This window comes from Pseudomonas oplopanacis (assembly GCF_057128725.1).
This window is the reverse complement of the sequence record NZ_JBSKHV010000003.1, coordinates 340,925-398,595: the sequence shown is the minus strand read 5'-3', so window position 1 is coordinate 398,595 and position 57,671 is coordinate 340,925. Positions and strand designations below refer to the sequence as shown.

51 protein-coding genes and 1 riboswitch (2 of these 52 running past the window's edge) are annotated in these 57,671 nt (G+C 60.9%); of the genes, 17 read left to right on the top strand and 34 right to left on the bottom strand.

The window, feature by feature from the left end; translation table 11 throughout:
- Positions 1-1,196: the 3' portion of an ABC transporter permease gene (locus ACWKV5_RS09725; RefSeq protein WP_483841098.1), read on the top strand. The gene continues 379 nt to the left of window position 1, outside the view; 1,196 of the gene's 1,575 nt are visible here — the last part of the coding sequence; its start codon lies beyond the left edge, outside the window; its stop codon occupies positions 1,194-1,196.
- A 120-nt stretch (positions 1,197-1,316) separates the two neighbouring features.
- Here ACWKV5_RS09725 and ACWKV5_RS09720 read toward each other — a convergent pair whose 3' ends face one another.
- The 12 genes from ACWKV5_RS09720 to ACWKV5_RS09665 all read right to left on the bottom strand — a co-directional run bounded on the left by ACWKV5_RS09720 (position 1,317) and on the right by ACWKV5_RS09665 (position 16,317).
- Positions 1,317-3,251: a methyl-accepting chemotaxis protein gene (locus ACWKV5_RS09720; RefSeq protein WP_483841097.1), complete on the bottom strand. Its 1,935-nt coding sequence runs from the start codon at positions 3,249-3,251 to the stop codon at positions 1,317-1,319.
- A 151-nt stretch (positions 3,252-3,402) separates the two neighbouring features.
- Entirely contained in the window at positions 3,403-4,692 is a 1,290-nt protein-coding gene (locus ACWKV5_RS09715) for an adenylosuccinate synthase (protein ID WP_027921980.1), read from the bottom strand.
- A 54-nt stretch (positions 4,693-4,746) separates the two neighbouring features.
- Positions 4,747-5,934 carry an ATP phosphoribosyltransferase regulatory subunit gene (locus ACWKV5_RS09710; RefSeq protein ID WP_123435890.1) on the bottom strand — a complete coding sequence of 396 codons (1,188 nt, stop codon included), beginning with the start codon at positions 5,932-5,934 and terminating at the stop codon, positions 4,747-4,749.
- Between the two features lie 298 nt (positions 5,935-6,232).
- On the bottom strand, positions 6,233-7,102 hold the full coding sequence (hflC, locus tag ACWKV5_RS09705; protein WP_027921982.1) for a protease modulator HflC: 870 nt from the start codon (positions 7,100-7,102) through the stop codon (positions 6,233-6,235).
- Positions 7,102-8,274, bottom strand: a complete 1,173-nt coding sequence (gene hflK / locus ACWKV5_RS09700) for an FtsH protease activity modulator HflK (protein WP_123435889.1) — start codon at positions 8,272-8,274, stop codon at positions 7,102-7,104. Before hflK ends, hflC begins: the two co-directional genes overlap by 1 nt.
- 96 nt (positions 8,275-8,370) lie before the next feature.
- Positions 8,371-9,672 (bottom strand): ribosome rescue GTPase HflX, encoded by a 1,302-nt coding sequence (hflX, locus tag ACWKV5_RS09695; RefSeq protein ID WP_483841096.1) that lies wholly within the window; start codon positions 9,670-9,672, stop codon positions 8,371-8,373.
- A gap of 12 nt (positions 9,673-9,684) precedes the next feature.
- The gene (gene hfq, locus ACWKV5_RS09690; protein WP_007902656.1) at positions 9,685-9,945 is read right to left on the bottom strand and encodes an RNA chaperone Hfq; all 261 of its coding nucleotides are present in this window, start codon (positions 9,943-9,945) and stop codon (positions 9,685-9,687) included.
- 93 nt (positions 9,946-10,038) lie between these two features.
- Entirely contained in the window at positions 10,039-11,010 is a 972-nt protein-coding gene (miaA, locus tag ACWKV5_RS09685) for a tRNA (adenosine(37)-N6)-dimethylallyltransferase MiaA (RefSeq protein WP_483841095.1), read from the bottom strand.
- Positions 11,010-12,920: a DNA mismatch repair endonuclease MutL gene (gene mutL, locus ACWKV5_RS09680; RefSeq protein WP_483841094.1), complete on the bottom strand. Its 1,911-nt coding sequence runs from the start codon at positions 12,918-12,920 to the stop codon at positions 11,010-11,012. The genes miaA and mutL overlap by 1 nt, the downstream gene beginning before the upstream one ends.
- Positions 12,917-14,359 (bottom strand): N-acetylmuramoyl-L-alanine amidase, encoded by a 1,443-nt coding sequence (locus ACWKV5_RS09675; RefSeq protein ID WP_483841093.1) that lies wholly within the window; start codon positions 14,357-14,359, stop codon positions 12,917-12,919. Before ACWKV5_RS09675 ends, mutL begins: the two co-directional genes overlap by 4 nt.
- Positions 14,360-14,830: a tRNA (adenosine(37)-N6)-threonylcarbamoyltransferase complex ATPase subunit type 1 TsaE gene (tsaE, locus tag ACWKV5_RS09670; protein ID WP_483841092.1), complete on the bottom strand. Its 471-nt coding sequence runs from the start codon at positions 14,828-14,830 to the stop codon at positions 14,360-14,362. It abuts the gene before it with no gap.
- Positions 14,818-16,317 (bottom strand): NAD(P)H-hydrate dehydratase, encoded by a 1,500-nt coding sequence (locus ACWKV5_RS09665; protein WP_483841091.1) that lies wholly within the window; start codon positions 16,315-16,317, stop codon positions 14,818-14,820. The genes tsaE and ACWKV5_RS09665 overlap by 13 nt, the downstream gene beginning before the upstream one ends.
- Before the next feature lie 63 nt (positions 16,318-16,380).
- Here ACWKV5_RS09665 and queG point away from each other — a divergent pair, with 63 nt between their 5' ends.
- Complete coding sequence (queG, locus tag ACWKV5_RS09660; RefSeq protein ID WP_483841090.1) at positions 16,381-17,460, top strand: tRNA epoxyqueuosine(34) reductase QueG; 1,080 nt, start codon at positions 16,381-16,383, stop codon at positions 17,458-17,460.
- Here the strand turns inward: queG and ACWKV5_RS09655 are convergent.
- Positions 17,442-18,053: a trimeric intracellular cation channel family protein gene (locus ACWKV5_RS09655; protein WP_027921991.1), complete on the bottom strand. Its 612-nt coding sequence runs from the start codon at positions 18,051-18,053 to the stop codon at positions 17,442-17,444. The genes queG and ACWKV5_RS09655 overlap by 19 nt on opposite strands.
- Before the next feature lie 212 nt (positions 18,054-18,265).
- The gene (gene orn, locus ACWKV5_RS09650; RefSeq protein ID WP_007995036.1) at positions 18,266-18,808 is read right to left on the bottom strand and encodes an oligoribonuclease; all 543 of its coding nucleotides are present in this window, start codon (positions 18,806-18,808) and stop codon (positions 18,266-18,268) included.
- A gap of 107 nt (positions 18,809-18,915) precedes the next feature.
- On the opposite strand from orn, the gene rsgA reads away from it, so the two are divergent.
- From rsgA to ACWKV5_RS09630, 4 genes are all read left to right on the top strand, one after another.
- The gene (gene rsgA / locus ACWKV5_RS09645; RefSeq protein WP_008153263.1) at positions 18,916-19,947 is read left to right on the top strand and encodes a small ribosomal subunit biogenesis GTPase RsgA; all 1,032 of its coding nucleotides are present in this window, start codon (positions 18,916-18,918) and stop codon (positions 19,945-19,947) included.
- 212 nt (positions 19,948-20,159) lie between these two features.
- On the top strand, positions 20,160-20,567 hold the full coding sequence (locus ACWKV5_RS09640) for a TIR domain-containing protein (protein WP_483841089.1): 408 nt from the start codon (positions 20,160-20,162) through the stop codon (positions 20,565-20,567).
- Positions 20,568-20,569: 2 nt separating this feature from the next.
- Positions 20,570-21,529 carry a caspase family protein gene (locus tag ACWKV5_RS09635; RefSeq protein ID WP_477794780.1) on the top strand — a complete coding sequence of 320 codons (960 nt, stop codon included), beginning with the start codon at positions 20,570-20,572 and terminating at the stop codon, positions 21,527-21,529.
- Positions 21,529-22,014: a toll/interleukin-1 receptor domain-containing protein gene (locus ACWKV5_RS09630; RefSeq protein WP_140668292.1), complete on the top strand. Its 486-nt coding sequence runs from the start codon at positions 21,529-21,531 to the stop codon at positions 22,012-22,014. Before ACWKV5_RS09635 ends, ACWKV5_RS09630 begins: the two co-directional genes overlap by 1 nt.
- A gap of 42 nt (positions 22,015-22,056) precedes the next feature.
- Here ACWKV5_RS09630 and motB read toward each other — a convergent pair whose 3' ends face one another.
- Both motB and motA read right to left on the bottom strand, forming a co-directional pair.
- A complete protein-coding gene (gene motB / locus ACWKV5_RS09625) occupies positions 22,057-23,100 on the bottom strand; it encodes a flagellar motor protein MotB (protein WP_483841088.1) in 1,044 nt (347 codons plus the stop codon).
- Positions 23,101-23,103: 3 nt separating this feature from the next.
- Complete coding sequence (gene motA / locus ACWKV5_RS09620; RefSeq protein ID WP_027921997.1) at positions 23,104-23,955, bottom strand: flagellar motor stator protein MotA; 852 nt, start codon at positions 23,953-23,955, stop codon at positions 23,104-23,106.
- Positions 23,956-24,121: 166 nt separating this feature from the next.
- On the opposite strand from motA, the gene ACWKV5_RS09615 reads away from it, so the two are divergent.
- The 4 genes from ACWKV5_RS09615 to ACWKV5_RS09600 all read left to right on the top strand — a co-directional run bounded on the left by ACWKV5_RS09615 (position 24,122) and on the right by ACWKV5_RS09600 (position 29,286).
- A complete protein-coding gene (locus ACWKV5_RS09615; RefSeq protein ID WP_483841087.1) occupies positions 24,122-25,660 on the top strand; it encodes an HDOD domain-containing protein in 1,539 nt (512 codons plus the stop codon).
- Between the two features lie 42 nt (positions 25,661-25,702).
- Positions 25,703-26,518 (top strand): rhodanese-like domain-containing protein, encoded by an 816-nt coding sequence (locus ACWKV5_RS09610; protein ID WP_483841086.1) that lies wholly within the window; start codon positions 25,703-25,705, stop codon positions 26,516-26,518.
- Positions 26,519-26,534: 16 nt separating this feature from the next.
- Positions 26,535-27,395: an archaetidylserine decarboxylase gene (gene asd, locus ACWKV5_RS09605; protein ID WP_131058796.1), complete on the top strand. Its 861-nt coding sequence runs from the start codon at positions 26,535-26,537 to the stop codon at positions 27,393-27,395.
- A gap of 133 nt (positions 27,396-27,528) precedes the next feature.
- Entirely contained in the window at positions 27,529-29,286 is a 1,758-nt protein-coding gene (locus tag ACWKV5_RS09600) for a molecular chaperone (protein WP_483841085.1), read from the top strand.
- Positions 29,287-29,432: 146 nt separating this feature from the next.
- Here ACWKV5_RS09600 and serB read toward each other — a convergent pair whose 3' ends face one another.
- Positions 29,433-30,647, bottom strand: coding sequence for a phosphoserine phosphatase SerB (gene serB / locus ACWKV5_RS09595; protein WP_090176300.1), 1,215 nt, complete (start codon positions 30,645-30,647; stop codon positions 29,433-29,435).
- Positions 30,648-30,782: 135 nt separating this feature from the next.
- On the opposite strand from serB, the gene ACWKV5_RS09590 reads away from it, so the two are divergent.
- A complete protein-coding gene (locus ACWKV5_RS09590) occupies positions 30,783-32,315 on the top strand; it encodes an AhpA/YtjB family protein (RefSeq protein ID WP_483841084.1) in 1,533 nt (510 codons plus the stop codon).
- 252 nt (positions 32,316-32,567) lie between these two features.
- Here ACWKV5_RS09590 and ACWKV5_RS09585 read toward each other — a convergent pair whose 3' ends face one another.
- The 9 genes from ACWKV5_RS09585 to ACWKV5_RS09545 all read right to left on the bottom strand — a co-directional run bounded on the left by ACWKV5_RS09585 (position 32,568) and on the right by ACWKV5_RS09545 (position 41,957).
- Positions 32,568-33,281 carry a PqiC family protein gene (locus ACWKV5_RS09585; protein WP_483841083.1) on the bottom strand — a complete coding sequence of 238 codons (714 nt, stop codon included), beginning with the start codon at positions 33,279-33,281 and terminating at the stop codon, positions 32,568-32,570.
- Between the two features lie 176 nt (positions 33,282-33,457).
- Positions 33,458-35,725 carry a DNA topoisomerase IV subunit A gene (parC, locus tag ACWKV5_RS09580; protein WP_027922005.1) on the bottom strand — a complete coding sequence of 756 codons (2,268 nt, stop codon included), beginning with the start codon at positions 35,723-35,725 and terminating at the stop codon, positions 33,458-33,460.
- Positions 35,726-35,732: 7 nt separating this feature from the next.
- The gene (locus ACWKV5_RS09575) at positions 35,733-36,257 is read right to left on the bottom strand and encodes a retropepsin-like aspartic protease family protein (RefSeq protein WP_483841082.1); all 525 of its coding nucleotides are present in this window, start codon (positions 36,255-36,257) and stop codon (positions 35,733-35,735) included.
- Entirely contained in the window at positions 36,254-37,243 is a 990-nt protein-coding gene (locus tag ACWKV5_RS09570; RefSeq protein WP_483841081.1) for an esterase-like activity of phytase family protein, read from the bottom strand. The genes ACWKV5_RS09575 and ACWKV5_RS09570 overlap by 4 nt, the downstream gene beginning before the upstream one ends.
- Positions 37,243-39,147: a DNA topoisomerase IV subunit B gene (gene parE / locus ACWKV5_RS09565; protein WP_483841080.1), complete on the bottom strand. Its 1,905-nt coding sequence runs from the start codon at positions 39,145-39,147 to the stop codon at positions 37,243-37,245. The genes ACWKV5_RS09570 and parE overlap by 1 nt, the downstream gene beginning before the upstream one ends.
- Before the next feature lie 41 nt (positions 39,148-39,188).
- Positions 39,189-39,797 (bottom strand): YqiA/YcfP family alpha/beta fold hydrolase, encoded by a 609-nt coding sequence (locus ACWKV5_RS09560; RefSeq protein ID WP_483841079.1) that lies wholly within the window; start codon positions 39,795-39,797, stop codon positions 39,189-39,191.
- 184 nt (positions 39,798-39,981) lie between these two features.
- Positions 39,982-40,797, bottom strand: coding sequence for a 3',5'-cyclic-AMP phosphodiesterase (cpdA, locus tag ACWKV5_RS09555; RefSeq protein WP_483841078.1), 816 nt, complete (start codon positions 40,795-40,797; stop codon positions 39,982-39,984).
- Between the two features lie 99 nt (positions 40,798-40,896).
- A complete protein-coding gene (locus tag ACWKV5_RS09550) occupies positions 40,897-41,349 on the bottom strand; it encodes a DUF1249 domain-containing protein (RefSeq protein ID WP_027922011.1) in 453 nt (150 codons plus the stop codon).
- Positions 41,340-41,957, bottom strand: coding sequence for an NUDIX domain-containing protein (locus ACWKV5_RS09545; RefSeq protein WP_483841077.1), 618 nt, complete (start codon positions 41,955-41,957; stop codon positions 41,340-41,342). Before ACWKV5_RS09545 ends, ACWKV5_RS09550 begins: the two co-directional genes overlap by 10 nt.
- 228 nt (positions 41,958-42,185) lie before the next feature.
- Between ACWKV5_RS09545 and ACWKV5_RS09540 the strand changes: the two genes are divergently transcribed.
- Positions 42,186-42,932, top strand: coding sequence for an RsiV family protein (locus tag ACWKV5_RS09540; RefSeq protein WP_483841076.1), 747 nt, complete (start codon positions 42,186-42,188; stop codon positions 42,930-42,932).
- Here ACWKV5_RS09540 and cytX read toward each other — a convergent pair.
- Entirely contained in the window at positions 42,901-44,193 is a 1,293-nt protein-coding gene (gene cytX / locus ACWKV5_RS09535; RefSeq protein WP_483841075.1) for a putative hydroxymethylpyrimidine transporter CytX, read from the bottom strand. The two genes, ACWKV5_RS09540 and cytX, sit on opposite strands and share 32 nt — an antisense overlap.
- A 141-nt stretch (positions 44,194-44,334) precedes the next feature.
- The gene (thiC, locus tag ACWKV5_RS09530; protein ID WP_007946989.1) at positions 44,335-46,224 is read right to left on the bottom strand and encodes a phosphomethylpyrimidine synthase ThiC; all 1,890 of its coding nucleotides are present in this window, start codon (positions 46,222-46,224) and stop codon (positions 44,335-44,337) included.
- A 168-nt stretch (positions 46,225-46,392) separates the two neighbouring features.
- A riboswitch (TPP riboswitch) is annotated at positions 46,393-46,498 on the bottom strand.
- Between the two features lie 193 nt (positions 46,499-46,691).
- Here thiC and ACWKV5_RS09525 point away from each other — a divergent pair.
- Positions 46,692-48,134, top strand: a complete 1,443-nt coding sequence (locus ACWKV5_RS09525; RefSeq protein WP_483841074.1) for a TolC family outer membrane protein — start codon at positions 46,692-46,694, stop codon at positions 48,132-48,134.
- Between the two features lie 36 nt (positions 48,135-48,170).
- On the opposite strand, the gene waaA is transcribed toward ACWKV5_RS09525, so the two are convergent.
- Positions 48,171-49,448, bottom strand: coding sequence for a lipid IV(A) 3-deoxy-D-manno-octulosonic acid transferase (gene waaA, locus ACWKV5_RS09520; protein ID WP_483841073.1), 1,278 nt, complete (start codon positions 49,446-49,448; stop codon positions 48,171-48,173).
- 11 nt (positions 49,449-49,459) lie between these two features.
- Positions 49,460-50,356 carry a LysR family transcriptional regulator gene (locus ACWKV5_RS09515; protein WP_483841072.1) on the bottom strand — a complete coding sequence of 299 codons (897 nt, stop codon included), beginning with the start codon at positions 50,354-50,356 and terminating at the stop codon, positions 49,460-49,462.
- A gap of 103 nt (positions 50,357-50,459) precedes the next feature.
- Between ACWKV5_RS09515 and ACWKV5_RS09510 the strand changes: the two genes are divergently transcribed.
- The 4 genes from ACWKV5_RS09510 (at position 50,460) to ACWKV5_RS09495 (ending at position 53,974) form a co-directional block, all read left to right on the top strand.
- The gene (locus ACWKV5_RS09510) at positions 50,460-50,792 is read left to right on the top strand and encodes a DMT family transporter (RefSeq protein WP_015093202.1); all 333 of its coding nucleotides are present in this window, start codon (positions 50,460-50,462) and stop codon (positions 50,790-50,792) included.
- 199 nt (positions 50,793-50,991) lie between these two features.
- The gene (locus ACWKV5_RS09505) at positions 50,992-52,167 is read left to right on the top strand and encodes an NAD(P)/FAD-dependent oxidoreductase (RefSeq protein WP_483841071.1); all 1,176 of its coding nucleotides are present in this window, start codon (positions 50,992-50,994) and stop codon (positions 52,165-52,167) included.
- Positions 52,164-52,976: an aldo/keto reductase gene (locus ACWKV5_RS09500; RefSeq protein WP_483841070.1), complete on the top strand. Its 813-nt coding sequence runs from the start codon at positions 52,164-52,166 to the stop codon at positions 52,974-52,976. The genes ACWKV5_RS09505 and ACWKV5_RS09500 overlap by 4 nt, the downstream gene beginning before the upstream one ends.
- A 32-nt stretch (positions 52,977-53,008) precedes the next feature.
- Positions 53,009-53,974 carry a metal ABC transporter ATPase gene (locus ACWKV5_RS09495; protein ID WP_310266789.1) on the top strand — a complete coding sequence of 322 codons (966 nt, stop codon included), beginning with the start codon at positions 53,009-53,011 and terminating at the stop codon, positions 53,972-53,974.
- 69 nt (positions 53,975-54,043) lie between these two features.
- Here ACWKV5_RS09495 and hldE read toward each other — a convergent pair whose 3' ends face one another.
- The 4 genes from hldE to msbA all read right to left on the bottom strand — a co-directional run.
- Complete coding sequence (gene hldE / locus ACWKV5_RS09490; protein WP_483841069.1) at positions 54,044-55,465, bottom strand: bifunctional D-glycero-beta-D-manno-heptose-7-phosphate kinase/D-glycero-beta-D-manno-heptose 1-phosphate adenylyltransferase HldE; 1,422 nt, start codon at positions 55,463-55,465, stop codon at positions 54,044-54,046.
- Between the two features lie 102 nt (positions 55,466-55,567).
- On the bottom strand, positions 55,568-56,173 hold the full coding sequence (gene cysC / locus ACWKV5_RS09485; RefSeq protein WP_483841068.1) for an adenylyl-sulfate kinase: 606 nt from the start codon (positions 56,171-56,173) through the stop codon (positions 55,568-55,570).
- Positions 56,166-56,870, bottom strand: a complete 705-nt coding sequence (locus ACWKV5_RS09480) for a sulfotransferase family 2 domain-containing protein (protein ID WP_483841067.1) — start codon at positions 56,868-56,870, stop codon at positions 56,166-56,168. The genes cysC and ACWKV5_RS09480 overlap by 8 nt, the downstream gene beginning before the upstream one ends.
- Positions 56,871-57,027: 157 nt before the next feature.
- Positions 57,028-57,671 carry the 3' portion of a lipid A export permease/ATP-binding protein MsbA gene (gene msbA / locus ACWKV5_RS09475; RefSeq protein ID WP_483841066.1) on the bottom strand. The gene runs 1,159 nt beyond the window's last position, so the window shows 644 of its 1,803 coding nt (coding positions 1,160-1,803); the start codon falls outside the window, past its right edge; the stop codon is at positions 57,028-57,030.

The window sequence follows — 57,671 nt, the reverse complement described above, 5'->3', positions numbered from 1 at the left end:
TTTCGCTGAGCGCTCATTTTGAAGGCCTGGGCGGGGCGATTCTGGTGATGACGCTGTCCAAGTACCCGCTGATTTTTCTGCCGGTCGCAGCGACCCTGCGCAATCTTGATCCCTCTCTTGAGGAATCTGCCCGGACACTTGGACAGAATCGCTGGGGCGTGTTTTTCAGAATCACGCTGCCGCTGCTCTGGCCGTCGTTGCTGGCGGGCTCACTGCTGATCGCGCTGCACATGCTGGTGGAATTCGGCGCGCTATCGATCATCGGTCTGCAAACCTTCACCACGGCGATCTATCAGCAGTTCGAACTGGAATTCAGCAATGCCAACGCGGCGATGCTGTCGGCGGTATTGCTGGCGCTGTGTCTGATGTTGCTGTGGCTGGAGCTGCGGGTTCGCGGCAAGGGCCGGCATGTTCGTACCGGCCAGGGTGCAGCGCGGCATGCGGAACAGGTTCGATTGGGAGCTTGGGCCGGTGCCGGACAGCTTTACTGCCTGGCGCTGGCGATCATCGGCAGTGGCATTCCACTGGGGATGCTGGGGTATTGGCTGGCGGTCGGCTCATCAGCAGCATTCCCGGTCGCCGCAATCGGCGAAGCACTGCTCTCGTCGCTGGCACTCTCCCTCGGTGGCGCAGCACTTTGCCTGGTGCTGGCCGTGCCGGTGGGCTTGCTGGTGGTGCGTTACAAAGGCCGATTGGCGATCTGGGCCGAGCGCCTGCCGTATCTGCTGCATGCGCTGCCAGGCCTGGTGATTGCGCTGACGCTGGTGTATTTCGCCCTGCACTATGTGCCGGCGCTGTACCAGACGTCCGCCTTGCTGCTGATCGCTTATGCACTGTTGTTTTTGCCGTTGGCTCAGGCGCCGATTCGAACGGCTCTGAACAAGGCTGCACCGCAACTGGAAGAGGCTGCACGCACGCTCGGGGCTACGTCGTTCAGTGCGTTTTGCCGGATCACGCTGCCGATTATCTTCCCGGCGCTGGGGGCAGCGTTTGCGTTGGTGTTTCTGGATGCGATGAAGGAGCTGACGGCGACATTGCTTCTGAGTCCGACCGGGCTCAATACCTTGGCGACAGAGGTGTGGGCACATACCGCGAATGTGGAGTTTGCGGCGGCGGCGCCTTATGCGGCGTTGTTGATAGTGGTGTCGGGGGTGCCGGTTTATCTACTGACAACCCGGATGTATTTGAGCCGTTGAGAACGCCTTCGCGAGCAGGCTCGCTCCCACATTGGATTTGAGGTATTCACACATTTTGTGTCCACCAACAATCACTGTGGGAGCGAGCCTGCTCGCGAAGGGGCCAGCCTGGACAACCGTTTACGCCCTGAACTGCCCCAGGCTCGCCTTCAACTGCGCCGCCAGCCCATCCAGCACCTTGCCGCTGGCCGTGGTCTCCACCACCGCCTGAGCCGCTTTCTCAGCCTGTGCATGAATGGTTTCTACCCGCCCCCTCACCGCCTGCGCACCTTGCGCCTGATGCGCCGCTGCCTGAGTCGCCAGGCCAATCGCCGCATGCACCTGCTCGACCGATTCCTGCACCGACTGCTGCAATCGTGCACTGTCGCGCAATACCAGCAAACCTTCGCTGGCCTGACGCCCGGCCTGACCAATTGCCGCCACCGCTTCACGCGCACCTTGCTGCAAGGCAACGATGTGCGCCTGAATGTCGCCGGTCGAGCTCTGTGTCTTGCTCGCCAGTGCCCGCACTTCATCAGCGACCACGGCAAACCCGCGACCGGTCTCGCCCGCGCGCGCCGCCTCAATGGCCGCGTTCAGTGCCAGCAGATTGGTTTGCTCGGCGATCCCGTGGATCACCGTCAGCACCACCTCGATCTGCTCACTCTGCTGCGCCAGTCGCTCGATGACTTTCGCCCCGGTATCGACCTGCCCGGCCAACGCTTCGATCAAGCTGCCGACTTTTGCCGAGGTCCGGGTGTTTTCATCCGTGGCCGAGCGAATGTCCACGACCTGCTGCAAAGCTGCCTGCATGGCATGACTTTCAGATTGGGCTTCATCAGCCATCTGCGACAACGCGCGCAGGCTCTCGGCCACTTCATCGCGCTGCATGCCTGCGGCCTTGTCCGCCCCGGCATTACGCAGGGTCATGGCACCAATTTCCACGCCGGTACGCTGGGCCACGTCGCCCGCTTCACGCACAATCGGCTGCAACTTATCCACAAAGCGATTGACGGCCGACGCCATGTCGCCGATTTCGTCCTTGCTGTTGATCTGCACGCGCTTGGTGAGGTCACCCTCGCCTGCCGCCAGATCATCCATGGCGCTGATCAGCATCTTCAAGCGGTTGACCACTCGACGCCCGAGCACCACGGCCAGCAACAGCAGTACGCCGCAACCCACCAGCGCCAGGAACATGCCGATGCGCCAGCGCAGGGTCGCTGCAGCTTCCTGTACGGTGCTGGTGGTGTTGGCTTTCATTTCAGACGCCGTGGACTGCGCCGACTGCAAACGCGCGCCCATCGCCGCAGCACTGTCGGCAGCTGCGCCTTTGAGGCTGTCGCCCACCAATTGATCGCTGCTGGCAATCAGCGCCGAGAAGCGCTTGTCCAGGGCCGCGAGGTCGGTTTCCACCGAGGCGGTGGAGACCCCCATGATGACTTTGCCGATTTCCACGCCATTGGGATTGATCGAAGATTCTAGGTAATAAACCGAAGGATCGTTCTTCGCCGCATCCAGCACTTTGTCGAGCGCGCGCTCGCCCTGGCCTTTTTCAAGGAGGGCCTTGTTGATCGGGTTTTCACGATTGAGGTAGCGGGTCAGGTGCTGCCCGGTTGCATCGTCGTAAACCACGAACAACACATTGGGATTGCGCTGGGCCCGGCGGGCGAATTCGGACAGGGTTGGAACGTCGCTGTCCCACATCGCGCGGGGGGCGACCGAGGCCAGAAGCTGCGCCATATCATTGGCGGAGTCCTTCAGGTCTTTTTCCAGCGTCGCTCGCAACTGAGCCTGCTCCTCCTTCAAACGCGAGGACAAACCGGCCGTGAGGCGCTGACGCGTGCTGGTCGAGAGGTTGTCGAGGCTCGACGTGACTTCACGTCCTGCCTGCTCAAGTTCGCCAGAAAGTTTTTGACTGTCGGCACCCAGGCGCACACCCAGATCGGCTTCCAATGCAGTCACTGTGCTCCGGGTCAGAGCAACAGCCACCAGCACTTGCACCAAAAGGGCGATACCGAGGGTAACGAACACGGGCCGCAACAAACGGCTTTGTAACAATGAGAGAACTGCCGACACTTAAAATCCCTCTGCTTTGGCGCCATTAAATTGATGGCGCGCTGGAAGCGATGCTTTTATTCAACATCACAGCAAAGGTCATGCCGTCCAAGACGGCATAAACGACAAAGGGCCCTATTAAGGACCCTTTGTGTTTCACTTCAATGACTTATCAAGCAAACGGATGACGCAGAACGATGGTTTCGTTGCGGTCCGGGCCCGTCGAAATAATGTCGATCGGCGCGCCGATCAACTCTTCAACGCGCTTGATGTAGGCACGAGCGTTAGCTGGCAGCTCTTCCAGGGTTTTGGCACCCACGGTCGATTCGGTCCAGCCCGGCACTTCTTCGTACACAGGCTGAAGACCTACGTAGCTGTCAGCGTCAGTCGGAGCAACGGCGTTGCCCTGCGCATCTTTGTAGCCCACGCAGATGTTGATGGTTTCCAGGCCGTCGAGTACGTCCAGCTTGGTCAGGCAGATGCCCGAGATGCTGTTCACATCGATTGCGCGACGCAGGATAACGGCGTCGAACCAGCCGCAACGACGGGCACGGCCGGTGGTAGCACCGAACTCGTGACCTTGCTTGGCCAGGTGCGCACCCACTTCGTCAAACAGCTCAGTCGGGAATGGGCCCGAACCGACGCGAGTGGTGTAAGCCTTGGTGATGCCCAGGATGTAATCCAGGAACATCGGGCCAACGCCCGAACCGGTCGCCACGCCACCGGCGGTGGTGTTGGAGCTGGTCACGTACGGGTAGGTGCCGTGGTCGATGTCGAGCAACGAACCCTGGGCGCCTTCGAACATGATGTCTTTGCCAGCGCGGCGCAGGTCGTGCAGCTCGGCCGTCACGTCCAGCATCAACGGCTTGAGCAGCTCTGCGTATTCCTTGCACTCGGCCAGGGTTTTTTCGAACTCGATGGCAGGCTCTTTGTAGTAACCCACCAGCATGAAGTTGTGGTAGTCCACCAGTTCACGCAGCTTGTCTTCGAAGCGCGGCATGTTGAGCAGGTCGCCAACGCGCAGGCCACGACGTGCAACCTTGTCTTCGTACGCCGGGCCGATGCCGCGACCGGTAGTACCGATCTTCAGCTCGCCACGGGCCTTTTCACGGGCCTGGTCCAGCGCCACGTGGAAGGACAGGATCAGCGGGCAGGACGGGCTGATACGCAGGCGCTCGCGCACCGGTACGCCTTTCTCTTCCAGCTTGGTGATCTCGCGCAGCAGGGCGTCGGGTGCAACCACCACGCCGTTACCGATCAGGCACTGCACGCCTTCGCGCAGTACGCCCGACGGGATCAGGTGCAACACGGTTTTCTCGCCGTCGATTACCAGCGTGTGACCCGCGTTGTGGCCACCCTGGTAGCGCACTACGGCGGCAGCATGTTCGGTCAGCAGATCAACGATCTTGCCTTTGCCCTCATCACCCCATTGGGTGCCCAGGACTACGACATTCTTACCCATAACACTTGTCCTCATTCGCGCAAACTTGGTGCCGGCAGCCGCCGGCGGGAAAACTCAAGAAGCCAGCGGCAATACTTGCCAAAGCCCGTTCTGCTGAATCAATTGCCGGTCGCAGTCCGCTTCACGGGCGGCGGCCAAAGGTTGCCCAGGCAAAGCCTGAACGACACGCTGACCCTCACTGCGCAACTGGCAAACCTGCTGCCAGAGTGCCGCATCCGTACTGTCAGGCATCCAGATACCGCCAGACGGTAGCTCGATTTCAGCACGCCCCAGGGTCACCAGGGTTTTCAAATCGGTAGAGAAGCCGGTAGCCGGACGAGCGCGACCGAAGTCGGCGCCGATGTCGTCGTAACGACCGCCCTGGGCAATGGACTGGCCAACACCCGGTACGAACACCGCGAACACCACACCGGTGTGGTAGTGGTAGCCGCGCAACTCGCCCAGGTCGAAGTACAGCGGCAACTCCGGGAAGCGCACGGACAGACGCTCGGCAATCGCCAGCAGGTCGTCCAGAGCCGCCAGAACAGGCGCCGGCGCATTCGCCAGACGCTCGCGGGCAGCGCTCAACACTTCACGGCCGCCACACAAATCAACCAACGCGCGCAGCATGCCGGACAAATCGGCAGGCAGGCCTTCGGTCAAGGTAATGACCTCGTCGATGGCCTTGCGTTGCAACGCGTCGAACAATTGTTGCTCGACTTCACCGGACAGACCGGCAGCGCGGGCCAGGCCACGGTAGATGCCGACATGACCGAGGTCCATGTGTACATCCGGCACATCGGCCAGTTGCAGCATAGCCAACATCAGGCTGATGACTTCCACGTCGCTGCTCGGGCTGGCATCGCCGTACAACTCGGCACCCAACTGGATCGGGCTGCGCGAGGACGACAAGGCGCGAGGCTGGGCGTGCAGCACGCTACCGGCATAGCACAGACGGCTCGGACCTTCGCGACGCAGGGTGTGCGCATCGATGCGCGCCACTTGCGGCGTGATGTCGGCACGGAAACCCATCTGCCGGCCCGATTGCGGGTCGATGACCTTGAAGGTACGCAGGTCGAGGTCAGAGCCCGCGCCGGTCAGCAGGGATTCCAGGTACTCGATATGGGGAGTCACGACAAACTCGTAACCCCAGCTCTGGAACAGATCCAACACCTGACGACGCGCGACTTCAATGCGCGCCGCTTCTGGTGGCAGTACTTCTTCGATGCCATCTGGCAGCAGCCAGCGGTCTACCGTTGCCATTACGCCATTCCCCTATGATCCGGGCGGCAAGCCCTCGGGCGAGCCTTGAGTGAAGCAGAAAATGATCGGCTCATACGCAAACCACGCGCATGAACGACATGGCGAAAAGCCTCAAACCGGCTTCGCCAACCACTTTCCTCGAAAAACCTGTTGAGCCTGCATAAAACAGCAATCAAACGTGCAGACGCAAAAAAGCCGGGAATTTCCCGGCTGCCGCATCATACACACGTTTTCCCAAAGGATCACCCCGCCCGAGGCTTTAGCCGCCAGGCGGGGGATGATTCAGGTCAACGCGGTATCAAGGCTTGGCTTTTTCCAGGTAACGGAAGAAGTCGCTGCTTGGGTCCAGGACCATGACGTCGGATTTGTTCGCGAAGCTTTCACGGTAGGCACGCAGGCTACGGTAGAAACCGTAGAACTCCTGATCCTGGCCGTAGGCCTTGGAGTAGATCGCAGAGGCCTGGGCATCACCGTCACCGCGAACCTCCTCAGATTCACGATAGGCTTCAGCCAGCAACACGCGGCGTTGACGATCGGCGTCGGCACGAATGCCTTCTGCCAGCTCGTTACCCTTGGCGCGGTGCTCGCGAGCTTCACGCTCACGCTCGGAGCTCATGCGCTCGAACACACTGCGGTTCACTTCTTTCGGCAGATCGATGGCCTTGACCCGAACATCGACGACTTCGATGCCCAACTCTTTTTCCGCCATCTTGTTCAGCGAAGCCGTGATGTCGGTCATCAACGCATCGCGCTCACCGGACACCACTTCATGCAGCGTGCGCTTACCAAACTGGTCACGCAGGCCCGACTCCAGACGACGGGACAGACGTTCGTCGGCAATTTGCTTGAGGCCAGATGTCGCGGTGTAGAAGCGCTCGGCATCTTTCACGCGCCACTTGGCGTAGGCATCCACCATGACCGCTTTCTTTTCCAGCGTCAGGAAGCGTTGCGTCGGTGCATCCAGCGTCATCAGGCGTGCGTCGAATTTACGCACCTGGTTAACGTAAGGCACTTTCACATGCAGGCCCGGCTGAACATCAGCCTGGACCACACGACCGAACTGCAGCAACACCGCACGCTCGGTCTGAGCCACGATGTAGAAGCAGTTCCAGGCAGCGATCGCCACGACGACGCCGACAATAAGGGCGATCAGCGATTTATTGCTCATCAGCGACTCTCCCTGGTACGTGCTTGCTGTTGCTGCAGATCAGCTGCCGCACGCGTATTCGCTTCATTGCTGGTGGCCGCCGCACCTGTCACCGGAGTGCTGGTGTTACGACCACTTTCGACCATCTTGTCCAGCGGCAAGTACAGCAGATTGCTCTGGCCATTCTTGTTGCCGGTCACGAGAACCTTGCTGGTGTTGCTGAAGACTTCCTGCATGGTGTCCAGGTACAGACGCTCGCGGGTGACTTCAGGGGCCTTGCGATACTCGGCGACCAGTTTGGTGAAGCGATCGGCCTCACCCTTGGCGCGCGAGACGGTCTCGTCACGGTAGCCGTTGGCGTCTTCAAGAATGCGCTGGGCCTGACCACGGGCTTCCGGCACGACGCCGTTGGCATAGGTTTCAGCCTGGTTACGCGAACGCTGCTCGTCTTCACGGGCACGGATCACGTCATCGAAGGCTTCCTGCACTTCACGCGGTGCAGCTGCGCTCTGTACGTTGACCTGAGTGACGGTGATACCGGTGCGATAGGTATCCATGAAGCGTTGCAGACGCTCCTTGATTTCGCTGGCCATCAATTCACGACCTTCGGTCAGCACCTGGTCCATCGCGGTGGAACCCACCACATGGCGCAGGGCACTTTCGGTCGCGTGCTGCAGGCTGATTTCCGGCTGGTCAACGCTCAGCACGAAGTCCTGCAGGTTGCTGATCTTGTACTGCACGGTCAGCGGCACTTCGACGATGTTTTCGTCTTCAGTCAGCATTTGACCCTGCTTGGTATAGGCACGCTCACGCGTGACGTTTTCCAGGTACTTGCGATCGATCGGCGGGAAATAGATGTTCAGGCCCGGGCCGACGGTTTCGTAGTACTTGCCGAAGCGCAGCACCACGGCTTGCTCCTGCTCGTCGACGACGTAGACCGCGCTGTACAGCCAAACGGCCGCCAGCACGACAAGGCCGATGCCAAGAATGCCGCCGAAGCCGCCGCTCTTGCCCGAACCACCGCCGTCATCACCACGTTTCTTACCACCACCGAACAACCCGTTCAGGCTTTCCTGCAGCTTTCGGAAGGCCTCGTCGAGATCCGGTGGTCCCTTGCGGTCGCCGTTATTGCGGCGCTTGCCACCCCAAGGATCCTGATTATTCGAGTTGCCACCCGGCTCATTCCAAGCCATAGCGCTCTCCATCTGATAAAGCAAAGACGCACCCACGGCGCGCCGACCAATGCTACAGAATGCCTGTCACCACGACACAACCGCTTTCTCAGGCTTTTATTGCAAAGTGTGTTGCTCGATGAACTCATTCGGCTGCAAACCTTCGCGGCTCACCAATCGATTCAACTCGATCCGTGGCAATCGAACGGCCAGCAAGCTGATGCCTTCTTCGTCGTGTTCTTCTTTCTGCACCGCACCGAGTTCGAAAAACTGCGCACGCAGTCGAGCAAAACGTTGCGGCAAGCGCAAGGTACCGATAAACAAATCACTGCCAAGTAACTCGGCAATGGCTTGCTCAAGCAATTCCAGACCCGTGCCATCACGCGCCGACAGCCAGACCCGCAGGGGTTTGCCGCTTTCGTCGCGCTGGATTTGTGGCTCAACGCCTTCAAGCAAATCGAGTTTGTTATAGACCTCGAGTATCGGCAAGTCCTGGGCACCAATCTCGCCCAGCACCACCATCACTTGCTCGATCTGCAACATGCGATCCGGTTCGGCCGCATCGATCACGTGCAACAACAGGTCGGAATTGCTCGACTCTTCGAGGGTAGACCGAAATGCCTCGACCAGCTTGTGGGGCAAGTGGCGAATGAACCCTACGGTGTCCGCCAGGACAATCGGCCCCAGGTCGTCTATATCCAGACGGCGCAAGGTCGGGTCCAGCGTGGCAAACAATTGGTCAGCCGCGTAGACGTCGGATTTCGTCACGTTATTGAAGAGCGTGGATTTACCGGCGTTGGTATAGCCCACCAGAGACACGGTAGGGATATCCGCACGCGATCGGCCACGTCGCGACTGCTCGCGCTGGCTACGCACTTTCTCTAGCCGGCCCTTGATCTGTCGCAGGCGAACCCGCAGCAAACGGCGGTCAGTTTCCAGTTGGGTTTCACCCGGGCCACGCATGCCGATACCGCCACCTTGGCGTTCAAGGTGAGTCCAGCCACGAACCAGCCGGGTGCTCATGTGGTCAAGCTGGGCCAGTTCTACCTGGAGCTTGCCTTCATGGGTACGGGCGCGTTGGGCGAAAATATCGAGAATCAGACCGGTACGGTCGATCACGCGACACTCGAAAACACGTTCGAGGTTACGTTCCTGACTGGGCGTGAGGATGTGATTGAAAATCACCAGATCGGCCTCTTCGGCCTTGACCAGGTCGCGCAGTTCCTCGACCTTGCCACTGCCAATGAGGAATTTGGCGGTTGGCCGATGACGCGGCACGTTAAAAAACGCAACGGTCTCGGCGCCCGCCGAATTAGCCAGTTCCTGAAACTCCTGCGGATCTTCGCGCGCCTCAGGGTCCTGTCCATCCAAGTGAACGAGGATTACTCGCTCACCACCACCGTGGCGCTCAAAGAACAAAGGAGACTCCTATCAGGCGTTACCTGGCTCAGCGTCACCTGCTTCGGATTCGGTTGCGCTTGGCAGACGAATTGGACGAACCGGCACCACTGTCGAGATAGCGTGTTTGTAAACCATTTGGCTAACGGTGTTTTTCAGCAGGATAACGAACTGGTCGAAAGACTCGATCGTGCCTTGCAGTTTGATCCCGTTGACCAGGTAGATAGACACCCCAACTTTCTCTTTACGTAAAGTATTCAAGTAAGGGTCTTGTAGCGAATGCCCTTTTGACATGTGCCGCACTCCTTTAAGGATTCAATATAAAAAATAGGTAAACAGATGGCTTTAGCCGTCACACCCCCAAGGATAGACGGCAATTGCAAGGACTCAGCTCAATATGGAGATGGTCCCCAAGTATTTCAAGGCGCGCGGCAGATTGTCGCAATCGAGACTGTCCAGCCAGTGTAAATCAGCCCAACTGCGCAGCCAGGTGAACTGACGCTTTGCCAATTGGCGCGTGGCAATGATTCCACGCTCCTGCATCTCGGCTTGTGTCAGCTTGCCATCCAGGCAATCCCAGACTTGTCGGTAGCCTACCGCACGTATAGACGGCAACCCGGAATGCAGGTCACTTCTCTTACGCAGGGCTACGACCTCGTCAATGAATCCCTGTTCCAACATATTCGTGAATCTTTGTTTAATTCGATCGTGCAGTACCTGGCGATTTGCCGGAGCAATGGCCAAGTTCGCGACAGTATAGGGCAATTGTTGCAGTCCCGAAGCGGCTGCTTCGGTACTTTGCACAGATTGTCTCAGTCGCAGCTCGGTCATGCTCTGACCGCTGACGCGATAAACTTCCAATGCCCGACTGAGTCGCTGCGGATCGTTTGGATGAATACGCGCGGCAGACTCAGGGTCAATCGCCGCCAATTGCTCGTGCAGCGCTTGCCAGCCAAGGCGTGCAGCCTCTTCCTCGATCTGCGCGCGGACGTCTGGATCGGCCGCGGGCATGTCCGCCAGACCTTCGACCAAAGCCTTGTAATAGAGCATTGTGCCGCCCACCAGCAGCGGAATTTTTCCCCGCGCGGTGATATCGGCCATCGCTTCCAGGGCATCACGACGGAAATCGGCGGCCGAATAGCTCTCGGCCGGGTCGAGAATGTCGATCAATCGGTGCGGAAATTCGGCCAGGATTTCTTTTGAAGGTTTGGCGGTGCCGATGTCCATGCCCCGATAGACCAGCGCCGAATCGACACTGATCAGCTCGCACGGCAGGACCTTGGTCAGCTCGATGGCCAGGTCGGTCTTGCCCGCAGCGGTCGGGCCCATCAGGAAAATCGCTGGAGGGAGCTGGCTCATCAACGACCGCGCAAGAACAATTTGTCCAGATCGTCCAGGCCCAATTGGGTCCAGGTCGGTCGGCCATGGTTGCATTGACCGCTGCGTTCGGTGTTTTCCATGTCGCGCAGCAGACCGTTCATTTCCGGGATCGCCAGGCGCCGATTCGCACGCACCGCGCCGTGGCAGGCCATCGTCCCAAGCAGTTCGTTCAGATGCGCCTGGACCCGGTCGCTAGTGCCGTATTCCATCAGGTCCGCCAAGACATCGCTGACCAGTCGATTGGCTTGCGCCTGCTTGAGCAAGGCCGGAATTTGCCGGATGGCCAGGGATTCAGGCCCCAGGCGCTGCAATTCAAAGCCCAGGCGCAGGAACAATGCAGCGTGCTCTTCGGCACAATCGGCTTCGCGCTGGCTGACAGCCAGGGATTCCGGCACCAGCAGCGGCTGGCCGCTCAGGCCTTCGCTGGCCATGGCGATTTTCAGGCGCTCGTACATGATCCGCTCGTGAGCCGCATGCATGTCCACCAGCACCAACCCCTGGGCGTTTTCCGCCAGGATGTAGATGCCTTTGAGCTGCGCCAGGGCGTAACCCAGCGGCGGAATATCGTCCTGCCCGGCTGGCAGCGCGGCCGCATTGGCCTCTGGCAACGGCGCGAAGAACTCACGGTACGCAGCCTGGGCTTCGGCAACCGGGACGCCGGATTGCGGGCGTGGCGTGTATTGATACTGATAACCGGCGCCAGCGCCCGAGCCAGCCGGGGTATTGAACGACGGCTGCGCCTGAGGTTGCTCCAGCAGCGCATTGGCCGCCAGACGCATTTCACCCTGCGGGCCGAACTCACCGGCATCGAGGCCGGTTGGACGCACGATGGCCGTTGCCACCGGTGCGGCCAGATGATCTTCGGGACGCACATCGCCCAAGGCGCGGTGCAACGTGCCGTAGAGGAAATCGTGAACCATGCGCCCGTCACGGAAGCGCACTTCGTGCTTGGTCGGGTGCACGTTGACGTCGACGCCCGCCGGATCCACTTCGAAAAACAGCACGAACGTCGGATGCCGGCCGTTGAACAGCACATCGCGATAGGCCTGGCGCACCGCGTGGGCCACCAGTTTGTCGCGCACCGCGCGGCCATTCACAAAGAAATACTGCAAATCTGCCTGGCTGCGGTTGAACGTCGGCAGGCCGACCCAGCCCCACAAATGCAGGCCATTGCGCTCGATTTCGATCGGCAGCGCCTGCTCCAGGAACCCCGAACCGCAAATCGCCGCCACCCGCCGGGCACGGGCCGCGTCGTCATGGGCTTCGTGCAGGCTGAGGATGGTCTTGCCATTGTGGCGCAGGTGGAACGCGACATCGAAGCGCGCCAGCGCCAGACGCTTGATCACTTCTTGCAGGTGATCGAATTCGGTTTTTTCGGTCTTGAGAAACTTGCGACGCGCCGGGGTGTTGAAGAACAGGTCGCGCACTTCCACCGAGGTGCCCACCGGATGCGCGGCCGGCTGCACACGCGGCGCCATGTCTCGGCCTTCGGTTTCGACCTGCCAGGCCTGATCGGCATCGCGGGTGCGGGACGTCAGGGTCAGGCGCGCCACGGAGCTGATCGACGCCAGTGCTTCACCGCGAAACCCGAGGCTCATGACCTGTTCGAGGTCTTCCAGATTGCGGATCTTGCTGGTGGCGTGTCGCGCCAGCGCCAACGGCAGGTCATCGGCAGAAATGCCGCTGCCATCGTCGCGCACGCGCAGCAGCTTGACGCCGCCCTGCTCGACATCGACATCGATGCGCTTGGCGCCGGAGTCGAGGCTGTTTTCCAGCAACTCCTTGATCACCGAAGCCGGGCGCTCGACCACCTCACCGGCGGCAATCTGGTTCGCCAGTCGCGGGCTGAGCAGCTCGATGCGAGCGCTGTTGATCACGACCTGATTCATTCTTTCGCCGCCAACTCTGTGCCTGGAATGGTCAGGTGCTGACCGATTTTCAGCTCATCATTCGACAGGTTGTTGGCGCTGCGCAGCGTGGCAGGTGACACCTGATAACGCACGGCAATCATCGCCAGGGTTTCACCCGGGCTGACGCGATGATCACGTGGGCCTTGAGCGATTTTTCCGGAATCGCGCAGCCAGGCAATATAAGTGCCCGGTGGCGGGTTTTGCTGGAAGAACTGGCGCACGCCGCTGCTGATCGAACGTGCCAGCGCCTGCTGGTGATTCGAGGAGGCCAGTTTCGAGGCTTCGTTGGAGTTGGAGATGAACCCGGTTTCCACCAGGATCGACGGGATGTCTGGCGACTTCAGCACCATAAACCCGGCTTGTTCCACACGCTGCTTGTGCAGCGGTGTGACCCGCCCGATGTTGCTCAGGACTTTCTGGCCGACGTTCAGGCTGGACGTCAACGACGCGGTCATCGACAGGTCGAGCAGCACACCCGCGAGCATGCGGTCCTTGTCATCGAGGCTGACGTTGCCGGCACCGCCGATCAAGTCGGAGCGGTTTTCACTGTCCGCCAGCCAGCGGGCCGTTTCCGAGGTCGCGCCGCGATCAGACAGGGCGAACACCGACGCACCGAAGGCGGCGGCCGACGGCGCGGCGTCGGCGTGGATCGAAACGAACAGGTCGGCGCCCTTCTTGCGGGCGATTTCGGTTCGGCCACGCAGCGGAATGAAGTAGTCGCCGGTACGAGTCAGTTCGGCGCGGAAGCCTTTCATGCCATTGACCTGACGCTGCAATTCACGGGCGATGGCCAATACCACGTCTTTTTCCTTCTGACCGCGAGAGCCTGAAGCACCCGGGTCTTCACCGCCGTGGCCGGCGTCGATCACCACCAGGATGTCGCGCTTCCCGGCAGGAGCAGGTGGCAGTTTGATCGCCGGCTCAACCGGCGTGACGGGCACGGCCGGCATCGTGGCGACCGAAGGGGTCGGCGTCGGAGCCGGGCTTGGCGACGGCGCGGCATCGGCGGCGTTATCAAACAGATCAACCACCAGCCGATTGCCATACTGGGCGTTGGGGGCCAGGGAGAAGCTTTTCGGGGTCACGGCCTTCTTCAGGTCGATAACCACCCGCAGGTCAGTCGGCGTGCGTTGCGCCGAGCGCATGGCGGTGATGGGTGTATTGGAAGTGTTGACGTTCAACGGCGCACCGAGCGTCGCGCCATTGATGTCGATCACCAGCCGATCCGGAGCGGTGAGGGTGAACACGCTGTGTTGCACCGGCCCGGTCAGGTCGAACACCAGCCGTGTGTTGTCCGGCGCCCGCCACAGGCGAACACTGTTGACCTTTGTGTCGGCCACAGCGTCGACGGTCACCGCCAAAAACAACAATCCTACGGCAGCTACCATCGCGCGAAAGCGCATACCTGACCCCATCATTTAATTGGATTCCAATGCCAAAGCGGCACACCAGGCCTCGCCGCGCGAGCCCCGGGATAAAATTTTCAGCGAACGCCCGCTGTCTTGCGGGCTAATGGTAATGGTCAGGTCAGGCTTTGGCAAAAAGCCTGCACCTTTATCGGGCCATTCGATCAGGCACAGCGCGTCGTCGTCGAAATAGTCGCGAATGCCCAGGTACTCCAGCTCTTCCGGATCGACCAAACGGTACAAGTCGAAATGAAAGGCGCGAATGTCGCCGATCTCATAGGGCTCGACCAGGGTAAAGGTCGGACTTTTCACGGCGCCTTCATGCCCCAAGCCGCGAATGATACCCCGCGACAGCGTGGTTTTACCCGCCCCCAGGTCCCCTTCCAGAAAAATCAGACCATGCCCTTGGGTGGTTTTTGCGATGCGTGCGCCAAAGGCCGTCATCGCCTCTTCATCAGCCAGGTACAGGGTTACTTCAGACACGGTGCTTGCTCCTCCAACAACTGACGAATGGCCGGGATCAGATCACTGGCCGCCAGCCCACGGCCATTTTTACCTTGTTGCGCACCCGCATTGGCGTGCAGCCAGACCGCCAGGCACGCGGCGTCGAACGCCGGCATGCCTTGAGCCAGCAATGCGCCGACCAGACCGGCCAGCACATCACCCAAGCCGGCGGTGGCCATGGCCGGATGGCCTTGATGACACACGGCGAGGCGCCCATCGGGACTGGCGATCAAGCTGCCAGCGCCTTTCAACACCACGACCGCTGTATATTTTTTGCTCAACGCATGCGCCGCCGCCGGGCGATCAGCCTGCACCTGGGCGGTGCTGATCCCGAGCAACCGCGCCGCTTCGCCCGGATGCGGCGTGATCACGCAATCCTTGGGCAAGTTCACGCGTTCTTCGGCCAGCAGGTTCAAGGCATCGGCATCCCAGACTTGCGGCAACGGTGCATTGGCGGCCGCCGACAGCAAACTACGCCCCCAGGACGCCTGCCCCAAGCCAGGGCCGACCACCAATACGGAAACCTTTTGCAGCAAATCCATCAACTGGTTGGCCGACGAAGTGCCGAGCACCATGGCTTCAGGCATTCTCGCCAGTGCGGCAGGCACATGCTCACTGCGGGTCGCCACGGAGACCATGCCGGCGCCGCTGCGCAGGGCGCTTTGTGCGCTCAGCAGGATCGCGCCCCCCAAGCCGAGATCGCCGCCGATCAGCAGCACATGGCCGAATTTGCCTTTGTGCGACGTCGGCGCTCGTGGTGCAAGACGCGGCAAGTTGCCGCTCGTCAGGCGTCGGGCGCTGATCGCCGCGGCCTCGACTAACTGCGGGTCGGCGTGCAAATCATTGAAAACCAGTTCTCCGACCACGTCTGCGGCATCACCGGTGAACAGCCCCAGCTTCAAACCGATGAAGGTGACCGTGAGATCGGCGTGCACCGCTGCACCGAGGATGCGACCGGTATCGGCGCAAAGGCCCGAAGGGATATCCACCGCCGCCACTGGCAATCCGCAGGCATTGATTGCCGCGATAGCGTCAGCGTAAGGCGCACGTACTTCCCCCGTCAGACCGGTGCCGAGCAAAGCATCGAGCACGACGCCGCGCAATCCGGATTGTGCAGACCAGGGTTCAATCAGTACTTTTTCCGACACCGCCTCGGCATACGCCAACGCCGCATCCCCCTGCAAACGTTGGGGATCGCCTACCGCCAACACGCGAACCGACCAACCCGCACGCTTGGCCAGCACGGCCACCAGATAACCGTCGCCCGCGTTGTTGCCGTGCCCGGACAGCACCGTCAACTCATTCGCCGACGGCCATTGCCGGACCATCGCCCGCCAGGTCGCTCGCGCCGCGCGCTGCATCAACTCGAAGCCCGGTGTGCCGGCCGCGATCAGGCTCGCATCGAGCCCACGGACCTGCGCAGCGCTATACAGCGCGTCGGGTAAATCATCTTTAGTGTGCGGCATGCGTCTTCGGGCTCCGATGTCTGGCAGAATTATACGCACCTCAGCTCCGGTTTCTCTCACCTCATGCCCGCAATTACCACAGACCTGCCCGCCCTCGCCCAGTCCATCAAGGACTGGGGCCGCGAGCTGGGCTTTCAGCAAGTAGGCATCAGCGGCCTCGACCTGGCCGAGCATGAGCAGCACCTGGAGCGCTGGCTCGCCGCCGGCTACCACGGCGAAATGGACTACATGGGCGCCCACGGCAGCAAACGCTCGCATCCGGAAGAGCTGGTGCCCGGCACTTTGCGCGTGGTTTCCCTGCGCATGGACTACCTGCCCGGCGACACCCAAATGGCGCAAATGCTGGCCCAACCGGAAAAAGCCTACGTCTCGCGTTATGCCTTGGGCCGCGATTACCACAAATTGATTCGTAAACGCGTGCAACAACTGGCCGACAAAATTCAGGCCCAGATCGGCCCGTTTGGTTTCCGCGCCTTCGTCGACAGCGCCCCGGTGCTGGAGAAAGCCATCGCCGAGCAGGCCGGTTTAGGCTGGATCGGCAAAAACACCTTGGTCCTGAATCGCAAGGCCGGCAGTTACTTCTTTCTCAGCGAGTTGTTTGTCGATTTGCCATTGCCGGTCGACCCGCCCCACTCCACAGAACATTGCGGCCGCTGCACCGCGTGCCTCGACATCTGCCCGACCAACGCCTTCGTCGGCCCGTACGTACTGGACGCCCGGCGCTGCATTTCCTACCTGACCATCGAGCTGAAAAGCGCGATCCCGGAAGATCTGCGGCCACTGATCGGCAACCGGGTGTTTGGTTGCGATGACTGCCAGATCGTCTGCCCCTGGAACCGCTTCGCCCGTCCGTCCGGCGAAAGCGACTTCAAACCGCGGCACAATCTGGACAACGCTGAATTGGCCGAGCTGTTCATGTGGGACGAGGAAAAATTCCTCAGCAGCACTGAAGGCTCCCCATTACGCCGGGCGGGTTATGAGCGTTGGTTGCGTAATCTGGCGGTGGGGTTGGGCAATGCGCCGTCGAGCATCCCGGTGCTGGAAGCGCTGAAGGCGCGCAGGGATTACCCGTCGGAGTTGGTGCGTGAGCATGTCGAGTGGGCGCTCAAGCAACACGCCGACCGTCAGGCTTCGTCGTTGTAGACGAACTTCGGCATTTCCCAGTGGAAACGAATCGCCAGCAGCCGCAGCAGAAAACCGCCAAAAAGCGTGATCAAAATCGCTTGTTCGCCGGGTAATTGCAGGTAGATGCAGAGCATGTAGCACCACGCCGCTGCGAACGAAACGCTGGCGTAGAGCTCTCGGCGGAAGATCAACGGGATGTCGTTGCAGAAGATGTCGCGCAAGATGCCGCCGAATACGCCGGTGATCACGCCGCTGACCGACGCCACCAGCATGCCGTGGCCCATTTCCAGAGCAGTCATGCAGCCGATCAGGGTGAACGCCACCAGGCCCACGGCGTCGAGCACCAGGAACAGCGAGCGCAGGTGGCGCATCCAGCGCGCGGTGAAGACGGTCACCATGGCGGCGACCGAGGTCAGCACCAGGTATTCCGGGTGTTTGACCCAGGTCAGCGGATAGTGGCCGAGCAGTACGTCGCGCACCGAGCCGCCGCCCAGCGCCGTGATACAAGCAATCAGCACCACGCCAAACCAGTCCATGCCGCGACGGCCAGCAGACAGCGCGCCGGTCATGGCTTCGGCGGTGATGGCAATCAGGTAAAGCATCAGCAACATGGCGGCGGTCCTTGCAGAAAGGCGCGCAGTCTAGCCATTTCGGTGCAGCACCAAAAGAGGGCGATCACCCAGGAAGACCGAGTCGTCTGCTTCGCGGGCTAGCCTTGCCCCCACGGGCACAACGCAGATCCCGTAGGAGCCGGCTTGCTGGCGATGGCGTACTCAAGGGCGCCATCGCCAGCAAGCCGGCTCCTACAGTCCGTATTCCAGATTTAAAATTTGATGAAATGCTTGCGGTAGTGCTGCAACTCGGCAATCGACTCGCGGATGTCGTCCAGCGCCAAATGAGTGCTACCTTTTTTGAAGCTGTCGCGCACGTCCGGCGCCCAGCGTGCGGCCAACTCTTTGAGGGTCGACACGTCAAGGTTGCGGTAGTGGAAGTAGCTTTCCAGGGATTTCATGTGCGTATAAAGGAAGCGACGGTCCTGGCAGATGCTGTTGCCACAGATCGGAGACTTACCCTTCGGCACCCATTTTTCCAGGAAGGCGATGGTCTCGGCTTCGGCTTCGGCCATGCTGATGCGGCTGTCGCGAACGCGCTGGGTCAAGCCCGAGCCGCCGTGTTGACGGGTGTTCCACTCGTCCATGCCGGCGAGGATCTCGTCGCTGTGGTGGATGGCGATCACCGGACCTTCGGCCAAGGTGTTCAAGTCACTGTCGGTGACGATGGTGGCCATCTCGATGATGACGTCGGTATCAGGGTTCAGACCGGTCATTTCCAGGTCGATCCAGATCAGATTCTGCGGGTTTTGCATGTGTCGGCTCCTAGGCAATGCTGCGCAGTTTAGCCTAGGCAACCGGCGGGGCGTGCTAAACTCGCGGCCGTTTTACCTAATCGCTGCATTCTTGATACGGAACACCCATGGCCAAACGCCAACTCAATCGTCGTCAAAACTGGCGCATCGAAAAGATTCAGGGCGAACGCGCTGCCCGCGCCGCCAAACGCGAGTCCTCGGCTGTCGAGGCACTTGAGGGTGGCGACCTGGGTCCGGAACAGACCGGCCTGGTGATCGCGCACTTCGGTGTACAGGTTGAAGTCGAAGCCCTCGATGGCGATTTGGCCGGCCAGGTATTCCGCTGTCACTTGCGCGCCAACCTCCCGGCGCTAGTGACCGGCGATCAGGTGGTCTGGCGTGCCGGTAACCAGGGCATCGGCGTGATCGTGGCGCAACTGCCGCGCAAAACCGAACTCTGCCGTCCGGACAGCCGTGGCCAGCTCAAGCCTGTGGCCGCCAACGTCGACATGATCGTCATCGTCTTCGCCCCGCTGCCCGAGCCTCACGCCAACCTGATCGACCGTTATCTGGTTGCTGCCGAGCACGCCGGTATCCGGCCGCTGCTGCTGCTCAACAAATTCGACTTGATCGATGAGCAGAACGCCCCGGCGCTGAACGCCTTGCTGGCGGTCTACCGCACGCTTGGTTACCCGGTACTGGAAGTGTCGGCGCATCACGGCAACGGCATGGAGCAACTGCAGGAGCAACTGGACGGGCGCATCAGCGTGTTCGTCGGCCAGTCCGGCGTCGGCAAGTCGTCGCTGGTCAACAGCCTGCTGCCGGAAGTCGAAGCCCGTGTCGGTCCGTTGTCCGAGCTGTCCGGCCAGGGCACTCACACCACGACCACCGCGCGATTGTTCCACTTCCCTGGTGGCGGTGAGTTGATCGACTCCCCGGGTATTCGTGAATTCGGCCTGGGCCACGTCAGCCGCGCCGACGTCGAAGCCGGGTTCATCGAGTTCAACGACCTGATCGGCACCTGCCGTTTCCGCGACTGCAAGCACGACCGCGAACCGGGTTGCGCCCTGCTCAAGGCCCTCGAAGAAGGTCGCGTGCAGCAGCAACGGATGAACAGCTACCGCTCGATCATCGCCAGCCTGCCTGAAACCAGCTACTAAACAGACGCGCCCACCGCCCCGACACTGACGGGACGGTGGGCCGCTTGTTGCGACCTACACATTTCCCCTCGGATTAAACGTCAGACTCCTCTGTAGGACTTCCGCGCGCCTGTTTGAAGGACTCTTCTCTTTAACCGCGCAGGCCTTGTTGCGGCCATTCAAGTGCATACATTCAAGCCCTCTTCGCATTCCGGCGATACCGAGGGACAACCATGCAAACCTATCATTTGTTCATCAGCCATTCGTGGAACTACCCCCACGCCCACGACAATCTCGTGCGCCTGCTCAACGCCAAACCCGGCTTCACCTTCAAAAACTTTTCAGTGCCGACAGACAACCCGATTGTCGACGCGCAGACCGACAAACAACTGGAAGCCGCCATCGAAAACAAGATTCGTCCGTGCTCGGCGGTGCTGATCATGGCGGGGATGTATTCGACCTACAGCAAGTGGATCAACAAGGAGATCGAGATCGCCAAGCGGATGGGCAAGGTGATCATTGCGGTCAAGCCGTTTGGGGCCGAGCGGATTTCCACGGTGGTGCGTGATGCCGCGCACGCCGAATGTGCGTGGAACACCAACAGCATCGTCAACGCCATTCGCCTGCACACGGCGGTGTAACCATGCGCAAGGGACTGTTCATCGGCATCAACCACTACACGCATGTGTCGCCATTGAGCGGCTGCAACAACGACGCGATGGCCATGGCCTCGGTACTGGAACGCCACGCCAACGGGCGTCCGAACTTCAGCAGCAAGGTCCTGACCTCGGCGGAGGAAAACCTCACTCACACAAACCTGAAGCAGCAGATCCAGAGTCTGTTTTCCGGTGATTGCGACGTGGCGCTGCTGTACTTCGCCGGTCACGGCCAGTTTGATACCAGCATCGATGAAGGCCTGCTGATCCCGCAGGATTTCGGTCAGGGCGTCGAAGGCATCCGCATCAGCGACATCCTCAACTGGGCGGAAAACGCCCCCCACATCAAAAACAAAATCATCATCCTCGACTGCTGCCAGGCCGGCGCGGCGGCCGCGATGCGCGGGTTGCGCGGTGGCAGCAGCGTGATCAGCGAAGGCATGACCATTCTCACCGCCTGTAAAAAAGACCAGGTGGCGCTCGAAGGTCGCGGCCACGGCGTGTTTACCGACCTGTTGCTGCAAGCACTGCACGGCGGAGCCGCCAATGTCTTGGGTAAGGTCACGCCCGGCAGCGTGTATTCGTTCGTCGACAACGCACTTGGGGCATGGGAACAACGACCGGTGTTCAAGACCAACGTCTCGCAATTTGTGCCGCTGCGCGAAGTCACGCCGCTGATTGCCGAAGAAACCCTGCGCAAGCTCAAGGACTGGTTCCCGGAACCTAGCTACGTGTTCCCGCTGGACCCCAGCTACGAACCGACCGAGGCCGCGTTCGATCCCGACAACGGCGAAATCTTCAAGCAACTGCAAAAGTGCAACCGCCACAGCTTGATCGAACCGGTCGACGCCGAGCACATGTACTACGCCGCCCTGCATTCCACCGGCTGCCGCCTGACCGCCCTCGGCGCCTATTACCGCGAACTCGCGATCAAGGGACATTTCTGATGCCTGTGTTTATCAGCTACCGCCACACCGACCGCGCCCATGCGATGGCCATTAACACCCGCCTGACGCAGGCAAACATCAAGACCTACCTCGATGTGCTGGACGCGGAATCGCAAACCACTGAAGACATCACCACCGTCATCACCCGCAACATCACCGAATGCACACACCTGATGGCCGTGGTTTCGGAGCAGACTGCACAGTCGTGGTGGGTGCCGTTCGAAATCGGCGAAGCGACCATCAGCAATCGCCGGATCTGCTCGTACAAGATCGGCCCCAGCGCGCTACCGCTGTACCTCGATAAATGGCCGAAATTGAGTGGTGAGAACGATATCAACTTCTTTATCGACGCCTATCGCGAGGAGTTGCTCTCCAAGCGCTCAATGGGGCTGGAGTCGTTCAGCGAATCCGTTCGCGGCACTTACCGGCGTGATGCCGAGTTGTTCCACGACCAGCTCAAGAACCGTATTCGACGGGGTTTCTGACAGGCACAAAAAAGCCGACATCGCTGTCGGCTTTTTTGTGGGTCACTGCTTCGGCGGTTCAGCCGGTTTCGGTGCCGGGTTTTCAAAGATATTCAAACGTTCACGAAGCTCATGGGCCGGCAGCGGTTCTTTATCCGCCGGCAAAGCGTTCGGATCAACTGGCTTGGCCGGCACTTCGCCCGGACCGCCCTGCCCTTGTACTGCGGGGGCTGGTGCCGGTTCTGGCGCAGGTTCTGCACCTTGTGAACCTTCAATGGCCTTTTGGGCTTTCTTGGTCAGTACCACGATGTCGATGCGGCGGTTGATCGGATTGAACGGATTCTCACGGTCGAACAGGGCCGACGAGGCGTAACCGACCACCCGCGCGACCTGTTGATCCGGATAGCTGCCGGCGACCAGCGCACGGCGAGCGGCGTTGGCACGGTTGGCCGAGAGTTCCCAGTTGCCGAAATCACCGGTGCCCGAGTACGGCTTGGCATCGGTGTGGCCGCTGATGCTGATCTTGTTCGGCACCGCTTTGATGGTGTCGGCCATGGCCAGCAGGATGTCTTCGAAGTACGGTTTCAGACGCGCACTGCCGGAGTCGAACATCGGGCGGTTTTCGGCGTCCATGATCTGGATGCGCAAACCGTCCTGCGTGATCTCGAACAGGATCTGGTCCTTGAATTTCTGCAGCTGCGGATTTTCATCGACCTTGTTCTGCAATTCTTGCAGCAACAGTTCCAGGCGTTCCTTCTCGACCTGCTCGGCCATGCCTTCGACCTGTTCGGTGTCGACAGTGACGCGGTCTGGCTGCGGCTGGGATTTCACCTCGGGGTTGAGGGTTTTCTCCGGCGCCAGGGTCGGGGAGCCGCCCAGATCGATGATGTACGGCGTGCCACTTTCGGTAAAGCCGACCGGGTCTTTGAAGTAACCGGCGATGGCGATCTTCTGTTCCGGTGTGGCGGTGGACAGCAGCCACAGCACCAGGAAGAACGCCATCATCGCCGTCGCGAAGTCAGCGAAGGCGATTTTCCAGGAGCCCCCGTGATGCCCGCCCGCGTATTTTTTTACGCGCTTGATGATTATCGGCTGGTTATTTTCCATGACTTAGCGACCGCGAACCGCTTGTTCCAGCTCAGCGAAGCTAGGACGGTGCGCCGGGTACAGAACCTTGCGACCGAACTCTACAGCCAGCGATGGCGGCATGCCGGACGCCGAAGCCACCAGCGAAGCCTTGATGGCCTCGTAGACGTTCAGCTCTTCCTTGGCATCGTGGGCCAGGGCATGGGCCAGCGGGCCGAAGAAGCCGTAGGCGGCGAGAATACCGAAGAAGGTACCGACCAGTGCCGCACCCACGTGCACGCCGATCATTTTCTGATCGCTTTCACCCAGGGAGGCCATGGTCACCACGATACCCAGTACCGCCGCGACGATACCGAAACCCGGCATCGCATCAGCAATACCGTTCACCGCGTGGGACGGGTGATCGAGGTCTTCCTTGAGGCTGGTCAGTTCCATGTCGAACAGGCCTTCCAGCTCGTGGGGAGCCATGTTGCCGGACGACATGATGCGCAGGTAATCGCAGATGTACGCGGTCATGCGGTCATCTTTGAGCACCGCCGGGTACTTGGCGAAAATCGGGCTCGCGGCAGCATCTTCGATGTCGCCTTCGATGGCCATCATGCCTTCGCGGCGGCTCTTGTTGAGGATCTCGTAAATCAGCCCCAGCACTTCAAGGTAAAAAGTGTGGTTGAAGCGCGAGCTGAACATCCCGAAGGCTTTCTTCAGAACGTTTTTGACCATATGGCCAGGGTTGGCTTGCAGGAATGCGCCAAAGGCTGCGCCACCGATAATCATCACCTCGAAAGGCTGGATAAGGGCAGCAATCTTGCCGTGGGAGAGCACGTACCCGCCGAGCACGCTCGCGAATACGACAATGATGCCGAGAATTTTAGCCATAGGTAGGAGAGCACTTACTGAGTCGGGTTCAAGGTCATATTCGGAGGTCGAAAAATCTCTTCTTCTCCTTATCGGCAAAACTGCGCCAGACTATAGCCCGTTCAAGCGAAAAGCTAATTTAGCCTACTCCGGGCATAGGTAATGCAGACGAAGATTGCGTCCAACCATGGCTAACCAGACGAACATTCCCACTCAAAAACCAACGACACTCGAAGGCTGGGTCAAGCTTCTCGATGGCGTGCGCCTGCCGGTTCCGCAGGAAAGCCATGACCGTGTCTGCAGGGCCATCGCCGATAATCGCAGCTCGCTGCGTGATATCGCCGAACTGATGCAAGACAGCCCGGCCCTGGCCTTGAGCATCATTCGTGAAGCCAACCGCCATACCCACGGCAGCATGACCGAGCCTGCGGAAAACCTTGAGGTGGCGATCAATCGCCTCGGTTTGAAACGCACCGAAGAACTGCTCGCCCGCCTCCCCGCCGAACCCCAAATGCAGATCCCGCTTGCCTTGCGCCAGCTGCAATTGATCAGCCAGCACGCGACGCAACAGGCCAATGGTTTTTTTGCCAGTCGCCTGGCGCGGCTGTGGCAGGACATTCATTGGGGCAGTCTGCTGTTCCTCTCGCCGCTGTGGCCGATGGCGTTGACCTATCCGCAATTGCTCGAAGAATGGGAGCTGCGGGTCATCCATAAAGGTGAGTCGGCGCGCAAGGTCGAAAAACAGTTGTTCGGCGTGCGCCTGCTGGACATTTGCCAGGCCCTGGTGACCATTTGGCGCCTGCCGGTGTGGGTGGAACAGGGTTATCGCCTGCTGCTGACCGAGCAGCGCGAACTGGTCAAAGTGCTGCGCATTGCCCGCGACAGCGATCATCCGTTGCGCCAGCAAAACCGCCTCGATGACGATCCGACCTTGCGCCGCTGGCTCAATCAGCCGGCCAATACCGTGCTGCTGGCCAACGGTCTGGCGCTGTCGGCGCAACAGGCGTGGGACAGCCCGCACAGCGAGCGCTGGCAATACCTGACCAGTCTTTACCTGCAAACGCCGATGGCCGACGTGCAGCAGCAGTTGCACCAACAGGCCGCCAACAGCGCCCGGCTGCATGCCATGCCGGACCTCTGGCACCCCGCCGTTTCGCTGCTCTGGCCGTGGGGCATGAACCGTGTCCACGCCGCCTTGCTGCCGGCCCCGGCGCCGACCACCGAAGACCTGGCAAAGTGGCGCAGCCAATGCGCCGAGTTGCTGGTGGAGCCAAGCCCGTTCACCAACGCGATGCACTTGACCACCTCCGCCCGGGACGCTTTGGTCGCGTGCGGCATGCGTCGGGTCATGATCTTGATGGCCGACCGCACGCACGCCAATCTGCGGGTGCATCAGGTTGCCGGTTTGCCCACAGAAACGGCGGGGCTGAATTTCGTGGTTAGCCAGAGCTCCGTGCTGCAACGTTTGCTCTCGCAGCAGGCTCAGGTGCGCCTGACACCGGCCAACACCGCGCAGTTCTCGGCGTTGCTGCCTGGCAACCTGCGTGCGCAGTTCCGTGGCGAACACTTGATCCTGCGCTCGCTGGTCAATAATGGTCGGGTGATCATGGTGGTGGTGGCGGATCAGGGCGGCGGGCCGTTCTCGGAAATCACCGTGCAAGCCTTCGGCAAAACCGCGCAGTGCATCGAGAAAGCCTTGAACACCTTTAGCCACCGCGGCCAATGACGCTGCGCTACAATCCACCCTTTTGTGCCCTGGAGACCTCACATGCCTGACTTCTCTGGCTTGCCGCTGGTGATCGAGCCGAGCGACTTGCTCCCTCTTCTCGAGACCCGCAATCTGATTCTGGTGGACCTGACCAGCAGCGCCCGCTATGCCGAAGGGCATATTCCCGGCGCGCGTTTTGTCGATCCGAAACGCACTCAACTCGGTCAGGCACCTGCACCGGGGCTGATGCCGCCGCAAGCGGCACTTGAAGCGCTGTTTGGCGAGTTGGGCCACAACCCCGATGCGGTGTACGTGGTGTATGACGACGAAGGTGGCGGCTGGGCCGGGCGTTTTATCTGGCTGCTGGACGTTATCGGTCACCGTAAATACCACTACGTCGACGGCGGTCTGACGGCCTGGCTGGCAGAAGGTATGCCGATGTCGATCCAGATCCCGGCCCCCGCTGGCGGCCCGGTGAAGTTGACCCTGCACGACGAACCTACCGCGACCCGCGAGTACCTGCAAAGCCGTCTCGGCGCCGCCGACCTGGCGATCTGGGACGCGCGCGGGCCGCTGGAATACTCCGGCGAGAAAGTGCTGGCGGCCAAGGCCGGCCACATTCCGGGCGCCGTCAATTTCGAATGGACTGCGGGCATGGATCAGGCGCGCAACCTGCGCATCCGCACCGACATGGCGCAGATCCTCGAACAGCTAGGGATCAGCAAAGACAAAGAAGTCATTACCCACTGCCAGACTCACCACCGTTCTGGCTTCACTTATCTGGTGGCCAAATCCCTCGGTTATCCGCGGGTCAAAGGCTACGCCGGTTCCTGGGGCGAATGGGGCAACCACCCCGACACCCCCGTAGAGATTTAAGGTTTAAGGACAGTTAATGAACAAGCGTCTGTTTATCCTCAGCCAATACCTGCTGCCCCATCACTTGCTCTCGCGACTGGCCGGCTGCATTGCCGAATGCCGCGTGCGCTGGTTCAAGAACGCCTTTACCGCCTGGTTTGCCAAGCGTTATCAGGTGGACATGTCCCAAGCGCTGGTCGAAGACCTGACCGCCTACGAGCACTTCAACGCGTTCTTCACCCGTGCGCTGAAAGACGGCGCTCGTCCATTGGACGAAACCCCGGGCGCGATCCTCAGCCCAGCCGATGGCGCAGTCAGCCAGCTCGGCCCGATCGAACACGGTCGCGTGTTCCAGGCCAAGGGCCACAGCTTCAGCGTGCTGGAGTTGCTGGGCGGTGACGCAGCCAACGCCGCGCCATTCATGGGCGGTGATTTCGCCACGATTTACCTGTCGCCGAAGGACTACCACCGCGTACACATGCCGCTGGCCGGCACCCTGCGCGAGATGGTCTACATCCCGGGCCGGATCTTCTCGGTCAACCAGACCACTGCCGAAAACGTCCCGGAGCTGTTTGCCCGCAACGAGCGTGTGGCGTGCATTTTCGACACCGAGCGTGGGCCGATGGCCGTGGTCCTGGTGGGCGCGATGATCGTTGCATCGATCGAAACCGTCTGGGCCGGGCTGGTCACACCGCCGAAACGTGAACTGAAAACCTTCCGCTACGACGAAGCCGCCCGCGCACCGATCCATCTGGAGAAAGGTGCGGAACTGGGTCGCTTCAAACTGGGTTCGACCGCTGTCGTGCTGTTCGGCCCAGACCAGGTCAAGTGGGCCGAAGAACTGGCGGCCGGTTCGCCGGTGCAGATGGGCCAGGGCATGGGCCTGCCAAACGCCTGATCCGCTGACCCGCCCTGTCGAGTATTTTCGACAGGGCGGATACCCTTCCTTTTTGGTTGTCCCGCGCTGATGGACATAGCTGCTACAGTCAGGTCATTCACTGCCCATTGACCGGCTGGAGTTTTTCCACGGCATGAATGAGAACACTCCCCACCTGCTGCTTAACGCCCACGTCCCCGCGCAACTGCGCCTGACTTTCTGCGAAGCCACTCCGCGCGACCTCAAGCGCTGGATCGCCGCCCTGCCCAAAGCCAACATCGGCGAAACCGCCCGCCAGCTCTATCAAGCCCTGGGCGAACTCAACCAACTGCTGACCCCAAGCGCCAACCGCCTGCCCATGCTCGAGTTGCTCAGGCCCGAGGTGTATTACGTCTGCAAACACCTGGAGCGGCATTTCCTGCACCAGGCGATTGTCCTCGACGAACGTTCGCGCAAGATCGCCAATCTCTGCCAGGCCCTGCAAGGTCATTTGGCGATCGGCTACAAACAGATCGTCATCCGTATCTCGCCGCGTTTCAGCAAGGACCGTGCGCCGTTGCTGGCGCAAGCGTTGCAACGGGCAATTCATTGCCTGAACGGCCAGTTGATCCGCGCCACTCAGCTCTACTGCCCGGTGCCGGACGGTGTGTGGCTGGAGTTGCATCAGCTGTACCGGATCGGCTGCGAACATCGACTGCAACACCTGAGCCTGCGCGATGAGCTGGCCAGCCAGACGCCCTCCCTGAGCATCGAACAGACTTACGCCGCCGCCCTGCTGCTGGGTGCGTCACGCTGCAATCAATTGCGCCAGAACCAGATCGCTCGCCTCGCCGAAGCGCTGGAAGCCTGGAGTCACCGGGTCAAACTACAGGCGGATGGACTGTTCGCCATCGCCCCGGACCTCGATACCGGCCCGCGTTACCGCGGCAAGTTCCGGGCCGAGCAGCAGGCCGATTTGCTGGGGATTGATCCGCAGCCACTGGTCGACGCCATCGAAACACACTTGCAAGGTATTAAAGGCGACTTGCCCGTGCCGACAGGCCTTAGCGTGGACACGCTGCAACACCTGCACGCGGCCTGGGGACAAGCGTCCGAGCGCAGTTTTCAGCGAACGGCCGGTCAAGGTACGTTGACCCTGTGCGTGGGGATGAGCGCACTGCACTTTTATCTCGGCGGGCAGCGCTCATTCAGCGACCTGTTGAAAAACCCTGGCAACCGGCTCGCGCAGTTTTCGGCAATGCCTGCGGCCAGTCGGGACAGCGACCCTTGGCATCAGGCGTTCGATGCCGCATCACAGGGCACGGGCGATGCCTTGCTGCCCTACGAGGAAATTGAATACCCGCAACTGCAAAACGACGACAGCCAAGAGGCCGACAGCAACCGGCATTTTCCGACCTATGCCCTGCCCGTCATCAATCACAGCCCCGGTGGTTATTGCCTGGCCTGGCCCAACGCGGTGCCCGCCGAGCTACAGGCCGGGGAAATGGTCGGGATCGAGGATTCAGTCAATAAAGGCTGGAGCATTGCGGTCGTGCGCTGGATTCGCCAAGTGCGCGGTGGCGGTACGCAGATGGGCATCGAGCTGGTCGCGCCCTTCGCCGAGCCTTGCGGGCTGCAATTGGTGCGCAACAGTGATGACCACAGCCATTACTTGCGTGGCTTGTTGCTGCCGCAAATCAGCGCCATCGACCTGCCCGCCACCGTGCTCGCCCCGCGCCTGCCGTTTCAGGAAGGCAATAAGGTGCTGATCAACACCAACGGCCAGGAACGCCGGGCCGGGCTGGATCGGCGGGTGGCGAGCACCAACAGTTTTAATCAGTTTGCTTATCGGTCGCTGGAAGCGAGCAGAAACGACAACGCCGCGGGGAGCGGCGTTGAGGAGGTGTTTGATTCGTTGTGGCCTTCGCTTTGAGTGCGGCCTGAAGGACCGCGGCGCGTCCTTCGCGAGCAGGCTCGCTCCCACAATAGATCACTGGCGTTCACGAGTGGTGTGTTCACAGCAGATCAAATGTGGGAGCGAGCCTGCTCGCGAAGAGGCCCGATCACGCAAGCGAGAAATCAGAGCTGCCCGTCGCGATCGCGGAAACCCAACAGGTACAGCACGCCATCCAGCCCAAGCGTGGAAATCGCCTGCTTCGCCGACTGCTTCACCAACGGCTTGGCGCGGAACGCCACGCCCAACCCGGCAATCGCCAGCATCGGCAGATCGTTGGCGCCGTCGCCGACCGCGATGGTCTGCTCCAGACGCAAACCTTCTTTATGCGCCAGCTCGCGCAGTAGATCCGCCTTGCGCTGCGCATCGACAATCGGCTCGACCGCCACACCGGTGACCTTGCCGTCGACCACTTCCAGTTCGTTGGCAAATACGTAGTCAATGCCCAACTTGGCCTGCAATTGCTTGGCGAAGTAGGTGAAGCCACCCGACAGAATCGCGGTCTTGTAACCCAGGCGCTTGAGTTCGGCGAACAGGGTTTCGGCCCCTTCGGTCAGGCGCAGGGACGCACCAATCGAATCCAGCACGCTGACGTCCAGGCCTTTGAGCAAGGCCAGACGCTCTTTGAAGCTCGCGCGGAAGTCCAGCTCGCCGGCCATCGCCCGCTCGGTGATTTCAGACACCTGATCGCCCACGCCAGCCGCCTTGGCCAGTTCGTCGATGACTTCGGCTTCGATCAGGGTCGAGTCCATGTCGAACACCGCCAGGCGACGGTTGCGACGGAACAGCGAGTCTTCCTGAAAGGCGATGTCGACGTTCAGTTCCTGCGCAACGCTGAGGAACTCGGCCCGCAACGCCTGCGGATCAGCCGCTTCGCCACGCACGGAAAACTCGATGCAGCCCTTGCCCTTGTCGGCTGGAGTGTCCAGTGGCATGCGCCCGGACAAGCGATCGATGTGATCGATGTTCAGGCCATATTTGGCGGTGATCGAGCTCACGGCCTGCAATTGCCCGGCGGTCACTTTGCGGGTCAATAGCGTCACGATGTGGCGCTTTTTGCCCTGATTGCCGACCCACTGCTGGTAATCCTCTTCGGACACCGGCGTGAAACGCACCTGCTGGTCGAGCTCGTAGCCCTTGAACAGGATGTCCTTGAGCACCGATTTGCCTTGCTCGGTACCAGGAATTTCAACCAGGATGCCAAACGACAGGGTGTCGTGGATCACCGCCTGACCGATGTCGAGAATGTTCACACCACCCTGGGCCAGAACGCCGGTAATGGCCGCAGTCAGACCCGGACGGTCGACTCCCGTGATGTTTATCAGGACGATTTCGCGCAAGGCGCACCCCCGCAAGTGGAAAAAAACCGCATTCTACCCACTTTCAGTGACCATCGGGCACCGTGAGCGCTTTGCCGGTCTAGGGCCTGTCGCTATACTGCGCGTCAACTTCACGGACAAAAGAGCCGAGCTCAAGTGAACCGGCCCACGCCAGTAAAAACCGATAACTTCTTTCTGCTGATCTTCCGGGCACTGCGCCATCGCCGTGTACCGATTGCATTGCGCATCGCCAGCCATAACGTGATCCTGGTCGCTCTGGCCCTGGTGATCTACGCCTGCGTGATGGGTTTGCAGTTCAAGCAGGCCATGCACGAGCAGGCTGATGCGCTGGGCGAAAGCCTGACCACGCAGACCGCCACGTCCGCCACGGAGCTGTTGGTGTCCAACGACATCCTCAGCCTCAACGTGCTGCTCAACAACCTGACCAAGAATAAACTGGTGGCCCACGCCGCCATTTATAGCGTGGATAACCGCATCCTCGCCGAAGCCGGTCAGCGCCCCAAGCACAGCCTGTTGGGCGAAGCCGAGGGCATGTACCAGAGCAAGATCACGTTCCAGGACGTGACCGCCGGGCAACTGCGCATCAGCCTGGACATGGATCAGTTCCAGCAGCCGATGACCATCAGCCTGCAAAGCATGGGCATTTTGAGTGCGATTCTGCTCGCCCTGTCCCTGGCCTTGAGCCTGCGACTGGGTCGGCATATCTCCACGCCACTGCTGCAATTGCGCGTGTGGCTGCGCAATATCGACGAATACACCCCGGCCACCGAGCGCCAGGATGAAATCGGCGACCTTGCCCGTCAGCTGCACGCCAATTTCGCGCCGGAGCCCGCCGAACCAGAGCCTGCGCCAGAGCCCGAGTACGACGACAGCGACTACGAAGACGCGGACGACAACGAGCCGTCCTTCGAAGTGCGCAACTTGCGTGACCCGAGTTTCGACGAAACCAAGCCTGTGGCCGCACTCAAACCGGCGCCGCGGCACATTGTCAGCACCGCTGAAGACGATGACGACGATGACGCGTTTGCCGATCTGCGTGACGAGTCCGCCGCCAGCGCGCCGAAACCGGTCGCAAAACCGGTGATCTCGAACGTGCCGCAACACAGTGCAGTCCTGGCCGTGCAACTGGGCGCCCAGGATCAACTGCGTCGCCTGCCTCGCACACGCCTGGAAGAATTGCTGAAGCGCTATCGCGACTGCCTCGATCAGGCCGCTTCGCTCTACCAGAGTGAACTGCATACCCTGAACGATGGCAGCACGCTGATGCTGTTCCACACCGAAGACAGCGGCGACGACTACCTGACCAACGCCATCTGCTGCGGTGAGCTGCTGCGGGCCCTGGGCCATCAATTGCAGATCGAAGTCGCGGACAGCGGCATCACCCTGCAATTGCAGCTGGGCCTGACGCTGGGCGAGGAATTGTTCGGTATGAGTCAGATCGACTTGCTGCTGACCGAATCCGCTCAGGACGCCCTGGCCCTGTCGCAACACAGCCGCAACCTCCTGCTGGTGGAGCGCAAGATCAGTGACGATGCGCTGATCCGTCAGCGTGCACGGATTCGTCCGATTGCCAGCCCTGAGGGCGCTTGCTGCGTGGAGCGGTTGATGGAGCCTTATCCATCGATGCTGGAGCGGCAGTTGGCACGGATGCATGAACGACGGGCGTAAGCACTAGCCGAGATGCAAAAGAAACCCGCAGATGAGTGATCATCTGCGGGTTTTTTGTTATCTGTTCTGGCCCCTTCGCGAGCAGGCTCGCTCCCACAGGGATCGTCTGTGGACACAGATTCTGTGGTCATCAGAGATCCACTGTGGGAGCGAGCCTGCTCGCGAAAGGGCCCTCAGCAGCACCGAAGACCTCCAGCCTGCAGAAACAACAAAGCCCGCACAAGGCGGGCTTTGTCTTGGATCAGTCCAGGCTCAGAACCTGAACACTTCCATATCGGTCCGGATCGGCGAAGCCATCGGGATCTTCGGTTGTTTCTCTTGCTCTGCCGCCGGAGCCACAGGCTTGGCAGCCGGTTTCTTTGGCGCTTCAGCAATCGGCGGCTGATTAGCCAATGGCTTCAACGCCACCGACAATTGCTCCGCCAGACGCTGCAACAGCACACCCTGAGCCTGAACCTGCGCCGCTGTACCGCCCGCGTGCTGTTCCTGCAAATGAATGATGCGGTTATCGCGAACCTGGCCACGACGGTCGATCAAACGCCATTGCGCATCGAGGATTGCCGGTTGCGACTCACCGGAGTCCAGGCGCGTAATCGTCAGCAGCACTTGAACATCCGGCGTGAAGCCGAGGGTCGCAGGCGCCAGCACAACGCGCTGACTGTCCAGACGACCGGCCACCTGACGCAGCAACAACTGATCGATGTCCGAAGACAAGCTCCCGGCCCAACGACCGTCGGTCGACGCCTGAAGGCTGCCATCGGGCTGACGCTGCAACAGGGTTTCGCGTTGCAGGTAATCAGCAACAGTTACCGGGCCCAACAATACCGCCATGCCCGCGCTTTGCGCAGGCGCAACCGGACTTCCGCTGTCCAGTTGATACAGCGACACCGGCTGGTGAACGCTGCAACCCGCCAGGCCTAAAACGCCAGCGAGCATCAAAATAAAAGGAAGGCGCAGAGCAGTCATCGTCCCATCCAGGTGGCCGCCACAAGGCTGACCACAGTGAAAATACTCAATAAATATGAAGAACGCTCGGCCACGCCGGCGCTTGAAAGGCCATATCATCCGTGAATATGCGTTCCGACTCCAGCGCCAATGCGTCGATCTACGCGTTAAATCGTAGATCGAGCGCTCTAGGACGCTTAATTGAGGTTTTCGACGAGCAGCGCATCTACCCTCTGGAAGCCACGTGGCAATTTGTTACCACGACGTCCACGCTCACCTTTGTAGTGTTCGAGGTCGTCTGCTTTCAGTGACAAGGTACGTTTCCCGGCCTGCAGCACCAAAGTGGCACCCTCCGGCAGCACGGCGATGTCCGTGACATATTCTTCGCGATTGGCCACACGCTCACCGGTGATGCCGATGATCTTGTTGCCTTTGCCCTTACCTAATTGTGGCAGGTCGCTGATCTTGAAGATCAGCAGGCGACCTTCGGTCGTGACCGAGGCCAGCCAGTTGCTCTCGCGATCCGCTACCGGGCGCGGAAGTATGACTTTCGAGTTGCTCGGCAGGCTCAGCAACGCCTTGCCGGCCTTGTTCTTGGCCTGGAAATCTTCACCTTTGACCACGAAACCATACCCGGCGTCGGAAGCGATCACGTACAGCGAATCGTCTTCCGGCATCAACACGCATTCGAAGCTCGCACCTGGCGGTGGCGTCAGACGACCGGTCAGCGGTTCGCCCTGGCCACGGGCCGATGGCAACGTGTGCGCCGCCACCGAATAACTACGACCGGTGGAGTCGATAAACACCGCAAACTGGTTGGAGCGCCCGGCCGCCAGGGCCTTGAAACCGTCCCCGGCCTTGTAGGAAAGCCCGGTGGCGTCGATTTCGTGACCTTTGGCAGAGCGGACCCAGCCTTTTTCCGACAGCACGACCGTCACTTTCTCGTTCGGCAGCAGGTCGTGTTCGGTCAGGGCCTTGGCCTCGGCGCGCTCGACAATCGGCGAACGACGGTCGTCGCCATAGGTTTCGGCGTCCTTGATCAGCTCGGTGCGCACCAGTTTTTTCAGCTTGGCTTCGCTGCTCAGCAGCGCTTGCAGCTTGGCTTGTTCCTTGAGCAGTTCATCCTGCTCGGCACGCAACTTCATCTCTTCCAGTCGCGCCAACTGACGCAAACGGGTGTCGAGGATGTAGTCGGCCTGGATTTCGCTCAGGGCGAAACGCGCGATCAGGGCGGCCTTTGGATGCTCCTCGGTACGGATGATATGAATCACTTCATCCAGGTTGAGGTAGGCGATCAACAAACCGTCCAACAGGTGCAGGCGACGCTCGACCTTATCGAGGCGGAATTGCAGGCGGCGACGCACGGTCTGCACACGGAATTCCAGCCACTCGACCAGCAGCGCCCGCAGGTTTTTCAGCTGCGGCTTGCCGTCCAGGCCAATGATGTTGATGTTGACGCGGTAGCTCGACTCCAGCTCGGTGCTGGCGAACAGGTGCGTCATCAGTGCATCGTGGTCAAAGTTTTTGCGCGCGCCGGGAATGATCACGATGCGGCACGGGTTTTCGTGGTCGGACTCATCGCGCAGGTCAGCGATCTGCGGGGCCTTGGACGGCTTGGCCTGCATCATCGCGGCGATCTGTTCCAGCACCTTGGCACCGGACACCTGGTGCGGCAGGGCGGTGACAATGATGTCGCCGTCTTCGATGTGGTACACGGCGCGCATGCGCACCGAGCCCTTGCCGGTTTCGTACATTTTCAGCAGGTCGGCGCGCGGGGTGATGATTTCCGCTTCGGTCGGGTAATCCGGGCCCTGGATGTGTTCACAGAGCTGTTCGACCGTGGCTTTGGGCTCATCAAGCAAACGCACGCACGCCGTCGCGACTTCGCGCAGGTTGTGCGGCGGTACGTCGGTGGCCATGCCCACGGCGATGCCGGTGGTGCCGTTGAGCAGGATGTTCGGCAAACGTGCCGGCAACACCAGCGGCTCGTCGAGGGTGCCGTCGAAGTTCGGGCCCCAGTCCGCGGTGCCCTGGCCCAATTCACTGAGCAGCACTTCGGAATAACGCGACAGCCGTGCTTCGGTGTAACGCATGGCGGCGAAGGACTTGGGATCATCCGGCGCACCCCAGTTACCCTGACCGTCGACCAGCGTGTAGCGGTAGCTGAACGGCTGGGCCATCAGGACCATGGCTTCGTAGCAGGCCGAGTCGCCGTGCGGGTGGAACTTGCCGAGCACGTCACCGACGGTACGCGCCGATTTCTTGTGCTTGGAATCGGCGTCCAGCCCCAACTCGCTCATCGCGTAGATGATGCGTCGCTGTACCGGTTTCAGGCCGTCGCCGATATGCGGCAAGGCACGGTCCATGATCACGTACATGGAGTAGTTGAGGTAGGCATTTTCGGTGAAGTCAGCCAGTGACCGGCGTTCTACACCGTCCAGGCTGAGATCAAGGGAGTCGCTCATGCGGGCCTCATCGGTTCGTTGTCTGGCGCAGCAGCATGGTGCCACCGCGCTGGGTAAATTCAAGTTTGTTCAGTGCGCTCATGCCGAGCAGCACCTGTTTGCCTTCCAGGCCGGGTGCGACCAGCGCGCGAACATCACGCAACACAATGTCGCCCAGCTGCAGCCGGTCGATGCGGGTTCGATAGCCCTCGCTCAGACCATTGGCCGTGCTCAGGGTCACCCCGAAGCCTTGTTCCAGTTTCAATCCCTCGGCCACACTGGCCGGAATCGACACATCCGTCGCCCCGGTATCGAGCATGAAATCCACCGGATGGCCGTTGATCGCACCGCTGGCGACAAAATGCCCTTGGCCGTTGCTGACCAGTTTCACTTCGATAAACCCGTCACCCTGTTCGGAACTGACCACCACATTCGGGTTTTGCTGCCGCTCTTCCCACTGCCCGAAAAACCGCGTGGCCAGAAACAGTGCCGCGCACCAGGCCAGCACCATCAACACTCGACCGGCGCGCTTGCCCGGCGGTTGTTGACTCACGGCTTCGCGCTCCAGCCACCTTCAGGCGCGGCGAAGCGCCAGACAACCGGGCGGACTTCGCCATCGGCACGGGGCCCGAAATTGTTGTCGACGCCGATCCAGGCACCGTCAGCGTCAATGATCAACGCCTCTTCCAGCCCATAATTTTGCGAATAACGACGGTTTTCCTGCAACAACTCGGCCGCATACGACCAGCAGCGTTCGACCTTGGCCGTCTGCGGGTCACGGCGACAAATCTGATAGGCGTTGCGTTCAAGGGTAAACAACTTGCCGTTGAACAATGACAGGTCAGAGAAATCCCGGTTGACCGGTCTGGCATGAGGGAACTGCGGCGGCTGCATTTCCATCCCCGCTTCGCTCAACAGCACACAGCCACCGTCGCAATCCCAAACGGTCTGTTTACGCTTGATCGTCAACAAACCGCGGCTTTGACGTTCGGCAGCAAACCACATCTGATCACCCGCAGGATTGATCACCAGGCCCTCGAACAGCGCATTGAACTGCAACAGCATGCCGCTGGCCCGCGCTTCGCGAACCAGCATCGGCGAGATTTTCAGCCAGCTCGCCGGCCCAGTGGGAGGCACCAGGAGGACGGCCGCATGACCTTCGCTGACGATGTAGCGGTTGCCGGCGCTGTCGCAGGTAATGCCCTCAAAATCCAGATCGCCGCCCCGCACGAACGACGCCACCCAGGTTCGCGAACGCAAACCCCAAGGCAAACCGGTGTCCGGCACCGGCGGTACGCCGATGCCCACGGTTTCGGCCTGCCAGGTCGGGTTGCTGGTATCGAGGCGGTAGATTTGATCATCGTCGCGATCAGAGACCGTCCACAAGTCCTTGCCGCATTGGGCCAGCCCCGACAGGTTGCCACCGCGCATACCGTCAACCGGATGCTCGGAGATCACGCGCAATTCTGGTGCCGGTTCAGCCAAGGCCAGAACCGGGGTCAGAAGTAACGCACACGCCAGGGCAAAGCCAAGCCGCATCAACCAAGAACCTCGGCCAGGTTGCCCTTGGATTCCAGCCAGGACTTGCGGTCACCGGCGCGTTTCTTCGCCAGCAGCATATCCATCATTTCCGAAGTGGCTTCGAAGTCTTCCAGCGTCAGTTGCACCAGGCGCCGAGTGTTCGGGTCCATGGTGGTTTCGCGCAGCTGCGGCGGGTTCATTTCACCCAGGCCTTTAAATCGGGTGACCTGCGGCTTGCCGCGTTTCTTCTCGGCGACCAGTCGATCGAGAATGCCATCACGCTCGGCTTCGTCCAGGGCGTAGTAAATCTCCTTGCCCAAGTCGATGCGGTACAGCGGCGGCATCGCGACGTAGACGTGACCGGCATCCACCAACGGGCGGAAATGCTGGACGAACAAGGCGCACAGCAGCGTGGCAATGTGCAGACCGTCGGAGTCGGCGTCGGCAAGGATGCAGATCTTGCCGTAACGCAGCTGCGCGATGTCCGCCGAGCCCGGATCGACACCGATGGCCACGGCGATGTTGTGCACTTCCTGGCTGGCCAGCACTTCGCTGCCATCGACTTCCCAGGTGTTCAGGATCTTGCCGCGCAACGGCAGGATCGCTTGAAACTCTTTGTCCCGCGCTTGCTTGGCGGAACCGCCGGCGGAATCACCTTCCACCAGGAACAGCTCGGAACGCATCGGGTCCTGCCCGGCGCAATCGGCCAGTTTGCCCGGCAGCGCCGGCCCTGCGGTGATGCGCTTGCGCTCGACCTTCTTGCTCGCCTTGAGGCGGCGGCCGGCGTTGTTGATCGCCAATTCCGCCAGGAGCATGCCGGTTTCCGGGTTGGCGTTGAGCCACAGGCTGAACGCGTCCTTGACCACACCGGAGACGAAGGCCGCCGCTTCACGGGACGACAAACGCTCTTTGGTCTGGCCGGAGAATTGTGGCTCCTGCATTTTCATCGACAGCACGAAGGCGATGCGTTCCCAGACGTCTTCCGGCGCCAGCTTCACGCCGCGTGGCAGCAGACTGCGGAACTCACAGAATTCGCGCATCGCATCGAGCAAACCCTGACGCAGGCCGTTGACGTGAGTACCGCCCTGGGCCGTCGGGATCAGGTTGACGTAGCTTTCCTGCACGCTGTCGCCACCTTCCGGCAACCACAGCAACGCCCAATCAACCGCTTCTTTATTACCGGCGAGGCTGCCGCAGAACGGCTCGTCCGGCAGACGTTCGAAGCCGTTGACCGCATCCACCAGGTAGGAACGCAGGCCATCTTCGTAATGCCATTCGACTTTTTCGCCGGTGGCCTTGTCTTCAAAACTGACCAGCAGCCCCGGGCACAGAACGGCCTTGGCCTTGAGCACGTGCTTGAGGCGGCTGATGGAGAATTTCGGCGAATCGAAGTACTTCGGGTCCGGCGCGAAGAACACGCTGGTACCGGTGTTGCGCTTGCCGACGGTGCCAATGACTTCCAACTCGGTTTTCTTGTAACCGTCGGCGAAGGTCATCTGGTATTCGTTGCCGTCACGCTTTACGCGCACCCGGACTTCGTTCGACAAGGCGTTGACCACGGAAATACCCACCCCGTGCAGACCGCCGGAGAACTGGTAGTTCTTGTTGGAAAACTTGCCGCCCGCATGAAGCTTGGTGAGGATCAGTTCGACTCCGGACACGCCCTCTTCCGGGTGAATGTCCACCGGCATGCCACGGCCGTCATCGCTGACTTCCAGGGAGTGATCGGCGTGCAGGATGACCTGCACCGACGTCGCATGCCCGGCCAAGGCTTCGTCGACACTGTTGTCGATGACTTCCTGGGCAAGGTGGTTCGGCCGACTGGTGTCGGTGTACATGCCGGGGCGTTTACGCACCGGGTCGAGGCCCGAGAGGACTTCGATGGCGTCTGCGTTATAAGAGCTAGCGCTGGGAGTGGCCATGGGGTCTCGTCGTCAAATGTTCGTGAAATAGAGGCGACGGTTCACAGTGCTGTGAAATCGATCGCCTGATACAAATCTGCGCCGATACCGGCAAAACTCAGCATCGCCGGCAATTGCGTGGCAAAACCCTGGAAACTATGGTCGCCGCCGGCCTGGATGCGCAAGGCACAGGCCCGGTAATACTGCTGGGCGAGGCGATAGTCCAGCGTTTCGTCACCGGTCTGCAACCACACCTGATACCGCTGCGGGTCCCGGGGCGCCGGCACTTCCAGCTCGGCCAGGGCCGTCACGTGGTCGTGGGTCAATTCCCAGGCCTCATCGGTATACAGGTTTTTCTGCGTTCCCAGGTACCCGTCGAACATCCGGTGCGGACTGACGGCCGGGTTGATCAGCAAAGCCTTGAGGCCATGACGCTCGGCCAAGTGAGTCGCATAGTAGCCGCCGAGTGAGCTGCCGACCAGCAGTGGCCGCCCCAGCTCTTCAATCGCCTGTTCCAGCTGACCGATGGCCTCGCGCGGGTGGTGATGCAAGGCGGGTACGCGCAGTTGATCGCTCAGGCCGAGTCGGTCCATCACCTGCATCAACTGCGTGGCCTTTTTCGACGAAGGCGCGCTGTTGAAACCGTGGATATAAAGGATCGAACCAGACATTTGAGCTCCCTGTGCGTCGGGTAAAGAGGCGCAGTTTACAGGGAGTCGGGGGGATCGGGGATATCTGCTGGAATTGGGTCGACTTTGCGGACGCCTTCGCGAGCAGGCTCGCTCCCACATTGGAATGCGCCCCCTGTGGGAGCGAGCCTGCTCGCGAAGGCCGCGACGCGGTCGCACTGGATACTCAGTAACCGTCAGAGCCGTAATCAACCTGAAAATCAAACCCGGTGACCCGTTCGACACCGGTTTCAATCTGCCCATCCGGCAACAACCGCAACCAGCGATACCCCGGCGCCTGCTCCCCGACCTTGAAATCATCACTGCCCGGCTCGAACTGAATGCAGGTCGACGGCGAGGCAATCAGTCGAACGCCGTTACGCACCTGGTCGATTTCCTGATGCACATGCCCCCATAAAACCGCCCGCACCTGCGGAAAACGATCCAGCACTGCAAACAGTGCCTCAGGATTGCGCAACCCGATCGGCTCCATCCACGCACAGCCAATCGACACCGGGTGATGGTGAAAACACACCAGATGATGCCGCTCCGGCGCCTCACTCAATGATCGAGCCAGCAACTGCAACTGCTCATCCTGCAAAAACCCCGGCACCGAACCCGGCACGGCGGAATCAAGCAAGGTGACTCGCCAGTTGCCAACATCCACTACCGGTTCCAGCAATGCGCTTTGCACCGCCGCCTCGGCCATGATGTGTGGCTCATCGTGATTGCCGGGAATCCAGCGCGCCGGCGCATCGAGCTGGCCGGTCATGTCGCGAAACTGCTGGTAGGACTCCAGCGTCCCGTCCTGGGACAGATCGCCACTGGCAATGATCAGGTCGATCTGCGGCTGCTGAGCCTGCACCAGCTCGATGACTTTTTGCAGGCTGTCCCGCGTGTTCATGCCCAGCAACGTGCCGCCCGCTTCGGCGAACAGGTGGCTGTCGGAGAGTTGCACCAGCAACGCCGAATCGGCGGTGGTCAATGTGGATACGCTCGGCAAGGCGTTCTCCCAGGGCTGAATCACGGGGGTGGATAGGTGCCGCAATTATGCTGGGGGACGCTCAAAAGGGGAAACCTGTGAACCTGACGCAGTTCACAACTAGCGAACGACGGCGTATTCGTGCCCGCAGGCCAGGCAATGGCTCAGCCACTCACCCAGAAACATATTCAACTGGGCCTTTTCATCCGGTTGGTGCATCGAGGCGTTCGGGTAAGGATAGATGCCGCGAAAACGTCGTGCATGTTCGGCGCTGACCACTTCGGCCATGCAGGCGTCGTGGTAGACCTGCACTTCCAGTTGCGGAATTGGCAGCCACGGCAGGCTGTGCTCCTGGCGCACTTGCAGGGTCGTGGTGTACGGACAGACCTGCAGCACTTCCAGCGCCAGCACGCCGAGCATCTGTTCGCCATGCGTCACGGCAATGCGCCGCGCCGCCGGCTCGTCGCGCATGTCCGGCAGCAGTCGCATCAAGCGCGCGTAGTTCGCCTCACAGGAAGCTTGCAGCCCCGCAAGGTCCACCCGATAGCGATCGCGCAGCTTGTTTACGACCATAACCCCCTCACTTCAGCGCGGTTTAAAGCTAACCATTGCAAGGCAATGATGCTGGCCGCGTTGGCAATTCGTCCGTCACGCACGGCTTGCAAGGCATCTTCTAACGCCCAGACCGTGACGCGGATATCTTCAGCTTCTTCCTCCAGCCCATGCAGGCCGCCAACCCCATTCGTGTCGCAACGCCCCAGGAACAGGTGCACGAATTCATTGCTGCCGCCCGGCGACGGGAAATATTTGAGCATCGGCCAGAGCGCCCCGAACATAAGCCCAGCTTCCTCCTGCCCTTCGCGGTGAGCAACTTCTTCCGGCACTTCTTCCTTGTCGATCAGACCAGCGACCAGTTCGATCAACCAGGGGTTGTCGGTCTTGCCCATGGCGCCGACGCGAAACTGCTCGATCAACACCACTTCGTCGCGCTGGGGATCGTATGGCAGCACGCACACCGCATCGTGGCGCACGAACACTTCACGATTGATTTCGCGACTCATGCCGCCGGCGAACAACTCGTGGCGCAAGTGCACACGGTCGAGCTTGTAAAAGCCCTCGTAGCACTTTTCGCGCCGAACGATATCAACGGCGGTCGGAATGGCGTTGGCAAAATCAGTCATGACAATCCTCTTTACTGCAAATCCGTTACGAGGCTCCTGTTGGTGACTTGCAACCTCGACTTCGCGCCATCCTAACGCGCCTGCGACATTTGATGCAGCCCCTTTCCCGTCAGCGGGATAGACGGTGAGGGCGAAACCAACTCTAATTAGCTTAGTGGCGAACTGACTGCTTCGTTGAGAGTCGAAGCGGATAACTTTTTGCCTTTCCCTGTTTTACAAAGGACGCCCATGTCGCTTTTTAAAATTGCCTCCGTGGCCGCAATCGCCCTGACGCTGGGCGCCTGCCAGAGTCTGTTTCAGCCCAACTACCGGGCGCCGCTGGAAACCACCCGCGACGCTACCGAAACCCTGAAACCGGGCTGCACCACTCCCGATTGCCCGCTGGTGAACATCGATACACTGCGCTTCCCTGCCGAACCGCAGCTTGACGGTATCGTCGAAAAACGCCTGCTGCAAATGACCCGCACCACACCGGACACCCCGGTGGCACCGACATTGACGGCCTATCGCGATGAGTTTTTGCGCACCGCCGGTCCGCGCTACAGCAGTTACTTGCAAGCCAAGGTACGTGAGCAGCATGACGGCTTGGTGATCGTTGAATTTTCCAGCTACCTGGACACCGGCGGCGCACATGGCACCCCGGGCCGCAGCTTTATCAACTATTCCCGCCAGCAGCACAAAGTGCTGACGCTGTCGGACATGTTGGTGCCGGGTCAGGAAGAAGCGTTCTGGAAAGCCGCGCAAGTGGCGCACAACAGCTGGCTGATCAGCACCAAGCTCGATCAGGAACCGGAGTTCGTGAAGAGCTGGCCGTTCCAGAAAACCCAGAACGTGGCGCTGACCTACGGCGGGGTGATCCTCAAGTACGAAACCAGCACCATCGCGCCTTACGCGCTGGGCCATGTCGAACTGAAGATCCCCTACCCACGCCTGAATGGCATCATCAAGCCCGAGCTGTTTCCCGGCCGTAACTGAAGGCCCGGCCCAGCACCAGCTGCAGCAGCCCTGCCAGAATCAACGACGGCAGGGTTGCGCCGATGTCCGGATACAGATTGGCCAGCAAGTGATAGGTGCTCACCCCGCCCAACCAGGCGAGCAACGCCGGCCAGCGCAACGCGGCTGACGCCACTTGAGCCGAACGCTTGCGCAGGATGAAGTGATCCACCAGCACCACGCCGAACAGCGGCGCAAACACCGAACCGATCAACAGCAGGAAGTTCTGGTACTGGGCCAATGGCGCCAGGCACGCGATCAGTGTGCAAATCACGCCGATGGCCAAGGCCAGATGCTCGACCTTCAGACGCAACAGAATCCCGCTGGAGACAGCCGCCGAGTGAATGTCGGCGAAGGCGTTTTCCGACTCATCCAACAGGATCAGCAGCAACGGAATGCCCAGACCCGCACCTGCCAGCGCCAGCAACAAGGCATTCACTTCACCGCTCGGCGCGAACGCCAGGGTGTAGGCCACGCCCAGGCTCATCAGCCAGAAATTACCGATAAAGAAGCCCAGCGCGGTGCCGCCGAAGACGTTTTTCGCACGCTTGCCGAAACGCGAGTAGTCGGCAATCAGCGGCAGCCACGACAGCGGCATCGCGATAGCAATGTCGAAGCCCACGGCGAACGGCATCGAACCATCACCGGCCTGCGCCCACAAAGCGCCCAGATCGGCTTTGGCGAACAGGTTCCAGGTCAGCCAGATGCACGCCGCCAGCAACAGCCAGATGCCCCACTTGCGCAGGATCTGCCGCACGAATGTCAGAGGACCGCTGACGGCCAGCAAGGTCGCCAAACCACCGAAGAAAACTGTCCAGAGCAGCGGATTCGACAGCAGGCTGCCTTCGCTGAATGCACGCGCGCCGAGCAGGCTGGCGGCGTCGCGCATGACAATGATTTCGAACGAGCCCCAACCGATCAGTTGCAGCAGGTTCAGCACGGCCGGCAGGCTCGCGCCACGTTTGCCGAGGCTGAGTTTGAGCGCGGCCATCGACGACAGGCCGGTGTCGCTGCCGATCACGCCGACGGCGGCCAGCAGCAAAACGCCGACCAGGGTGCCGAGGAAGATTGCCAGCAGCGAGCCGGACAGGCCCAGGCCCGGCGCGAGCAAGGCGCCGGTCTGCAGCACCATCAGGCCGATGCCGAGGGAAAACCACAGGGAAAACAGATCACGGCCGCCGAAGACGCGTTTGTCGGTTGGCACGGCGATGTCGGGGGAATACGTACTCGGTTGAATGCTCAAGGGTGTTATCTCAGAGGGACATTTGTTGTTCTTTTGATCCTATTCGCGAGCAGGCTCGCTCCCACAGGAGAATGCATTCCAATGTGGGAGCGAGCCTGCTCGCGAAGGGGCCCTTTCAGGCCCCTCCTTATTCAGGTCAGATCAAACCTTCTTGTACAGCTGACTGCCTTCCTGCTTGAACCGTTCAGCCTGTTCCGCCAATCCCTGGGCGACCTCGGCATCCACGGTTTCGATCCGCTGGTTGGCCGCGTATTCACGGACTTCCTGGGTGATTTTCATCGAGCAGAATTTCGGCCCGCACATGGAGCAGAAGTGCGCGACCTTGGCCGAATCCTTCGGCAGGGTTTCATCGTGATACGAACGGGCGGTGTCCGGATCCAGGCCGAGGTTGAACTGGTCTTCCCAACGGAATTCGAACCGCGCCTTGCTCAAGGCATTGTCGCGAATCTGTGCGCCCGGATGCCCCTTCGCCAGATCGGCGGCATGCGCGGCGATCTTGTAGGTGATGATCCCGGTCTTCACGTCATCCTTGTTCGGCAGGCCCAAGTGTTCCTTCGGCGTCACGTAGCACAGCATCGCGCAACCGAACCAGCCGATCATCGCCGCACCGATCCCGGAGGTGATGTGATCGTAACCCGGCGCGATGTCGGTGGTCAGCGGGCCGAGGGTGTAGAACGGCGCCTCGTCACAGCATTCCAGCTGCTTGTCCATGTTCTCTTTGATCAACTGCATCGGCACGTGGCCCGGGCCTTCGATCATGCACTGCACGTCGTGTTTCCAGGCGATCTTGGTCAGCTCGCCGAGGGTTTCCAGCTCGCCGAATTGTGCAGCGTCGTTGGCGTCGGCAATCGAACCCGGACGCAGGCCATCGCCCAGCGAGAAGCTGACGTCGTAGGCCTTCATGATTTCGCAGATGTCTTCGAAATGGGTGTAGAGGAAGTTTTCCTTGTGGTGCGCCAGGCACCACTTGGCCATGATCGAACCGCCACGGGAAACGATCCCGGTCACGCGCTTGGCGGTCAGCGGCACGTAGCGCAGCAGCACGCCGGCGTGGATGGTGAAGTAGTCAACGCCCTGCTCGGCCTGCTCGATCAGCGTGTCGCGGAACAGCTCCCAGGTCAGGTCTTCGGCCGCGCCGCCGACTTTTTCCAGGGCCTGATAAATCGGCACGGTGCCGATCGGCACTGGCGAGTTACGGATGATCCACTCGCGGGTTTCGTGAATGTGTTTGCCGGTGGACAAGTCCATGACCGTGTCCGAACCCCAGCGAATGCCCCAGGTCAGTTTCGCCACTTCTTCTTCAATGGACGAACCCAGTGCGCTGTTGCCGATGTTGCCGTTGATCTTCACCAGGAAGTTACGGCCGATGATCATCGGTTCCAGTTCGGTGTGGTTGATGTTGGCCGGAATGATCGCGCGACCACGGGCGATCTCGTCACGGACGAATTCAGGGGTGATGATTTTCGGCACGCTGGCGCCGAAGCTGTGGCCGGCGTGTTGCTGGTCCAGCAGGCCGGCGGCACGGGCCACTTCCAGCTTCATGTTTTCGCGGATGGCGACGTATTCCATCTCGGCGGTGATGATGCCTTGGCGGGCATAGTGCATCTGGCTGACGTTGGCCCCGGCCTTGGCGCGGCGCGGGTTGTTGACGTGGGCGAAGCGCAGCTTGGTCAGCTCGGCATCGGCGAGGCGTTCCTGGCCGAAGTTGGAGCTCAGGCCCGGCAGGCGTTCAGTATCGCCACGGGATTCGATCCACGCGGAACGCACATCGGCCAGGCCTTTGCGCACATCAATGATGACGTTGGGGTCGGTGTACGGGCCCGAGGTGTCGTACACCACCACCGGCGCATTGATCTCGCCGCCGAAGTCGGTCGGCGTTACATCCAGGCTGATTTCGCGCATGGGCACGAGGATGTCGGGGCGCGAGCCCTGGACATAGATTTTTTGCGAGCGGGTAAACGGTTGAACCGACTGTTGATCGACTTGGGCCGAATCACTCAGGTTCATCGTATTTTTTGGTTTTATCGTCATCACGGGCTCTCCAGACAGCATCCAGGCAGTGGAATTTTGTCGGAGCGAACCTGTAACGAATGGACGCGATCAATCAGCCATAACAACGCTGTTGGTGCTGTGCTCAGTGCTCGAGGGGTGTTCGATTGTCGAACAACATCCCGGACGAAGCACAAGAGGACTCGCCGGGTGACGAGAAATCTTGTTCCCTACGCAGGCGCTAACCTGATCAGGTTCAACGGGATCCGAAATTATTCGATCTCAGCCTCATAGCAAGGCACCCCGACAAGAACCCGGCCAGTCTAGACACAACTGACAAAGAACGCCAACACCGAACAAAACACCTTGATGAATGGCAGATACAGGATTGTTGCCGCCCGATTGCACAACTACACTCGCTACGCCAAGCCATGCGTTGACGTGGTACGTGCCGCGCCTTAGCCTTGGCGCTCAAATTACTTGTGTAATATTAATTCTAGGGATCGCCTATGCTGCGCAAACTTTCACTGGCCCTTGCCGTGTCTTGTGCGTCTTATGGAACGGGCTGGGCAGCAGAAGCGCCCTTATCGACCAAGAACGACCTGGTCAGCGTTTACCAGGAGGCAAAGGCCAACAACGCCGACCTCGCGGCGGCCATCGCGCAATATGGCGCGCAGAAAGAAGTCGTGCCTCAAGCTCGCGCCGGCCTGCTGCCCAATCTGTCGGGTGGAGCCGAAGTCGCCAGCGTGCGCACCGCGATCGACCAGCCTTCGGCGACGGCCAATCGCAGTGCAAATTCGTATCAGGCCACCCTGGCGCAGCCGCTGTTCCGTGCTGATCGCTGGTTCCAGTTCCAGGCCGCCAAGGAAGTCAACGAACAGGCCGCCCTGCAACTCTCGGCCACCGAGCAAAACCTGATCCTGCAATCCGCTGAAAGCTACTTCAACGTGCTGCGCACCCAGGACAACCTGGCGTCGACCAAGGCTGAAGAGGCCGCGTTCAAACGCCAGCTCGACCAGTCCAACGAGCGTTTCGACGTGGGCCTGTCGGACAAGACCGACGTGCTGAACTCACAAGCCAGCTACGACACAGCACGCGCCAACCGCATCGTTGCGCAGCGTCAGGTGGACGACGCGTTTGAGGCGCTGATCACCCTGACCAACCGTCAATACAATTCGATCTGGGGCGTCAGCCATCAATTGCCGATCCTGGCTCCGACACCGAACGATGCCAAAGCCTGGGTCGATACGGCGGCTCGGCAAAACCTGAATTTGCTGGCCAGCAACTACGCCGTCAGTGCCGCCGAAGAAACCCTCAAGCAGCGCAAGTCGGGTCATCTGCCGACGCTCGATGCCGTGGCGAAATACGAAAAAGGTGACAACGACGCGTTGGGGTTCAGCAACCCGAGCGCCTTTGGTCAACCGTACAGTGGCAACGTCGAGCAAACGACGGTCGGCCTGCAACTGAACATCCCGATCTACAGCGGCGGCTTGACCACCTCGCAGGTGCGTCAATCGTATGCGCAGCTGGACCAGACCGAGCAGCAACGCGAATCCCTGCGTCGGCAAATCGTCGAAAACACCCGCGACCTGCATCGCGCGGTGAACACTGACGTTGAGCAGGTACAGGCGCGCAAGCAGTCGATCATCTCCAACCAGAGTGCGGTGGAAGCGACGGAAATCGGTTATCAGGTGGGGACACGCAACATCGTTGACGTGCTGGACGCGCAGCGCTCGCTGTACACCTCGGTACGCGACTACAACAACACCCGCTACGACTACATCCTCGACAACCTGAAATTGAAACAACAGGCCGGTACGTTGAACCCGGGAGACCTGGAAGACTTGAAGCGCTACCTCAAGGCTGACTACAACCCCGACAAGGACTTCTTGCCACCTGATTTGGCCAAGGCGGCGGAACAGCAACTCAAGTCAAGACCACCGACCCAGTGATGCTTGCGGCGAGGGGGCATGCCCCCTCGCGACACTTTAGCGGCCGATCAAGCGCCCCAGCCCATCCAGCAAGCGCTGCAACGCGCCCTGATTGCTGCGCATCACTTTCAGCCCCGCCTCAGCCATCCGCTGCGCATCGCGCGGCAACTCGAACAGCCGCTGCACCGCCAGCGCCAGGCCTTCGGCATCCTCCACTTCCTGCAACGCTCCGGCACTGCGCAACTGCGCGGCGATTTCGAGGAAGTTGAACAGGTGCGGCCCGCTGAGTACCGGCTTGGCCAACGCGGCTGGCTCCAGCAGGTTATGTCCGCCGTTCGGCACCAAGCTGCCCCCCACGAACGCGGTATCTGCCAAGGCGTAGAGAAACAGCAACTCGCCCATGGTGTCGCCCACCAGCACCGACGTGGCTGAGGTCACCGGCTCGCCTGTGGAACGCCGCAGCGTGGCGAAACCCTGTTGCTGACACAGCTCGAACACCGTGTTGAAACGCTCCGGATGGCGTGGCACCAGAATCAGCAACGCATCGGGATGATTGGCCAGTAACTGACGATGGGCCGCGAGGACCACTTCGTCTTCGCCTTCATGGGTACTGGCGGCGATCCAGACCGGCCGCTCAAGCGTCTGCCATTGCGTGCGCAGTTCGACGGCGCGCTGCAGCAATTGCGGGGCGATGGTCAGGTCGAACTTGATCGAGCCGGTGACTTCTACAGTCTCAGGACGCGCACCCAAGTCACGAAAACGCTGGGCTTCAGCCTCGGTCTGTACCGCGAACAAGCTCATCTCAGCGAGCATCGGCTGGGTCAGTTTGCGAAAGCGGCCATAACCCTTGGCCGAGCGTTCGGACAGTCGCGCATTGGCCAGTGCCACGGGAATCCCGCGCTTGGCGCATTGGTGAATGTGGTTGGGCCAGAGTTCGGTTTCCATGATCACCGCCAGCGTTGGACGGACCCGGTCAAGGAAACGCGCGGCGGCGCAGGGCAAATCGTAAGGCAGGTAGCAGTGCTGGATGCGCGGTTCGTTGGCGAACAACGCCTGGATGCGCTCGGACCCAGTCGGGGTCATGCAGGTCACGGTAATCGGCAGCTGTGGATAACGTTGCAGCAAGGCGCGAATCATCGGCGCCGCCGCAATGCTTTCGCCCACCGACACTGCGTGTACCCAAATACCGCCCGGCTTCATCACCGGCAGGCCGAAGGAAAAACGCTCGCCAATGCGTTTGGCATACGCAGGCGCCTTTCGCGCCCGCAGCCACAGCCGAATCGCTACCAGTGGCAGCCCCAGGTAAAACAGCGCGGTATAGAGAGTTCTATTCATGGCGGCGGAGTTTATCGGCTTTTCTCGCCGATCGCCTGCAAGTGCACGGCAAAACGTTCGGCCAGCCAACGAGCCGCCGGGCCGAGCGGCTCATCGCGACGCCACACCAACTCCACCACTAGCGCCGGCGGGGTCCATTCGCTGTCCAGTTCGACCATCAGGCCCTGGTACGCCGGGTATTGCACCACGTGCCGGGGCAGCCAGGCCCAACCGAGGCCGCGCACCAGCCATTCGGCCATCACGTAGAAACTGTCGGCCCGCCAGACTTGCGGGCTGGCCGGCTCGCTGCCGGGGTAGACGCTGGACTGGGTCGACATCAGCAACTGCCGATGCTGCGCCAGCGCCTGGCAATCAACCTGAGCCTGTTTCGCCAGCGGATGGCCGACGCCGCACACCGTGAGCATTTCGACACTGCCCACCACTCGCCGCTCAAGGGCTTCGGGGATCTGGTCGTGATAAAACAGCAACCCCAGATCGGCCCGGCGCTCCACCAGTTTGCGCGCGACATCGCCTTGAGCAGCGCTGGTCAGTTGCACTTCCAGGCTGGGAAATTTTTCCGCCAGAGCTTCGAAACTTTCAATGATCGGCTGATAGGGCATGGCTTCATCCTGAGCCACGCGCAAACGCGCTTCCTGGCCGCGCATCATGGCCAATGCGCGGCCGTTGAGGCGCTCGCACTGGCGCAACACTTCACGGGCCTCTTCCAGCAAGGCATTGCCGGCCTCGGTAAGTTTCGGCTGACGGCCGCTGCTGCGATCGAACAGAATCACGCCCAGATCTTCTTCCAGCAGCGCAATCGAACTGCTGACCGCTGACTGCGCCTTGCGCTGATCGCGTGCCACCGCAGAAAACGAGCGCTGCTCCGCTACGCTGACAAACAACCGCAGTTGCTCAAGATTCCATTGCATAGGCCAACCCATCTCTCTGGCAGATAGGTAATGACTTTACCGCATCTGAAGAGTCTCTAAAATACCGACCTCAGAAAGCAACACTTCACACGAGGATGCACCCATGACCGCTTACTACTACCTGGCCATCGCCATCTGTGCCGAAGTGATCGCGACTGTTTCGATGAAAGCCGTCAAAGGTTTCAGCACGCCGCTGCCGTTGGTTCTGGTGATCGTCGGTTACGGCATTGCCTTCTGGATGCTGACCCTGGTGGTGCGCAGCGTTCCGGTCGGCGTCGCTTACGCAGTGTGGGCCGGCATGGGCATCGTGATGGTCAGCGTCGCGGCGCTGTTTATCTATGGGCAGAAACTGGATGTACCGGCGATGCTGGGGATGGCGTTGATCGTGCTGGGCGTCGTTGTCATCCAACTGTTCTCCAAAACCGCCGGGCACTAAAGCCTGAACACAATCCACTGTGGGAGTGAGCCTGCTCGCGAAGGGGCCGTGTCAGTCGACATCAGTATTGCCAGACACACCGCATTCGCGAGCAGGCTCGCTCCCACAAGTTTTTGCATCTCTCCTGTTGATCACCAGCAAATCCCCTTTTCTTCGAGTCTGTATACTGCGCCCTCGTCTTGAACACTGAGGTCGCCGCATGCCATCCGTTATTTCCACCGACGTTCTGATTGTCGGCGCTGGTGTCGCCGGCCTCTGGCTGAATGCGCGCCTGCGCCGCCAGGGCTTTTCGACCGTGCTGGTGGAAAGCGCCAGCCTCGGCGGCGGGCAGAGCGTGAAGTCCCAGGGCATCATCCACGGCGGCGCCAAGTACGCGTTGCATGGCGCCCTGACCGGGGCGTCGGAGGCGATTGCCGACATGCCGCGTCGCTGGCGTGAAGCGCTGGCGGGCGATGGCGAACTGGACCTGTCCGGCGTGCGCCTGTTGTCCGAAGCTCACTATCTCTGGTCCCCCGGCACGCTCGCCGGCAACCTCACCAGCTTCTTCGCCAGCAAGGCCGTGCGCGGGCGTGTCGATCAGGTCAAGGGCGAGCAACTGCCGCCGGCCCTGCAAGACAAACGCTTCAAGGGCAAGGTCTATCGCCTGGCCGAATTGGTGGTCGACGTGCCAAGTCTGATCCAGCGCCTGGCCGATCTGGCCGGTGATGGCCTGCTCGCCGGGCAGAAGATCGAGCCGCTGCTGGAAGGCAATGTGCTGGTCGGCCTGAAGGTCGACGAGCGCGAGATTCGTGCCCAGCGCATAGTCCTCAGCGCCGGCGCCGGTACGGCAGCATTGCTCGAAGCACTGGGCTTGAGTCAGCCCGCCATGCAGCGTCGGCCGTTACACATGATCATCGCCAAGGGCCCGGGCCTCAAACCGCTGTACGCCCATTGCCTGGGCGGCGGCACCAAACCGCGCCTGACCGTGACCACTCACCCGGCGGCCGACGGTCAGTGGGTCTGGTACATGGGGGGCGACATTGCCGAGGCCGAAGGCGTTGCCCGCGAACCTGCCGAGCAAATCGCCACGGCGCAGCACGAGCTCGGGCAGTTGCTGCCATGGATCGACCTGAGCACCGCGCAATGGGCCACCCTGCGCGTGGACCGCGCCGAGCCGCTGCAATCGGGGCTGACCCGTCCCGACAACGCCTTCCTCGCCGAGCAAGGTCGCCTGCTGGTGGGCTGGCCGACCAAACTGGCGCTGGCGCCAGACTTCGCCGACCGGGTCATCGCCAGCCTGACGCGTGACGGCATCCAGCCAAGCCATCCGGCGCCCCTGCCAACATTGCCGAAACCGCCAATGGGCGTGCCAGCCTGGGAGCAACTGCTGCGATGAGCCAACCGACCCTGCACGATCTGCATCGCCCGCTGGGCAGCACCGGCCTGCTGGTTTCGCCGCTGGGCCTGGGCACGGTCAAACTCGGCCGTGACCAGGGCGTGAAGTATCCCAATGGCTTCCAGATTCCTGACGACGACGATGCACGCCGGCTGCTCAAGCTCGCCCGCGACATGGGCATCAACCTGATCGACACCGCCCCGGCCTACGGCCGCAGCGAAGAACGCCTTGGCCCGTTATTGCGCGGCCAGCGTGAGGACTGGGTGATTGTCAGCAAGGTCGGTGAAGAGTTTGCCAATGGCCAGTCGAGCCATGATTTCAGTGCCGTCCACACCCGACTGTCAGTGGAGCGCAGCTTGCAACGTCTGGAAACGGATTTTATCGACCTGGTGCTGGTGCACTCCGACGGCAACGATCTGGCGATCCTCAATGACAGCGAGGTCTACGCGACCCTCGCCGCGCTCAAGGCCGAAGGCAAGATTCGCGGCTTCGGTTTTTCCGGGAAAACCGTCGAGGGTGGCTTGAAGGCTCTGGAGCAAGGTGATTGCGCCATGGTCACCTACAATCTGAACGAGCAGAACGAGAAGCCCGTCATTGACTATGCTGCTGCTCACGGCAAAGCCATTCTGGTCAAAAAAGCCCTCGCCAGCGGTCATGTGTGCCTGAGTCCAGGCGTGGACCCAGTGCGCGCCAGCTTCGAGTTGTTGTTTGAACATCCCGGTGTGGCCAGTGCTATTGTCGGGACCATTAATCCGCTGCACCTCGCCCACAACGTTGCGACCGTTGCCCAGGTCCTCCGTAGAAACTGATGCCGCCCACGCGGCCTTAAGCAGGAGCCGACATGCCGCGTACGCTCATTAGAAAGAACCCGAGCAACTTCAAGACCCTGCCGTTGTACGTCGAAGCGACTCCCGAAGGCTTGAGCTATCAGAGCGTCGGGATGCCGCTCAATTTCTCCCAGACTCTGCAACGTCGCCGTCCCGTGACGGTGGCCAGTACCGAGCGGTTTGCGCTGGAACTGGCCAACCTCGGGGTCTCGGTGCGCCTGACCCTGCATTGGCAGAATCGCGATTACTGGGTGCTGGTGCGTCAGCGTCGGCAAGACCGTGGCGACGTGGTGCTCAAGCTGATCTCCGGCTACGTGCCGGCCCATGAGCTGAACCTGCCGCTGCACACGGCGATCCAGGAGATTGCCGAAGAGTGCCTGCTGGAAACCCCGGAAGGCTGGCTCGGCGGGCGTTTTAATGACACGTGGTTGCCGGCGCCTTATGCCAGCGCCCTGCACTACCGCGAGGCGCTGCCGTTTCGCTTGACGCCGTTGTCCGGTTCGGCGCGGCCGGTGCGGTGCGCCAACCTGCAGCTGATCGAACGGCCGCGGGCTTACGTGCATTTACCCACCGCTTCGTTGCAGTTGATCTATGACTTGCGCCTCGACGTGCCCAAGGAAGCCAAATCCCTGAGCCTGTTTCATGTCGATGAGCGGCTGGAAGGCGATCAACTGGTCGCCCGCCTCGACCGCAAGCGCCCGGACTTGTACCTGATGCCCTTGCAGGACGGCCAGCCGATGGCCGAGCTGTACACCTTGAAGAAGGATCAGCTCTACCCGGCGAGCACTCGCGGGTTGTTCCTGGCGGAGAGCTTTGCCCAACAGGAAGGCTGGGTGGTGCGTGATGAGCGGATTCGCTGGAAGGATTGGGTGCGCCAGCAGGGGCTGAGCCCGCCGGGGAAAGATTCGGGTCTGGCGCGGTTACGCGGGAAGGCGAAGCAATTGCTGAAGAAAATCGTGCCGCGCAAGGCGGCACGATAGAAGCAACACCACTGGATCCTGTGACTAGGGGTTTTAACTGTGGTGAGGGGGCTTGCTCCCTCGCCACAATCAGTTATTACGGATTTTTTCGACAATCGCCGTGGTCGAGCTGTTCGCTACCAGCCCCAGCACTTTCACCGTCCCGCCATAAGCCGTCACGATGTCTGCACCGACCACTTGGTCGATCCCGTAATCACCCCCCTTCACCAACACGTCCGGCTTGACCTCGCGCAGCAGGTTTTCCGGGGTGCCTTCAGGGAAGCTGATCACCCAATCCACCGCGCCCAGACCGGCCAGTACCGCCATGCGACGGTCGACGCTGTTGATCGGACGACCCGGCCCTTTCAGGCGGCTGACCGAAGCATCGTCATTGACCGCAACGATCAAACGATCGCCCTGGGCCCGTGCCTGCTCGAGGTAGGTCACGTGGCCGGCATGCAGAATGTCGAAGCAACCATTGGTGAAGACAATCTTCTCTTTGTGCGCGCGCGCATCGGCGACGGCCAGCAAGAGCTGCTCAAGGCCCAACACACCGCGCTCGGAGCCTTCTTCACGCTGGATGGCGCGACGCAGTTCCGGGGCGCTGATGGCTGCCGTACCGAGTTTGCCAACCACGATGCCGGCCGCGAGGTTGGCCAAGGCCACCGCATGCGGCAATTCTTCGCCAGCGGCAATCGCCGCTGCCAGGGTAGAAATCACTGTGTCGCCGGCACCGGTCACGTCGAACACTTCACGGGCACGGGCCGGCAGGTGCAGCGCCGGATGATCCGGGCGCAGCAAGGTCATGCCGTGTTCGCCACGGGTCACCAGCAAGGCGCCGAGGTCAAGGTCGTGCATCAGTTGCGCGCCTTTGCTCACCAGCTCGTGCTCATCGGCGCAACCACCGACGATGGTTTCGAACTCGCTGAGGTTCGGGGTGATCAGGCTGGCGCCACGGTAGATCGAGAAATCCTTGCCCTTGGGATCCGCCAGCACCGGAATGCCACGGGCACGGGCGGCCTGGATCAGCACCTGATGGTTTTTCAGGGCGCCTTTGCCGTAGTCGGACAGCACCAGCACCTTGATGCCTTCGAGCAATTCATCGACTTGCTCGCCAAGCGCCAACGCGTCGGTGGCGAAGGGTTCTTCGAAGTCGATACGCAGCAATTGCTGGTGACGACTCATGACCCGCAGCTTGACGATGGTCGGCTGGTGCGCAATGCGCTGGAATATCGCCCGGACGCCTGCGCCCTGGAGGCTATTGGCCAGGCTGTCGGCCGCTTCGTCGTCGCCGGTCACGCCGACCAGCGAGGCCGGAGCACCGAGCGCGGCAATGTTCAACGCAACGTTGGCGGCACCGCCCGGGCGGTCCTCGATTTGCTCGACCTTGACCACCGGCACCGGCGCCTCAGGGGAAATCCGTGAGGTACCACCATGCCAGTAACGGTCGAGCATGACATCGCCGACCACCAAGACAGGGGCTTGATCGAATCGCGGCATGGACAACTTCATGGAGCAACCCACATACAAAATGAACAGGGGCGCGATATTACCACAGGGTTGGCGCTGGCTTGCGCGACGGCTGCAACGGGATGATTTTGCGGGCAAACCTGTTCATTTATTGAGCAGAAATGCCGATAGCTGCCAGCAGGCGTCGGCCAGCCTCATTTCGTCGGTGTCGATCTCGCATTCGGCTGCCAACGGCGCCTCGTACGGACTGTCGATGCCGGTGAAGTCCTTGATCCGCCCCTGCCGGGCCGCTTGATACAAGCCCTTGGGGTCGCGCTGTGCACACACCGCGAACGGCGTGCTCACATACACCTCAATGAAATCGCCCTCGGCGAACAAGCGCCGGGCGGTCTCGCGTTCGATGCGAAAAGGCGAGATCGCCGCAACGATCACAATCAGCCCCGCATCCACCATCAACCGCGCCACCTCGGCCATGCGTCGGATATTTTCCCGGCGACAGTCAGCCCCCATCCCCAGATCCCGGCACAAGCCGTCACGCAGGTTATCGCCATCCAGCAGAAAGGTGTGCAGCCCGCGCTGATTGAGCTGGACTTCAAGGGCATTGGCCAGCGTCGACTTGCCCGCCCCGGACAATCCGGTCAACCAGAGGCAACGCGGTCGCTGGCATTTGATTGAGGTACGCGACTCCTTCGACAGCGCCAGCGAGTAAGGCCTGACATCCGCAACGGACACCGACTGCGCTTTATTCATAGCCGAGCATCTCGTAGTCGCGCTGATACGCCCGACGCACCAACCGACGGGTGCGCGCCGAGCAGAAATCACGCGCGCGCATCGGTTGTCGTTGCCGGGAGCTGTTGACGTGAGGCAGCACCATCGAGCGCCCCAACTGCTCGCAGACCAGCTGAAAATCCCGTTCCAGATGCTCCTGGTAACCAATGAAGTCCAGCGCCAGATGCCCCAGGGAGTCGGTGAGGAAATCCGTTTGCGCGGCGAAATGCAATTGCCGCTGGATCGTTTCCGGGTGCAGCCAGCGAGCGACGAAATCGTCGAAGTCGCGGTAGTGGCTGACCAGTTTTTGCGCCGCATGATCGCGCCGGCCCAACTCGTTACCCCGCAGAAACGCGTAGGCCGAATAAGCCCGTTCCAGAGGATCACGCACAAAGGCGAATTTGAAACTGGCTGCAAACTGTTCGGCAAACTGCTGCTCGTACCAGTACAACGGCAAGTGACCCGGGCTCCAGTTCTCGAACATCGCCGCGCAGATGCTGCTCCCGGCGCATTTGGGCACATGAATGTACAGACAGGAGAGCTGCTCGAAGGCCTCGGGGAAACGCACATTCGCCGACATCGATTTGTTCACCACCTGGCGGTCCACCACCGACAGGCGACCCAGCAGAAACGCCCGCTGCGATTTGGGTAAGAGCTTCCAGAGATAACGTTGCAGCATGGCAGTACCCGCGCGACGGGGATGGCCCCATCGATGAAGTCAAAGTTCGTTCAGGAACCTTAACAAGCGAGTCGCAAAGATTTATGCCGGTTTGGTCAAGAAGGGTAAAGGTCTGGATACAAATCGCCGGGCGCATTGCGCGCCCGGTGAACGAGTGTCAGGCGATGTCTTCAGCCGGGGCGTCGAGGCCCATGGCGTTCAGGCGGGCGTAATAACCGTTGTGCGCCAGCAGCTCGGCATGGGTGCCGCGCTCGACGATCCGGCCCTGATCCATGACCAGGATCAGGTCAGCCTTTTCGATGGTCGACAGTCGGTGAGCGATCACCAGTGTGGTCCGGCCTTTCATCACTTGATCCAGCGCCGCCTGAATGTGGCGCTCGGATTCAGTGTCGAGCGCCGAGGTGGCCTCGTCGAGAATCAGCAACGGTGCGTTCTTCAACAGGGCTCGCGCAATCGCCAGACGCTGACGCTGACCGCCGGACAGCAGCACGCCGTTCTCGCCGACCTGGGTGTCCAGGCCTTCGGGCAACTGAGCGATGAAATCCATGGCGTAGGCGTCTCGTGCTGCTTTCTCGATGTCTTCACGCGGCGCGCCGGCCAGATCGCCATAGGCAATGTTGTTGGCCACGGTGTCGCTGAACAGCGTCACATGCTGGGTCACCTGGGCAATGTGCTGGCGCAGGTTCAACAGCTTGTACTGCTCCACTTCAACACCGTCGATCAGGATCTCGCCCTTGTCGTGGTGATAGAAGCGTGGAATCAGGTTGGCCAGGGTCGACTTGCCACTGCCTGAGCGTCCGA

Coding starts and splice junctions, on each gene's coding strand:
- ACWKV5_RS09715 (WP_027921980.1), bottom strand. CDS start 4,692: ATGGGTAAGAATGTCGTAGTCCTGGGCACCCAATGGGGTGATGAGGGC.
- ACWKV5_RS09710 (WP_123435890.1), bottom strand. CDS start 5,934: ATGGCAACGGTAGACCGCTGGCTGCTGCCAGATGGCATCGAAGAAGTA.
- hflC (WP_027921982.1), bottom strand. CDS start 7,102: ATGAGCAATAAATCGCTGATCGCCCTTATTGTCGGCGTCGTCGTGGCG.
- hflK (WP_123435889.1), bottom strand. CDS start 8,274: ATGGCTTGGAATGAGCCGGGTGGCAACTCGAATAATCAGGATCCTTGG.
- hfq (WP_007902656.1), bottom strand. CDS start 9,945: ATGTCAAAAGGGCATTCGCTACAAGACCCTTACTTGAATACTTTACGT.
- miaA (WP_483841095.1), bottom strand. CDS start 11,010: ATGAGCCAGCTCCCTCCAGCGATTTTCCTGATGGGCCCGACCGCTGCG.
- mutL (WP_483841094.1), bottom strand. CDS start 12,920: ATGAATCAGGTCGTGATCAACAGCGCTCGCATCGAGCTGCTCAGCCCG.
- ACWKV5_RS09675 (WP_483841093.1), bottom strand. CDS start 14,359: ATGATGGGGTCAGGTATGCGCTTTCGCGCGATGGTAGCTGCCGTAGGA.
- ACWKV5_RS09665 (WP_483841091.1), bottom strand. CDS start 16,317: ATGCCGCACACTAAAGATGATTTACCCGACGCGCTGTATAGCGCTGCG.
- queG (WP_483841090.1), top strand. CDS start 16,381: ATGCCCGCAATTACCACAGACCTGCCCGCCCTCGCCCAGTCCATCAAG.
- ACWKV5_RS09655 (WP_027921991.1), bottom strand. CDS start 18,053: ATGTTGCTGATGCTTTACCTGATTGCCATCACCGCCGAAGCCATGACC.
- orn (WP_007995036.1), bottom strand. CDS start 18,808: ATGCAAAACCCGCAGAATCTGATCTGGATCGACCTGGAAATGACCGGT.
- rsgA (WP_008153263.1), top strand. CDS start 18,916: ATGGCCAAACGCCAACTCAATCGTCGTCAAAACTGGCGCATCGAAAAG.
- ACWKV5_RS09640 (WP_483841089.1), top strand. CDS start 20,160: ATGCAAACCTATCATTTGTTCATCAGCCATTCGTGGAACTACCCCCAC.
- ACWKV5_RS09635 (WP_477794780.1), top strand. CDS start 20,570: ATGCGCAAGGGACTGTTCATCGGCATCAACCACTACACGCATGTGTCG.
- ACWKV5_RS09630 (WP_140668292.1), top strand. CDS start 21,529: ATGCCTGTGTTTATCAGCTACCGCCACACCGACCGCGCCCATGCGATG.
- motB (WP_483841088.1), bottom strand. CDS start 23,100: ATGGAAAATAACCAGCCGATAATCATCAAGCGCGTAAAAAAATACGCG.
- motA (WP_027921997.1), bottom strand. CDS start 23,955: ATGGCTAAAATTCTCGGCATCATTGTCGTATTCGCGAGCGTGCTCGGC.
- ACWKV5_RS09615 (WP_483841087.1), top strand. CDS start 24,122: ATGGCTAACCAGACGAACATTCCCACTCAAAAACCAACGACACTCGAA.
- ACWKV5_RS09610 (WP_483841086.1), top strand. CDS start 25,703: ATGCCTGACTTCTCTGGCTTGCCGCTGGTGATCGAGCCGAGCGACTTG.
- asd (WP_131058796.1), top strand. CDS start 26,535: ATGAACAAGCGTCTGTTTATCCTCAGCCAATACCTGCTGCCCCATCAC.
- ACWKV5_RS09600 (WP_483841085.1), top strand. CDS start 27,529: ATGAATGAGAACACTCCCCACCTGCTGCTTAACGCCCACGTCCCCGCG.
- ACWKV5_RS09585 (WP_483841083.1), bottom strand. CDS start 33,281: ATGACTGCTCTGCGCCTTCCTTTTATTTTGATGCTCGCTGGCGTTTTA.
- parC (WP_027922005.1), bottom strand. CDS start 35,725: ATGAGCGACTCCCTTGATCTCAGCCTGGACGGTGTAGAACGCCGGTCA.
- ACWKV5_RS09570 (WP_483841081.1), bottom strand. CDS start 37,243: ATGCGGCTTGGCTTTGCCCTGGCGTGTGCGTTACTTCTGACCCCGGTT.
- parE (WP_483841080.1), bottom strand. CDS start 39,147: ATGGCCACTCCCAGCGCTAGCTCTTATAACGCAGACGCCATCGAAGTC.
- ACWKV5_RS09560 (WP_483841079.1), bottom strand. CDS start 39,797: ATGTCTGGTTCGATCCTTTATATCCACGGTTTCAACAGCGCGCCTTCG.
- ACWKV5_RS09550 (WP_027922011.1), bottom strand. CDS start 41,349: ATGGTCGTAAACAAGCTGCGCGATCGCTATCGGGTGGACCTTGCGGGG.
- ACWKV5_RS09545 (WP_483841077.1), bottom strand. CDS start 41,957: ATGACTGATTTTGCCAACGCCATTCCGACCGCCGTTGATATCGTTCGG.
- ACWKV5_RS09540 (WP_483841076.1), top strand. CDS start 42,186: ATGTCGCTTTTTAAAATTGCCTCCGTGGCCGCAATCGCCCTGACGCTG.
- thiC (WP_007946989.1), bottom strand. CDS start 46,224: ATGACGATAAAACCAAAAAATACGATGAACCTGAGTGATTCGGCCCAA.
- ACWKV5_RS09525 (WP_483841074.1), top strand. CDS start 46,692: ATGCTGCGCAAACTTTCACTGGCCCTTGCCGTGTCTTGTGCGTCTTAT.
- waaA (WP_483841073.1), bottom strand. CDS start 49,448: ATGAATAGAACTCTCTATACCGCGCTGTTTTACCTGGGGCTGCCACTG.
- ACWKV5_RS09515 (WP_483841072.1), bottom strand. CDS start 50,356: ATGCAATGGAATCTTGAGCAACTGCGGTTGTTTGTCAGCGTAGCGGAG.
- ACWKV5_RS09510 (WP_015093202.1), top strand. CDS start 50,460: ATGACCGCTTACTACTACCTGGCCATCGCCATCTGTGCCGAAGTGATC.
- ACWKV5_RS09505 (WP_483841071.1), top strand. CDS start 50,992: ATGCCATCCGTTATTTCCACCGACGTTCTGATTGTCGGCGCTGGTGTC.
- ACWKV5_RS09500 (WP_483841070.1), top strand. CDS start 52,164: ATGAGCCAACCGACCCTGCACGATCTGCATCGCCCGCTGGGCAGCACC.
- ACWKV5_RS09495 (WP_310266789.1), top strand. CDS start 53,009: ATGCCGCGTACGCTCATTAGAAAGAACCCGAGCAACTTCAAGACCCTG.
- hldE (WP_483841069.1), bottom strand. CDS start 55,465: ATGAAGTTGTCCATGCCGCGATTCGATCAAGCCCCTGTCTTGGTGGTC.
- cysC (WP_483841068.1), bottom strand. CDS start 56,173: ATGAATAAAGCGCAGTCGGTGTCCGTTGCGGATGTCAGGCCTTACTCG.
- ACWKV5_RS09480 (WP_483841067.1), bottom strand. CDS start 56,870: ATGCTGCAACGTTATCTCTGGAAGCTCTTACCCAAATCGCAGCGGGCG.